We start from the raw sequence: 56,819 nt of genomic DNA, 5'->3' as shown, positions 1-56,819 counted from the left end.
TGACAGCCCTGCCTGACAGCAGCGCAAACCGTCATCGGTACGGACGATAAACCAGCCAGACACATCATCTAATCCAGCACGGGCCATCGATTAAAAACCCATACGAAACGCGCCAGCTCCATTGCTTGGTGACCATAGCGTCAGTGACCCACCCGATCCCATCTCGAACTCGGCCGTGAAACCTGACAGCGCCAATGGTACTACCGCTCAAGCGTTGGAAGAGTAGGACGTCGCCAGGCATTGAAGCCGGCGCGCTTCGTATCGGATAAAAACCCATTCACATGACAAGGGCGTCACCGCCCGCAAAACAGGGCCGCTCCAGATATCCTGGCGAGGCCCTGTTCGCGTCGGATCAAGACACCCAACCTTGGGCTGAAACATTCAGCCCACACGGTGACGCGGGGGTGAGCAGCCCGCCGTCCAGACCGACATCGTCGGGATGGGCCGACAAACAACTGCTTCCGGGCTGACCACTCAGCCCACACGGTGACGCGGGGTGGAGCAGCCCGCCGTCCAGACCGACATCGTCGGGATGGACCGACAAACAACTGCTTCCGGGCTGACCACTCAGCCCACACGGTGACGCGGGGTGGAGCAGCCCGGTAGCTCGTCAGGCTCATAACCTGAAGGTCGTAGGTTCAAATCCTACCCCCGCAACCACCGTTCTAAAACTCCACGCGCCGCCCCTCAGGGCGGCGTTGTCGTTTACAGCCCAGAACACCAGATCCGCGACATCAGTGACAACCCCCGGGCTCTAAGCCGTCGAAGCCATCGGGGGCGATCGGCACCCTCCATCAAGGCCGTTCATAAATCCGACGCGTCTATCCGGATTGGCTCCTAGCTAGCGGCTCGCGCTAAGCGACAGCCCTCTACGTCACAGTGAGCGAACTCGGGGTGTCAACAAGGTCCTCGCGAGGGGATTCAATTCGAGGCACCCTCTGGCACGGCGGTATGTCGACCATCGCCCACTTCGTGGGTGATTTCCTCTCCCAATGCGGGGGGCGTAGCTTGATCCAGCCCGCCTGACAGGATGTGGTCCTCGAGTAGCTCGAAGTCCGCTACGCGACCAAGCGGCACAAGGATCACAAGCTCGCCGATAGCGAAAGGCTCGACGTCCTCGTCCGCCCGAATGGCTCCAAGCTGTGGCAGCTCAAGTACCGTTTTACCGGCAAGTAGAAGCTGCGCTGATCGGCGCCTATCCAGAGGTGGGTCTGGCGGAGGCGCGGCTGCGTCGCGCCAAGACGAAAGCCGGCTTGAGCCAGGGGAGGATCCTGGCGCAAGGGAGGTTCCGGTACATGGCACGACCTTTGATGAGGCCGCACGTGCCTCGCATGCTAACCGGCTGTCTTCTCTCGACCCGAACCATGCCGAGCGACTAATGACGAGGCTGAAGCGCGATGCTTTTCCGCCCTTAGGCGCCACGGCATTCGCGACGATCACGAGCGGTGGCGGGTATCGAGAAGCTGGCCACCGAGGCAACGATAGGCATCGGCTGCCGGATCGTAGCTGAAACGCGCCTTGGGGAAGCGGCCGTTGGCGATCGCGCTGCCACGCTGGGGTCGGGCGACATAAGGAGCGATGCCGTTCGCCTCGCACGCCTCGATGTCCTCGCCCTTATAATAGCCATGTCTGCCACGGCAGCGATCCGCTCGACGCCAAGAGTATCCTTGGCCGCCCGGCAGTGGCCGCCAGCAGGCCCATGTCGGTGGCGGCGTTGGTGATGGGCTGTTCGACGATCAGCTTGTGCTTCGCATCGACTGCCACCTGCGCGTTGTACCTGACCGTAGTCTTTTGACCCGTCACCATCGCACGCGGATCGGGGTCGGTCGGCGAGACCTGGCTTTCACCGCTGGCGTTCAGTTGCTCCAGCATGCCTCTTGAGCCCGTTGCCGTTCGCGCACCTTAGCCATCTTCGGAGACAGTGCCTCGCCGCCAGGCCCATGGCCATCCTCGCCGCGGTCGATGGCGTCCAGTTCGGCCAGATACCCCTCAAGCCGCTCGTCGGCCGCGGCAATATACCTGGCCAGCTTGTCACGGGAGAAGTTGCGTCCCGAATTGTTCACAGCCTTCTGCCGCGTCCCGTCTACCGCCAGTAGCTCGCGCCCGAACAGGTCGAGCTTGCGGCAAAGGACGACGAAGGCGCGGAACACCGCCTTGAAGGCGCTCCGATTGTCGCGACGAAACTCAGCGATGGTCTTGTGGTTGCGTGTCGCCTCCGCTTCAAGCCTTCGGCTCGACCGCACCCGGTTGAGATAGCCGTACAGGTACAGCTTGAGCATATCGCCCGGGTCATACCCCGGCCGTCCCGTCGCCTTCGGTCGCGAGCGATGGAAGCCGGACTCGCGCAGATCAAGGTCATCGACGAACGCGTCGATGAACCGAACCGGACTATCCGCGGCCACATAGTCCTCTACCGATGCCGGCAGCAGCAGCGCCTGGTCGCGCGCATGACCCTCAATGTATGCCATGAACACAGCATATGGCTGTCAGCGATCCTGTGGAAACGCTCAGCGAATTTCCGCACAGAGTCTGGGTTCCTTTTCCGGGAAAGGTCATGCCTGTCGAGAAACACCCGTTTGTCGCACATTGAAGTGGAAACGACCGCTTCCCGCTTAAGAGGGTGAACGCGCGGATCCGGAACGTCCGCTGCTGGCGCCCGCCTTGCATGGATAGATTGCCCGTCCTGCTCGTTCCCTTGCGAGCTCTGTCCGTACGCCGCTGCCCAGAATACTGTAGCCAGCAGCATTCAGGTGAACTCCATCTGGCACGTAGAAGTCGCCAGGTTTTCCATTTCTGAGAAACTCATCGGCAACATCAATGTAATAGACATCCTTGTAATAGGAAGCGATAGCGGATGCCTGTCGGTTGAAATTCCGCTGTTCTGACAGAAACTCAAATCGAGCCGGGCTCGGCTTGATGGAGATTACATATAGAGGGGTTGCACCATAAAGCCTCCTCTTTTCAGCAATGATGTTTCGCAACACTTCGACGACGTCACTCGATCTCTGTCCCAAAGCAATATCATTGTCGCCGAGGTAAGCAATGATTGCATGCGGCGGATAACCAACAGTATCGTTGGCAAACATCTGGGCAATGGCCTGGACAGTCGCTCCGTCAACACCCCGGTTGTATGCGGTCCAGGGTGACATGTCGCTCCCGAGTGATGTCCACTTGTGCATAGTGGAACTGCCAACGAACCACAAGGTACAGCTTCCGCCCTGAGCGTCGGGGAGTTTCGCATAGCGAGCCATCAGCTTTTGGATCGCAAACCAGCCGGCAATGATCGCAACAAAGATCATCACCGCGATAAAAAGTTTGCGGCATTCAACAACCACGGAATTCTGGGTTTGGATACCTCGCATCTATTGCGGGTACACCCGAAATGTTAATTAAAGCGCCCACCTTTCAAACGCGAGGATTAAGGCAATTTCGTGCTAGTAAGAGTGTCAATGCTCTCTACCGCGCGTTAGCGGCGTATACCGCGCTTTCAGCCGCTGAATGAACGTGTTCAAAATTCAGCGTGGTCTTTCTCGGCTATGAACACATCAGGACGATATATGACAGATACCGTTCCTCTAACATTCAGCGACGATACTTAGCAAATTCTTAAGCACTGTCATCGAGAGAGGTACAGGAGGGGTCGGGGAAGATGGTTGGTTCACCTAAAGCTTTAGTGTGGGCGGATCTCGCCAAAGCGGCCTGTATCATTCTAGTAATTCTTTACCATGCTGGCAAAATCACTGAAGCATCTGGGTGGGTCCATCAGGCTGAAATCAGCGGTGCCTGGAATGCGTTTAGCACGTTCCTGCAGCCCATCAGAATGCCTACCTTCTTCCTGATATCTGGTGTGCTCACTTCTCGCTCAATCATAAGTCCGTCTGCAGATACGGTCTCCAAACGACTAATAAAGCCCGTTTACTTATATGTGCTCTGGGGTGCTATATTTGTCGCGATTGTTCCTGCATATCCTCATACCAACCAAATAGGCTTTGGCGTGCTAACCAGAGTGCAAGTAGTGTGCCTCGGCCTGTCGCCTGCATGGTATCTGATGGCGCTCGGCGCTTACTATTGCGCGGCCGCTATCACTCGCGAGTGGAGGCTTGATTTTCTACTCCTCGTCTGCGCTGCATTGTCAGTTGTGGGCTCGCTCTTGCAGCCATCCACATTAAACCATATTCCCAACATAGCACGATGCGCCTTCTTCTTCATCGTTGGGGTAAGAATGAAGGAGGCGGTGTTAGTGTTCGCTGCGAACCCAAGTGTCCGTCTTCTAGTCCTCACGGGCGTGCTCTGGATGGTAGGCTCAACCCTTTGCGTGATGCTCGGTGACTTCTTACTACCCGTGGACATGGTTGCAGCGGCGTTCGCTATTCAGGCGGTGGCGTTGGCCGGTGCGAGATGGCAAATCCTACATCGCCCAGCGCGCTGGCTCGCACAGCGCACATTGCAGATTTATCTCCTGCACTTTCTTATGCTCGCATGCTTCGGTCATTTCTTGAAATCGAGCCTGAGTCCCACTGTGTTGGGGTCGTTCTGGCTGGGGCTTGTCGCGCCCTTGGTTGCTACCGCCTTTGCACTGCCAGCTAGTTTGATCATAGGCGATCTGATGAGAAGGCACCGCCTTGGATGGATGTTTGCCTTACCAAGGGTCTCACGGCCGGTCGTGCACCCGCATGCGACCAGCTAGCATTACTTTGGCAGATTGCTGATTTGGGCATTCCCAAGCGAGAGATGTGGTGATTCATAGGTTGCCAGCTTCTGAAGGGGCTGGTGATGGATATGCATTGAAGAGAGGATCTCGATCGCTGGCTTGAGCCGTTTCTGAGCGGCCTGGGATACAAGACCTAGCGTCGGATGTGCCCGGCCTACATCGCCGGTTTAATCGATCCCGGTGATCGCAAGAGTGTGCAGCCAATGGCTGTTCGCGGCGGTGAGGCCGGCTACCAGCTGCATCACTTCGTAGCTGCCGGGATATGGGACGGCGCACCGCTAGAAGCATCCCTTCTGAGCGAGGCTAACAGGCTGGTGGGCGATCCCAAGGCCTGATGATACCGCGATGTTTAAGAAACGGCGTCACTCGGTCGGTGTGGCGCCACAATATGCTTCGTCGCTGGGCAAGAACGCGAATTGTCAGACCATGGTGTCAGTGACGCTGGCATCGCGAGAGGTGCCGGTGATGGTGGGCTTGCGGTTGTTCCTGCCGGAGAGCTGGACAAGCGACCCATAGCGCATGTTGCGCGCCAAGGTGCCGGCCGACCGGCAGGTCGCCATCGAGGAGATTGACATGATCAAGGCCGCAGGCGTGCGTTTTGGCAGATGCCGGATCAGCTTTTCCGGTGGAGTTTGGGGACAAATATTTCAATATGGCGCTCAAGATCTGGTGTGATCGATAGTTGACGCTCGAAAGGATGAAATTGTGGACCTTCTGGCGGAATCAAACTTACGAATTCCTTAAGGCTCGTTGACCATTGCCGTAAATCTGGTTCCGGATAACGCTTGTAAGTCGAAAAGCTGCAGCTCCTGAAAATCAATGACTGAAAGAATTCGATTCGTCGAAAATGGCGGTTTCCCGCTATTCCCACCAACGCTACTTTTTGAGGCGAATTTACGGGAACCCCAACGTGCGTGTCTCACTGCGATTGCAAAGCGGAGGATAGCTCCAAGGAAACGGAGCTATATCCATCAAACATGCCGAATGGACGAGACGACATGACGAAGCGGTTCGAGAACAAGATCGTGGTAGTTACGGGTGGAACGGATGGCATCGGCCTGGCGACGGCAAAATCCTTCGCCGCCGAAGGGGCGACCGTCGATATCACGGGTCGTCGGAAAGGCCGGCTCGATGAGGCGCTCGAAGAGATTGGGCATCGCACTATCGGTGTGCAGGGAGATGTCAGTGATCTCGCCGACCTCGACCGGCTGTATGCGCAGATCGAGCAGGACCATGGGCGCGTAGATGTCGTCATTGCCAATGCAGGCATGGCAGAATATGCTTCTATCGGGGCGATCGACGAAGACCACTACAACCGGGTGTTCGACATCAACGGCAAGGGCACCGTCTTCACGGTGCAGAAGGCCCTCCCGCTCATGTCCGAAGGCGGAGCGATCGTGCTGACCGGATCCGGGGCCAGCAAAGGCTTCCCGGCACCGTCCATCTACAGCGCGTCAAAGGCGGCCATCCGGTCGCTTGCTCGCACCTGGACCGCAGATCTGAAAATTCGGTCGGGGCCGACATAGCGCGGGGGAACAAGTGGTTTGCCAGCCATTGCGGCGATCGGTCCTGCGCCGCGCTTCAGACTGGCGAGTTCGGCGCTGCGGGTGCGCGAAGCCGCCGGCACGGTCCCAGCCTCGGTCGCTGGCCTGGCTCGTTCCAGGACAGGCGAGGGCGATTGCGGTCAGGGAGATGCTGAGGCGCTTCATGCTTCGCTCTCCAACTTTGACATGTATAAGGACAGTATCGTTCGGGCGCCTCGCGCTGGCGGCATTGCTTCGGACCTGCCAAAAATGCTTGCCGATTTCGCAGTCCTCCCGTCCTCATTCATACCTGACGCCCTATCTGTCAGGCATAGATGCCGCCGCAGGGTCATTCCCGCGCCAGTTTAGACAAGAATAAACGGCTATCAGGCGATTTGCGGAGAGACGCAGCCTGCGTTCAGGCTCCTGGAACGATCCTAGCGCATGGCATATGATGCGACATAGCCGAGATGGTCAGAGAGGTAGTAGCCACCGCCCGAGATGCCGAAGGGCACCTCGACGGCTTTCAGCCCCAGTATCCTGCCTGCTCCCGCACGATAGAACTGCTTGTCCTTCGCCCGTTTCACAACGTCTCGGAAGTTGCGATCAACTACCGCAGCTGGAATTGTAGACCGGATCTGGGCGGTAGCCTCTGCTGCTGCTCCCAAGAGCGGCGGCGTGGCGCCGACCTCGGCAATGCGTTGCGAGACGTGGCCGATGTTGAAGTCGCCACCGAATACGGCGCTGGCTCGCGGCGGGATCTTGGCCGCCAGAAAGCGCCGCGCTTCTCTCAGCTGCTCGGCAAATGCAGCGTCCGCGCGCGCGTTCGAGACGCCGGTGGCATGCCGCGAGTTCATATGGGTATCGGCAATGGCGATCGGGTCTTGCTGGCCCGGGACCTTGATCCAGGTCAACAACACGCCCTTGGACGCAAGGCAGTCGTAACCGGCGCAGGCATCGTCTGCGAAGGTCATCGACGAGGTTGCGACAATGGGAAAGTCGGATAGCACGAGCAAGCCGCTGTCGACCCACTTGCCCACGCCTTCGCCTTTGCGCCAGTCCGCACCGGCCCGATAGTTGTCCGACATGGCAAGGGCCGACGCGGCGTCCGATCCGTTCGCTCTTGGCCCGACAGCGATGAAGCGATACCCGGACAGCTCTGCGATCTCCTTTGCCTCGGGCGTGAATGCCTCCTGCAACAGTACGACATCCGGCTGCCGGCCTTGACGGCGCAGCCCGGCCAGCCTCAAGCCGATCTGCTGGAGAGCACCGGTTCGGTTCAACGCAATCGGGAAAGGTAGCCCTTCGACGTTGTAGGTCATGACCGACAAGCGATCCGCATCGTGCGGCGATAGGGGCGCGCTCCAGCTTTTTTGCGCCGCTGGCGACGGTCCGGACAAGCTGGCCAGAACCAGCGCCGAAAAAGCCAGTGCCGAGGTCCACCGCATACTTCGCAAAAGCAATCTCCACTTCGTGCAAGGGAGACTCCGAGGTGCGGCGAAATCCGCATCGTGATTTACAGAATGCGGGTTGTCGGCAGTGGCGGCGTCTCACCGTCGTTCACGGCCCATAGATCGTGAACGGAGACCCTTCTTGATGCACCCCTCGGTCCTCTTTGCTGGCATGTACGCGAGCGAGGTCGCGCTGCGCCTCGCCTCGGCATTTTAAAGTGGCGGCCCCGGCGCGGTTCCTGTCGCTTGCGGGGAAAGGAATGGCGCTGCATGGTCAGCCGGCGATGACTTCGAGCGGGAACGAACTGCCTGCGCAAGCGGGCCTGAAACAATTGTGCCTGTCGCTGCGCGGCGAGCTCACGCGCTTTCTGCGCGCGCGGGGCAACAGCGATGCCGATGCCGAGGATCTGCTGCAGGATCTCTTCATCCGGATCGAGACAAGTACGACCGGTCCGATCCGCGCGCCCAGGGCGTACTTGTACCAGACGCTCAACAACATGGCGCATACCCGGCGGCGCACCGAAACGCGCCGGCAAGCGCGCGATGCCGACTGGATCGACGCGCGCGACCATGGCTACGAGGTGGACAAGACCCCGGATGCCGAGACGACGCTTGCCGATCGCGACGAACTGGCGAGGGTCGAAGCGCATCTGGCGGCCTTGCCCGAGCGCACTTCCTTCGTCTTTCGCCAGTATCGGATCGAAGGGTCGTCGCAGAAGGCGATCGCGCAGGAACTGGGCATTAGCCTCAGCGCGGTCGAAAAGCACCTGCAGCGCGCCTACAGGGCAGTGCTCGAAATTCGCCGCAACCGCGCGATCGCCTCGGATGCGATGTCGCGGAGCGAAGGAGGGTTCGATGGCCGAAGCGACTGACGAACGCGTCCATGACGAGGCGATCTTGTGGCACTTGCGATCGGCCGCGTCCGATTTCGACGATTGGCAGTCTTTCGCCGAGTGGCTGGAGGCCGATCCACGGCACAATGCCGCGTATGAAGCGGTGGCGGACGCGGACAGGGCGCTGGATCGCATCGTCGACCTTGCACCACAATCGGGCTCCTCGAACGACGATCATGGGCGTGACGACATCGAGATCGTCTCGCCGCGTCGCAGCTGGCGGTTTGCCGCGATGGCGGCGTCGATCACGCTGGCGGCGGTTGGATCATGGGTGACTTACGGACGGCTCGACGGCACCTACAGCGTTGTCACCGCTCCTGGTGAAATGCGCACCGTGGCTTTGGCCGATGGTACCCGCATTGCGCTGAATGGCGCTACGCGGCTCATGCTGAACCGCAATGATCCGCGTCATGCCGAACTCACGAGTGGCGAGGCAAAGTTTGCCGTCCACCACGACGACGCCAATCCGTTCCGTCTGATCATCGACGATCAGCAAATTGTCGATGTCGGCACCGTCTTCAACGTGCAGAAGAGTTCCAGGGCCGTTCGGCTTGAAGTCGCGGAAGGCGCCGTGCGTTTTGAAAGCGGCGACGTTCGCTTACGCTTGAATGCGGGCGATACCTTGCAGGCGAACGGGGACAGCATCGTCGAGGGTACCCGGCCGGTGACGGCGATCGGAACCTGGGCGCAAGGCAAGCTGGTCTATCGCCAGCAGCCGCTTGTCGATGTCGTCGGCGATCTTTCGCGCGCGAGAGGTGTTGCCATCGAACTGGGCCCTGATCTATCTGCCAGGACATTCACTGGCGTGATCCAGCTGGAGGGCGATCAGGAAACGGTTCGTCGGCGCTTCGAGCAACTGTTGGGACTGAGGGTTTCCAGAACGTCCGATGGTTGGTCGATTTCCAGATAGATGGGCATGGTCACTCGCCAGCATTGCCGTGGGGATGTCCACCTGCGTACTGGCACAGGCTAGGCCGATACGTCAATTCGCCGTCCCTGCCGGACGTTTGTCGGACGCGTTGCTGGTCTACGCACAGCAGGCTGGTGTCTCCATCGCGATCGACGATCCGCGTCTCGATCGCTTGCGGACGGCGGGGGTGACGGGGCGGCTTGAAATCAGTGAGGCCTTGCGCCGGCTGCTCGACGAAAGCGGTCTGACTTTCACATTCAGTGATGACGCGACGGTGCGCCTTGTCTGGCATGCGGCTCTGCGGCATTCGGTCGCTCCAGTGAGAGTTCACTCAGCTCCGCCGGCACCCGTGACGGGTGGCGAGGAGATCGTCGTCGTCGCTACCAAGCAAAGCGCCTTGCTGTCCGACTACCCGGCCAGCATTTTGCTGATGGAGCTGGGCGGCGGTGATGCCGCACAGGCCGGCAACGAGGGGACCGGCTACGTGCTGCGTCGCTTGCCGGGTCTTGCCTCGACCAACCTGGGACCGGGCCGGAACAAGATATTCATTCGCGGCGTCGCCGATTCAAGCTTCAATGGCGAGAGCCAGGCGACGATCAGCCAGAACCTTGGTGAAGCGCGCCTGATCTACAGCGCGCCCGACCCGGATCTGCTGCTCTACGATATCCAGCGAGTCGAGGTTTTGGAAGGACCGCAAGGTACGTTGTACGGCGCCGGAACACTGGGCGGCATCATCCGCTTGCTGCCCCGCGCTCCCGTCGCGGGTGAGACGTCGCTATCGGCTAGTGAGGGTGTTCGCTTCACGCGTCATGGCGCCGCGGGATTCGATGCTGCGATCGTCGGCAACTTGCCGATTGCAGATCGGCTGGCGGTGCGGGCGGTTGTCTACAAATCCAGCGAGGGCGGCTATATCGACGATGCCTTGCGGCAGCATTCGAATATCAACCGCAACCAGATCTCCGGTGGCCGCGCCACATTGCGCTGGACTCCTGACGCAGACTGGACGGTCGACGTCGGGGCAGTGGCGCAGGATGTCGAATCGCGCGACGGACAATATGCGCAGACCGATGTCGGTGCGCTTTCGCGCAAGTCGGCGATCGCCCAGCCGTTCGACAACGACTATCGGCTGGGGTCCTTGACCGTGACCCATACCTGGGACGGCAAGGAACTGGTTTCGGCAAGTTCTTTCGCCCGGCACACGATCGACACGATCTTTGACGCGACGAGCATTCCCGGCATCACTGTTCCGCAAGCCTATCTGGAGGATCGATCCATCGATCTTATTTCTCACGAGACACGGCTTTCCGGCCGCTTTGCGGACACCGGCCACTGGCTGATCGGAGGCAGCATCGTCTATAACAAGGATCGCTCCAGTCGCAGCTTGGGCGCCGTCGATGCGCCCCAGCCGCTTGCCGATCTCGTAAATTCGACAGTCGACACGGCGCTTTTCGGCGAAGCGACCAGGCCGATCGTAAGCACGCTGGAACTCACCCTGGGCGGTAGGCTCAGCTATGTGAGGCAGACCAGCGAGGTTGCGGGCAGGGAGGTTCGCGGCGCTTTCGAGCCGAGGCGCAAGCAGTTCCGCGCTTTGCCGTCGGCTGCGTTGTCGTGGAAGACTGGCGGATGGTTGTTCTACGGGCGCTACCAGGAAGGCTACCGGCCCGGCGCACTGCAGATCTCAAGCGTGGGCGACCAAGTCACCGCCCAGCGCTTCGAGCGTGATCATATCGGCACGTACGAGCTCGGCTTGCGATTTGGTAGTCGCCCGCACGCGCGGTTGACCGGCTCACTGGTCGCTTCGACCGCGTCGTGGGACGATATCCAGGCCGATCTGGTGGACACGAACGGCTTGCCCTTCATCGCGAACATCGGCTCGGGCCGTGTCCGAAACCTGTCGGCAAGCCTGACATGGCGACCGACCGAGCGCTGGACTTTGGACGCGTCGGGATTCATCGCATCGAGCAACTTGTCCAAGCCGGCGCCCGCATACAGCGGATCTATCGACCGCGATCTTCCCAGCATCGCCGACGAGGGCTGGCGACTAGGGGCGCGATATGGTGGCAATGTCGGAGCGGCGAACGTCACGCTGGATGCCGGGCTTCGCTATGTCGGCCGATCCAAACTTGCGGTGGTGACACCTTTCGATCTGCCTCAGGGCGGCTACTATGATGTGTCTGTCGGGGGGCGCTGGTCGCTGGGAGCTTTCGGCATCTCGCTCGATCTCGACAACGTGCTGGATTCACGCGCCAACACCTTTGCGTTCGGCAACCCCTTCTCCCTGGCTTCGGGCACGCAGACCACACCCTTGCGCCCACGCTCGGTTCGTATCGGCGTCGACGCAAGTTTCTGACGATGACGAAGCGCCGGCTTGTCTTGCCTTGGACTGCGACTTCGCTCTGGCTGAGGATCACGTTCGCGTGTGGCGCCCCGGACGCTTCATTCGCTCGGCACGGTGCGGGTCGCGGTCCATCCTGGCGATGTCGGCAAGGCCTCGCTACTCGCCAGCATCAAGGCGACCGTTGCTTCCTTCGCGTCTCGCCGGCCTGCTGTACGCTACGCCGACCTGCTCCCGAACGCGCCTGTGAACTGAAGCGAACCTGCGGGTTCTGCTCCGCCCCGGAGTCTTGTGAGCATGGTCGCTCCGCTCTCCATCGTGATCCCGATCCACAGCTTCGAGCCCGGCGGGGTCGAGCGGGTCGCGCTCAACCTTGCGCTGAGCTGGCAGGAGGCGGGGCACGACGTGACAGTGGTGCTTGGGCGAGACAATGGTCTCGACCGTGCGCAGGCGCCCCGGCTCAAGTACGAACGTCGCAAAGGCCCTTTTCGCACCGCCCGGTTCGAATCCATTTGGATGATCTGGTGCTTGCTCGACCATCTGCGGCGAAGGCGCGAAGACGTGATCTTCTGCTCGGGCAATACTTATGCCGTCGTCTGTGCGGCGGCGCGCATCATGCTGGGCGCCGATTGTCCGCCGATCGTGGCGAAGATCAGCAACGATCTGGTGCGTCGCGACAAGCCGTGGCTCGGTCGACTGGCTTATCGCGCCTGGTTGCGGGTGCAGGGTCTGATGCTCGACCGCTTCGTCGCCATCGCGCCGCCGATGGCCGCCGAGATCAGCGCGTCGATGGCGGTCCCTGCACGGCGCATCGACGTGGTGCCCGATCCCGCGCTGTCTCGCGAGCGTCTGGATCGGTTGCTCGCCATCCCACGATCGAGCGACCGTGGCGCGAACGTGCGGTTCATCGCCGTCGGGCGATTGGTCCCGCAGAAGAACTTCGCCTTGATGATCAGGGCGTTCGCGCGCGGCTTCAGTCCCGGCGACACTTTGACCATCGTCGGCGATGGTCCGCAACGATCCACCCTGGAGGCGCTCGTGCGATCGCTGGCCTTGCACAACTGCGTGCACTTCACCGGTCACGTCGCCTCGCCCGATCGCCTGCTGGCGCGTGCCGACTGCTTCTTGCTGACCTCGACCTACGAAGGGGTGCCCGCCGTTGTGATCGAGGCGATCGCCGCCGGTCTGTCGATCGTCGCGACCGCATGTTCGTCCAGCATGGCCGAGTTGCTCGGCGGCGGCACGCGCGGGGTGCTGGTGCCCACGGATGACATCGATCAATTCTCCGGCTGGATCGCGGACGCATTGTCGTTGCCGGCGCCGACACCGGCTGGGCGCCGCTATGCGCAGGATTTCGTGATCGAGGAGGCGCGTGACCAGTATCTTGCGATCATGCGCGAGGCCGTCGATCTCGCGGCCGAATGCAGGTTGCGGTCCCTGATGTTGGCGATGCGGCACCGGGATGCCCGCGGAATCTAGTGTCGGCAAGGTCAGCCAGAAGGTGATCCCCTTGAACCAGTCAGTCGCGTTGAAGCCGGCAACGGCCTTTCCTTCCCCTCTGCGTGCCCAGGATACGATGCGGCACCCCAGGGGCGCGGCGTTGCTGCCACTGTTTTTCTCCGCCCCGATCGAGACAAGTCGTCGAAATTAGTTTCACCGATCTGATGCGGGTGGTGGAAAGGCACGGAGTCCTTGCTGCGTGCGTATCGGTTTTCTCTTCAACCACGACCAGATCCACCAGGTGGCGCACAGCCTGCCGATCGCGCTCGCCCTTGCCGATGGCGGGTTCGACGGGGAACTGCTGGTGGCGACCACGAACAGCCGCCTCGCCGCCGAAGTCAGGCGTATCGCCGGCGACAAGCTGGGGCGGCAGATCCAGCATGTGGAACTGCAGCCTTCGCCGATGACCCGGCGGGTCGACGCGGTGCTCGGCAAGGTGGTACCCGCCGCGAAATTGCTGATTTACCGCGACAACCTGGATTTCTTTTGCACGCTCGACGTGCTTGTCGTCGCCGAGAAGACCTCGCTGGTGCTCAAGGAACGCTATGGCTTGCGAGATCTGGCGATCATCCATACCCGGCATGGCGCCGGGGACCGGGCGATCGGCTTCGATCCGGCGAGCGCCCGGTTCGATCATGTCCTATGCTCGGGGCCGAAGATCAAGGCGCGCCTGATGGCCGAGGCCGGTGTGGCCGACGATGCGATCTCCGTAGTCGGCTATCCCAAGTTCGACCTGGCGCGTGATGCGCCCAGCCATCGCTTCCTGCCCACTTGCGAGAAGGCCGTGCTCTACAACCCACACGTCTCGCCGCATCTGTCGTCGTGGTATGCGCATGGCCATGCCGTGTTCGAGACGTTCCTCGACAATCCGCGGTACGGCCTGATCTTCGCGCCGCACGTCATGCTGTTCGAGCGTCCTTGCGTCGTGACCATCGACAAGCTTGCGGTGGACCGTGCCGGCTCGATCCCGTCGCGCTTCCTGCGCGGCGACAACATCAAGATCGATCTGGGGAGCAGGGCGGGCACTGACATGACCTACACCCTATCGGCCGATATCTATCTCGGCGACGCCAGTAGCCAGGTCTACGAATTCATGATCAAGCCACGGCCTTGTGTGTTCCTGAACAGCCAAGGCCATGACTGGCGCGACAGTCCGAATTTCACTCACTGGCAGATGGGCGAGGTGATTTCCTGCCCCGAGTCTCTGCCCGCCGCGCTCGATCGCGCCGAGGAGCTGCACGAAACGGTTTACCACCCGATCCAGCAGCGCCTGTTCGCCGAAAGCTTCGACCTGACCAACACACCATCCTCCGTTCGCGCGGCCGACGCGATCTCCCGCTTCGCGGAGCGACATCGTTTTGCCCACAGGCACCTGAAGCTTGTCCCTGCAGCCTGAACACCGGCGAACGTTGGCACGCACCTCGCGAGAACGGTCGGCCGGCAGGGAAGGCGTCGCCGACGGACCAGCCATAGCTTCTCCGACAGAGTTTCGTGTTCCACCCGGCAACGAGAGTGGGACGGTTCGCCGTATCTTCGCCGGGCTCGGCCTCGTGCTGGGTGGCAAAGCTGGAGCCGGCCTTATCAGTCTGGCCTACCTGTTCCTAGCCACGCGCTTTCTGGGGCCGGCTGAATACGGCGTCCTGGTGCTGGTCCACGCCTACGTGACGACGGTCTGCGGTATCGTCGAGTTTCCGGCATGGCAGGCGATCGTCCGATACGGCGCGGAAGCGGAACAGGCCGCGGAGCCGCATCGCCTGTCTCGCTTACTGCGCTTCGGCTCGACCCTTGAACTGTCGGCGGGTGTCGTCGCGATCCTGTCTGCGATGGTCCTGGTTCCTCTCGTCGGCCCGCATCTGGGTTGGCCGCCAAAGGCCATGGCGTTCGCGCCATTCTACGCCTTTGCCGTTCTGGGATCGGTCCGCTCGACGCCAGCCGGGTATCTTCAGCTTATCGGTCGGTTCGATCTGCTGGGCCTGCACAACCTGGTGCAACCGTGTGTGCGGTTGATCGGAACGCTGGTGGTGATCGCCTTTGGCTGGGGCATCAAGTCGTTCCTCGTGGCCTGGCTGATCGCCGCCATGTGCGAGTTCGGCGTGATGTGGGCGATGGGCCTGTGGTTTGCCTGCTGCGATCTCGGCCCGGCTTTGTGGCGCCCCCGAGCCGGGCAGGTCGCAGCGGAAAACCTTGGCATCTGGCGGTTCCTTGTCGCGACGAACGTCGATACCACCTTCAGCGAGCTTTCGGGCCGCGCCGCGCCGCTGATCGTCGGCTGGGTGCTGGGACCGGCGATGGCAGGCCTGCTCGCGGTAGCGCAGCGCGCGACCGTGGTGATCGCGCAGCCGGCGCAGATCCTGGGTAACACCGCCTATGCCGAACTGGCCCATATCGTCGCCGCGGGGCAGGGCGGACAGCCATTGCGGCGCACTCTGGCGAAAGTCGTCGGCATCGGACTGGCGGCGGCATTGCCGGTCGTGCTGCTGGTGCTGGCTTTTCCGCAAGGGATCGTGCGTATCCTGGCAGGGCCAGAGTTCAGAGGTGCCGCGACGGTCATGGTGTTGCTGGTCGCCTCGCGCGCCGTCGCGCTGATCGGCCCGTCATGCAGTTCGGCGCTGTCGGCGCTGGGGCATCCTGGCCGATCGATGCTGGCCAATCTGCTGTCCAGTCTGGCGTTCCTGTCGGCGCTGCCGTTTCTGCTCCAACGCTATGGCCTGCTTGGCGCCGGGTATCAGGCGCTCGGCCAGGCGCTGCTAGGAAGCGGCTTGTTGGTATTCCTGGTCTGGCGCAGCAGCTTGCGGCAACGATGACCGCGAAGATCGCCTACGTCATCAATTCGGTCGAGGGCGGCGGGGCGGCCCTGCCGGTGCCGTCGATTGCCGAGGTCCTGCGCGGTCAGGGCGCCCAGGTTCGCGTCTTCGCGCTGACCCCGCGGGACGGACGGGCGTTGCCTGCCATGATGGCTGCCGGGCTGGATCCGCTTGTGCGGCACGGCAATGAGAGGGATCACGTCGCGGCACTGCGCTGGTTGATGCGCGAGACAAGGGGCTGGGGTGCCACGCACTTGTGGACGTCGCTCAGCCGCGCCACGCTGCTAGGCCTGATCGCGGGTCCAACCATGGGCTTACCGGTGATCGCCTGGCAACATGCCGCTTATCTCAAGCCCTGGAACCTTCGATTGCTGCGGCTCCTGCAACGCAACGCGCTGCTGTGGGTGGCGGACTCGCGTTGCGTCGAGCAGCTGACTCTCGACCGCCTCAAAGTCGCACCGGATCGCCTGGAAACCTGGCCCATCTTCGCGGCCGAACCCGCGATGCCGTACGCCGAAGCATGGCGACCGGGCGAACCGTTGCGGATCGGCAGCCTGGGCCGCCTCCATCCCGTCAAGGGCTACGACGTCCTGGCCGAGGCTCTCGCATCGCTGCGCCGCGAGGGTTTCCGGGCCGAGGTGCCGATCGAAGTGACGATCGCCGGTGAGGGCGCGGAGCGGGCCAGGCTCGAAGCGGCGATCCGGCAACACGATTTGCCGCTCAAGCTGTGTGGCTACGTCGCGGATCCACATGCCTATCTCCAGGGCCTCCACCTCTACCTGCAGCCGTCCCGTTCGGAAGGCTTTTGCATCGGCGTGCATCAGGCCTTGTCCGCTGGGCTCCCGGTGATCGCCTCGCGCGTGGGGGAGCCGGCCTTCAGCATCCGCGAGCACGAGACAGGCTGGCTCTCTCCGCCCGGTGAAACGCGTGCACTGGCGGATGCCTTGCGGCGGGCGCTGGCCAGCCCATCAGCTCTGGCGCGGATGGGACAGCAGGCGCGTGCGGATGTTCTCGACCGCTTTTCGCGACAGCGCTTTGAAGCCGCCGGGGGCGCTATCTGGCGCCGGGTCTCCGCAGCATCCGGGACAGATCGATCCTGAGACCCGCGAGCGAACGGTCGATCGTCTTCACATCCACCAGCGTGACTGGCCCGCAGGCTGACAGCGTGTGCATGCCCTCGCTATTGGATGGTGCGCCGTTCGGCAAAGCTAATGGTTCGCCAACTCTCGCCGAAAAGCTGCTTTCATCAAGCCGATCGATCCACAAGGGGCGAACCGCGCCACCATACGTGCGCGAACAATCCTGCACCGGCAGCATGATCCGGCCATCGATCACCATCGGCGTGCCCCCCGGGCGAGACGAGCGGGCATCGCGGCGCACCGGATTGCCGGGATGCACCGTCCATGGACCGCACAAATCGTCAGCCCAAGCGACATGCAAGTGCCCGATCTTGCTCTCGCGACTGGTCGCAGGGGAATAGAACAACCACCAGCGGCCAGCGTAACGCAGCATCGAGGCATCGACGGGCACGCAGTCAAGCACGATCGTACATTCGGCCCGCCAGTCGGCACACTCGGCATGCGCCCTGTAAAGCGTCAGTGCACCGGAACGATGCGCTTCGGGCATCATCCAGGTCACACCATCGGCCTCGAACACGAAAGGGTACGACAGGTGCCACGGCTCAGCGAGTGCTGGCTCGCGTGTTATGAGTTCATGTTGTCGGTCGAAGATCAGTCTCTCGATCGTGCCATGACGTGTACGGTAGTCGTAGTGTTCGACAAACATGTGTAGATGCTGGTCCACCCAGATCCCGAACGGATCAGCCAGGAAGCAGAAGGATGGCTCGACTGGCAGCCAAGTAACGGAAGCGAGCGCCCGGTCGGGTTTGAACAGCTTTTCAGCAGCGTCGCATATGATAGCGACTGCCCACAGGTCTTTGCGTCTCGGCATAGCGACAACCTAGCAGATGCCTTTGATCGAGCAAATCAAGCGATGATCGATCTTCATGTGCAGCGCTCGCTCAGTCGCTGCTGGTTGAGCACCATCTGCGTTAGGGTGATAGGATGAGCGTCAGCGTGTTCTCGGCTGCGGTGCCGCCGATGAGGAACCAGGCGGCGCAGCCGGCGGCCATGCACAGGATGACCAACGGTTGGCCAGCAAGCGCACCGCCGGCTGCACCGGCTACGGTGGCTGCCAGCCAGCCCGCGGCCATGGCGGGGCCAATGCCGGAAATGGCAAGCAGGCCAAGTCCTGCGAGCAGGCCACCAATGCCGCCAACGGCCGCACCGATCCCGCACCCGCACTGCGAAATGGCGACAACAATCCCAATGGTGCGTTACAGTGCAACTGGCGCGCAAGATGGGCTACGCCTTCCATAGCTGGTCAGATTATTCCTGAAAAAACCGTTAGGATTTGAATGCTGCTTCTATCCTTGCTGCTGGCGGGCGTGCCGATTGCGACAGTTTATCCTCACCCGGTCGAACCAGCGCGTTCGCGGCTCCTGCCGCTTAGCGAGGAGGATCTGGCGACTTCGGCTGAGACAGGATGCCAATTCACCTTCAGCCAGGGCGATGCGACCTACATCCACATGATCGGGCTCGACTTCCTCATCCGCACTGCAGATGGCCTCCATAAATGCTTGATTTCGCAGACCCAATGGCACGGCTTCGGAGTGGGCAGTGGAACAACCATCGCGTGCGGTGGACGCCGCTTGTCGCTTCGGCGGACGGGCCCGACAAAAGCGTATCCCGAAACCGACAGCGCAGGCGGCAGCGCAGTGCTGACCATGGCCGAAGGCGCACGGAGCCGGACGCTCCGCGGCGATTGGGGAATAGCCTGTTGAGCTCAGGACCGGGGGGAAGCGAGCACATGCAACGAGGTTGCGTGCACCGCCGTCCTGTTATGGCGGCACGCTCCAGCCTCTTCCGGCTGCACCAATTGGCTGAGGCGCGTTCCTCCTCCACCGGCCCAAGTTCCAAGGCACGGTCGCCATGGCGTGTGAGTGGTGTCGGTGGGATACTCGATGAGGCCGCAGGAACAGCGGTTTTAGCGCGCGACGCTACCGGCAGCTTTCGTCTCGAAGGGGGCGAAAAGACGTACGGGCTTCATCAAGCAGCAAGAGGTGCAGCTAAGAGCCGGATATGACGCCGTCGTGCCCGTCCTGCCGGATCGTAAGGGTTAGCAAGGGTAGCCCTACGTGTAAGATAGCGAGCCACCAGAGGTTGGCCGTAAGAGCATAGCCGACGGCAAACGCCAGTGCGGCCACGATGCTACCGGCAAACTGCCCGAAGTTCTTAAAGCCATGGCCGACGCCATAGGCGATGGCGGAAACGATGACGGCGGCGACAAGGCCGACGTGAAGAGGAAGGTAGAGCCGAGTCTCATTGCCTTTGATTGGGGCGGAGATGGCTGCTGCTATGACGATGTCATGTGACGATGCTGGTAATAGCGGAACTCAGCGGATTGAGATCTTCACGGGCGCAGGGAAGCGCCGGGATTGGTCGCCTGAGATAAAGGTCTCGATCGTGGCTGAGAGCTACTCGGGCCATGAATTTGTCAGCGCCGTGGCGCGCAGGTATGCGATGTACCCCTCACAGCTGTTCACCTGGCGCCGGGAGTTGCGCAAGCAGATGCAGGCTCAAGGGCTGGCGCTGCCCGCCACCTCGGCGGCCGCGCCTCTGTTCGTTCCGGCAGTGGTGGAGCCGTCTGCGCCAAGCGACGTGGGTCCGGTTGGCAGGCGCCCACGACGCCGGCGGCGATCGTCACCCGGCGCGGTGGAGTTGGAGATCGACGGAGTGGCCGTGAAGATCGGGCGCGGTACCGAAAAGGGGCTGATCGCGGCGGTGATCGAAGCTCTCAAGGCGACGCGATGAACGGACCTGTTGCTGGCTCGCGCGTCATGGTCGCCACCGGGCAAGTCGATATTCCGTAAAGGCCCCGACTCCCTGGCTGCGCTCGTCGGTGCCGAGTACGGCGGCGATCCCTTTTCAGGGGTGATCTACGTCTTTCGAGCAAAGCGCAGCGACCGGATCAAGCTGATCTGGTGGGATGGCACCGGCCTGTGCCTGATGGCCAAGAAGCTGGAGCAAGGAGGCTTCCGCTGGCCGGACATCCAGGACGGCGTGATGCGCATCACTGCGGGCCAACTCGGCGCTTTTCCTGAAGCATGAAGCCGTCTGCCTGCGCCTGCTTGATGAAGCGTAATCGGCGAAGATCTAAGAAGCCGTAGCGCCTGATCCCGCTCTTTCGCGTTGGCGTATCGAGCAGACCTTTGCGTTGGTAGCTGTGGATCGTCTCAACGCTCACGTTCCCACCGGCAGCCAGCTGGCCAATTGTCAGCGATCTAGAGCCTTGACTCTGTCCAATGGTACAGACCCTATATCAATGCCTACGAGATCACAAGAAGCGTGAAGTGTCGGATATGAGCAACCACCCGGCAGCCACCAACAAGGCGGTGATCCACCGCATGGTGATGCCGAAGCATACCTGCCCATACGGCCTGAAGGTCGTGCACCTGCTGAAGCGCGCCGGCTAGTGGGCCATCGACGGCATCGTTACGGTTCAGCGCTGCATTGTCTTAACTCCTTCGTCACGAAGAACCTTCCGCGCTTCTGCTTACCGCCTCACGGATCGTGGCGGATGACGTAACCAGCTCTCGTTGCAGCTCGTCCGTGCGGACGAGGGACCCGCGGCCAAGCCGTTAATGTCTGCTGCGCCTTTGAGCGCGTCCGAAAGCAAGGCACCCCGACCCGATCCGACAAATGCTTGTGGCAACGCCGGTATCGCCGCGAGGCTGACCACGGAAAGAAGCGTAACCCGCATGAACGATACAAAACTAATTGCCAAAAAACAGAGCCTAACCTCCATGCCCGATTAAAGAAGCAGCCGTTGGTTCATCTCACTAATCAGCCAATGCCAACGACGTGAAGTGGGATAAATCTGTCGTTTGAAGAAGGTTTGCCCCATGGCGACGTCCGACCTGCGGTTTGACGTTTACCATGTTTTGCCAGTGCCGAGGGGCCCAGCGCCACTTGGTTGAAACCTCGTCGTACATTGGGCATAGTCGGCACAAGGGAAAGCTCGTGGCGTCCGTCACTTCCCCCGGGCACTTCGCTCTCGTTCAGCGCTATGGTGATGGTGGCGAACCTTCAAGAGGTCGTGCCGTGTCACCACGCCGACTACGCGGCCGCCCAAGCCATCCGTGATCGGGATGCGGCCGACCCCGCTCTCGACCATCAGGTCGGCGACCCGGCTAATGGGGTCATGCGTCATTCCAGATGGCTGCGATGCATCGGATAGTACGTCGGCAAGTGTCGTATCGAGCGCCGCGCCGGTGACTTGCCAGCGCAGCGCATCAGTGCGCGAGACGAGCCCCTGCAACGTCCCGTTCGCTGCCACGACTGGATAGCTGCGATGCCGAGCTTCACCCATAAAGAAGGTGATGGTCTCTCCGACCGTTGCGGTGCCGGGCAGCGTCGCGGGATCACGCGTCATGACTTGCGCGGCCTGGAGGAAGTCGAACGGATCGACCGTATATTCCTGCAGGATGTGCCGGCCGCGCCTGGCGATTTTCTCCGTAAGGATCGAGCGGCGCATCACGAGCACGCTGATTGCGTATGCGCTTGCCGAGGCCGCGAGCGTGAGCGGCAGCATGGCAAAATCGCCGGTCAACTCGACCGCGAACAGGGCGGCGGTGAGCGGAGCACGCATGGCGCCGCTCAGTATACCCGCCATGCCGGCGAGGGCCCAAAGCCCACCTCCGCCCGGCAGGTATTGCCCCAGCAGGAAACCAAGTGCGCCACCCATGAGCAGGAGAGGGGCAAGCACGCCGCCGGACGTTCCCGAGCCAAGTGCGATCAGCCATACGATCGCCTTGACCACCACCAGCGCGATGGCGATCCGCAGGGCCAGCGAACCGTTCAGCAAGCCTTGGATGCTGTCGTAGCCGGCACCCAGCACATGTGCGTCGATCAGACCCCCAAGACCCACCGCGACGCCGCCGAAGGCGGGCCACCACATCCAGTGGACCGGCAGATGGGCGAACAGCTCTTCGACCTTGTAGAGCACTCCCGAAAGCACTGCTGCCTGCACGCCCGCGAGAATGCCGACCAGTAGAGCGATGCCGATCAGCGGCGCGCCGAGGTCGAGAGCATAGTGCGCCGGGAACAGCGGGCCGGCATCGATTAGTAGCGGCCGCCAGAGCCACGCGACGAGCACCGCGGCGACCACGGGTACGAAGCTGCGAGGCTTCCATTCGAACAGAAGCACTTCGATCGCCAGCAGGATCGCCGCGACCGGCGTGCCGAAGATCGCTGTCATGCCGGCGGTCGCGCCGGCGACGAGCAGCGTCTTGCGCTCGGCGGCGCTCAGGTGAAACGCTTGCGCGAACAAGGAGCCGATCGCCCCGCCGGTCATGATGATGGGCCCCTCGGCGCCGAATGGTCCACCGCTGCCGATGGAGATCGCGGAGGAGAGCGGTTTGAGCAGCGCGACCTTCAGAGACAGCCGGCTTTCCCCAAACAGGATCGCCTCTATGGCCTCGGGAATACCATGGCCCCGGATCTTCTCCGAACCGAACCGCGCCATGAGGCCGACGATTAGGCTTCCGACGACTGGCACAGCGACGAGCCAGACGCCTAGCGTGTTGTCAGTTATCGCGGCCGGACTTGCCGAGAGGCGGCCGAACCAAAACAGGTTGGTAGCGACGGCTATGGCCTTGAGCAGCATCCACGCCCCGAATGCTCCGCCGCTTCCTACGATCACGGCCGCAGCTGCCAGCAGGAGCATCCGCCAGTCGGCGCTATGGTCGGCGAGCGGACGGTGGTTGCGGGATGCGGCAGTCGAAGACATGAAGAGAGCTCGCTTACAGAAGAGACGGTGTGCCGCAGGTATATCGTATTGCGATATATATCAATGAGACTTTGCCTTGCGGCTGATGAGGGATCGAGCGCCATGCCACCCAAACTGACTGATGCGGATTACGCTGATCTTGCGGAGTTCCGCTTCTCGATCCGCCAATTCCTGGCTTTCAGTGAGAGCAAGGCCGCCGGTTCCGGCCTGACCGCCCAGCAGCATCAGGCTCTGCTCGTGATCCGTGCAGCGGACGCGGGCGTCGCGACTGTCGGTCATCTCGCGGAGCGGCTGATCCTCAAGCCCCATAGCGCGACTGGGCTGGTCGACCGGCTCGTCGCGCTCGATCTTGTGCGACGGCAGCCTTCGGCCCGCGACAAGCGGCAGGCCTTGCTCACGCTAACCAAACGCGCAGACGATATTCTGGAAACGCTGACTGCGACCCATCGCGAGGAAGTCTTGCGCCTTCGTCCGATGCTGATTGAAATGCTCGAAAACATGCGAACTTGACAAGTTGGCGGTTTCCTTGCCGTCGCAAACGGCACCAGACGCGGTCACCGCAGCAGAAGAGGACTGGATGATGACCATACCGCGCGAAAGCAAGACCGCGATCGGCGAGCACCAGCTGCATCCCGAAACGCTCATGCTGAACTACGGCTACGACCCTTCACTTTCCGAAGGCGCGGTTAAGCCACCGGTGTTCCTGACCTCGACTTTCGTTTTTCCCACTGCGGAGGAGGGGCGCGACTTCTTCGACTACGTCTCGGGTCGCAAAGAGCCCCCACCGGGGCAGGGTCGCGGGCTGGTCTATTCGCGCTTCAACCATCCCAACAGCGAGATCGTCGAGGACCGGCTCGCGATCTACGAGGGGGCCGAGGCAGGGGTGGTCTTCTCCTCGGGAATGGGCGCGATCACGACGACGATCCTGGCTTTTGCGCGGCCGGGAGACGTCATCCTCCATTCCCAGCCACTATATGGTGGCACCGAGACGCTGTTGACTCGGACACTGGCGAACCTCGGCATCAAGTCCATCGGCTTTGCGGATGGACTTGATGACTTGGTGATCGCTGCGGCGGCAGCGCAGGCGACCGCGCTGGGACGAGTCTCGATCGTCTTCATCGAGACTCCGGCGAACCCGACGAACAGCCTGGTGGACATTGCGCTTCTTGCGCGCATCTGCGACGGCATCGGCGTTAGGCAAGGTCATCGGCCGCTGCTGGTGTGCGATAATACGCTGCTCGGTCCGGTGTTCCAGCAGCCACTCAAGCACGGTGCCGACATCTCGCTCTACTCGCTGACCAAGTACGTCGGAGGCCACTCTGACCTGGTCGCGGGCGCGGTGTTGGGCTCGGCGACACTGATGCGCGAGATCCGCTTGCTCCGCAGCGCCATCGGGACACAGCTCGACCCGCACAGTTGCTGGATGCTGAGCCGCTCACTTGAGACATTGAGCCTGCGGATGGAGCGGGCGAACGCCAATGCCTCGGTCGCTGCTGCATTCCTGAAGCAGCATTCCAAGGTCACAAGCGTGGCTTATGTTCCATTTCATCCTGCCGGTTCACGACAAGCCGACACCGCGGCGGCGCAGACGAGCGGAGCTGGCTCGACCTTCTCGTTCGATATCGTCGGCGGACAGGCTGCTGCGTTCAAGTTTTTGAACCGTCTGCAGATCTTCAAACTCGCCGTGAGCTTGGGCGGAACTGAGTCTCTCGCCTGCCACCCGGCATCGACCACCCACTCGGGAGTCCCAGTCGGGACCCGTGACCGCATCGGCGTTCTAGGATCGACGATCAGGCTGTCGATCGGCATCGAGCATCCCGACGACATCGTCGCTGACTTAGCGAATGCCTTCGGCGCCTCAGAGGCGAATATCAACGCTCCATCAAAGGCATAGCTTGGGTTCCCGCCCTCATTCCAGGCATTGGCGGGCTACGATGCCGGGACCAAAAGCGGCCCTTTGTTCATTCCCATGATGTTGCCTGATCGGGTGCGAGCAGACGCAAGCAAAGGGCGGCTTCGGGCAGCACGACCGATACTGTCGATGTTTAGGCTCGGGGTAGGTGGCGGATTGGCGGCTTTGAAGCACTCGACGGGCGCACACGGACGCTTGTTTTGCGGTCAGGTATCAGGGCTATGCCCGCAGGAATATAAGCAGCACAGCAACAAGCCAACCACCAGCATATGCACCTGAGCGAAGGTGTCATCCCGGAGTCTTCCAGCCTCTTGGGCAGAGCATTTCATAACGGTATCAGCAAAGCTCACTAACAAGCCGCCTGTCTTGACGGTTAAGGTCTGGCAACCACAGGAGCTTCTATGTCCCACGATCGCCAGCTTCACCTTGGCGCCATTCTCGAAGGCGTCGGCACTGATCAGCATTCCTGGCGCGACCCCGATCTTGCCGGCGACGCCAGCATCGACATCGATTGGTACACGCACAACGCGCAGCTGGCGGAAGAGGCGAAGTTCGACCTTGTCTTCATCGTCGATTCCCCGTTCATCACACCCGACACTGCGCCACACTTCCTGAATCGTCTGGAACCCCTGACGCTGCTTTCAGCGGTGGCCGCACGGACAAGTCAGATCGGCCTCGTCGGCACGCTGACCACCTCTTACTGGGAGCCTTACAACGTCGCCCGGCAGTTCGGCTCGCTTGACCACATTAGCCGTGGCCGGGCCGGCTGGAACGTCGTCACCACCGGGTTGGAGGGCGCGGCGCGCAACTATGGTCGCGAGGAGCACTTCCTTCACGCTGACCGCTATGCCCGTGCACAGGAGTTCGTCTCGGTGGTGCAAGGGCTGTGGGACAGCTACGAGGACGATGCCTTCCCGCGCGACAAGGTGACGGGCGTGTTCCTCGACAAGTCCAAGCAGCACCGCCTGGACCATAAGGGCGCTCACTTTTCGGTTGCCGGTCCGCTGGCACTGACCCGCTCGCGCCAAGGGCAGCCGGTGATCTTCCAGGCCGGCGACAGCTCGGAAGGGCGGGACCTTGGCGCGCACATCGCCGAGGGCGTGTTTGCCTCGGCGATGGATTTTGATTCCGGACAACGCTATTATGCCGATCTAAAGGGCAGAGCGACTGCGCTCGGGCGCGATCCGGACCAGATCGTCGTCATGCCCGGTCTTTTCCCAATCCTGGCGGAGACGGACGAGGAGGCTCAGGCGATCGCACGCCGGCAGCAGGAGGGGCTGGATCTAGGCAAGCTGCTGGTGCAGCTCGGCCGCGCGTTCAACTATCATGACTTCTCGCAATACGACCTGGATGCCCCTTTCCCCGATCTCACCGGGGTGACGCTCAACAGCTACAAGGGCCATGCCGAGCGGATTATCGCCACTGCCCGCGAACAGCGGCTGACCCTGCGCGAGGCGGCTTACAAGCTGGGGCAGTGGAACAGCCCGTTCGTCGGTTCCCCCGTGACGGTGGCTGCCGAGATCGAGCGCTGGTTCGTGGGCCGCGCTGCCGACGGCTTCAACTTGCGCGTAACGCGACCCGCCGATTTCGCGCTGTTCCGCGAGCGTGTCGTGCCGCTCCTGCAGGAGCGGGGACTGTTCCGCCGCGACTACACAGGAGCGACGCTGCGCGAGCACCTCGGCCTGCCGGTCCCCGCGCATCGAAACGCGCGCCAAGATCTTCTCGAAGCGGCAGAGTGACGTGAATTTACTCGAGAGGCCCGTGACCAACCGGCGTGATGCCATTCGCGGTGTTGCAGCGGCGCTGGCGTTCACGACCTTCGGCGGCCTTGCGGGGTGTGCAAAGGCACAGAATTCCGCGCTGCGGGTCTCAATCACCGGCAAGGGCGAGAGTGACGATCGCCTTCTGTTCAAGGCAGCAGGGATCGCGCCCGACTTTCCGCTCGCCTACTCGGAGTTCCAATCGGGACATCTCGTGATCGAGGCGCTGAATTCCGGCTCACTGGATTTCGGCGGCGCCAGCGAAATCCCGCCGGTCTTCGCGGCTGCCTCCACGATCCAGAGCTTCCGTCAGATTGCCGTGTACCATGGGGACGTCAACAACCAGGTCGTACTGGTGCCAAAGGGATCGGCGATCAAGGATCTAGCCGGGCTCAAGGGCAAGCGCGTCGGCTATGTCCGCGCGACCACTTCGCAATACTTCCTGATCCAGATGCTCCGTTCGGTAGGCCTTGCTTGGTCCGATATCGATGCGGTGGCGCTGACGGTGACCGACGGCGCGGCGGCATTCTCGCAAGGCTCGCTGGACGCCTGGGCGATCTACGGCTTTCCGATTCAGCGCGCGATCGCAACCGAGGGGGCTCGCATCCTGAAGACGGCGCTGGGGTTTCTCTCCGGCAACTACGTCCTGATTGCGCATAGCGATGCGCTGGCGGATGCCGCCAAGTCTCGGCAGATCGCTGCCTATATGGGGCTGCAGCGAAGAGCGCTGGCCTGGGCCAATGCGAACCAGGACAGGTGGGCCGCGATCGTGGCAGCCGACATCGGTGTTCCCACCAGCTATGTCCGGGACCAGTTCCGGCGAAAGAGCGCCAGCTTCGAACTGCGCCCGGTCACCCGCGTCGCGATCGCCTCGCAGCAGAGAGTGGCCGACGTCTTCACTGACGCAGGCCTCATTCCCAGACGCGTCGACGTGCGGGGGCTGTGGGATCCCCGATTCAACGCCGATTTGACCAAGGGTAATTGATATGGTCACCCAGACGATCGCACGCCCGGTCGAAGTGCCGAGTGACGCGCGGCTTGCCAAGCTGACGCGCGAGCTTGCGCTGGGCGCGCAAGGTTACGATCGTTCGGGCGAGTTCCCGCGCGCGAACTTCGATCTGCTCGCCCGCGATCAACTGATCGGCCTGACTGTTCCCAAGCATCTAGGCGGCGCAAGCGCCGGCTTCGCCGATACGCTGAGGGTGCTGGGTGCCGTCGCCAAGGGCGAGCCCTCGACCGCGCTGATCCTGTTCATGACATATGCCTTCCACGCGGCGCCCGAGAAAGGCGGCCGCTGGCCCTCCGGGCTTTACGAGCGGCTGGCTCGCGAAGCGGTTGCGGGTCGGGGGCTGATTGGAACGTTCCGGGTGGAGCCGGAACTGGGCACCCCAGTGCGCGGCGGTCTTCCCAAGACCACCGCTCGGCGCACTGACAGCGGCTGGCGGATCAGCGGCGAGAAGATCTACTCGACCGGCTCGACCGGGCTGGACTGGTTTGCCGTCTGGGCCCGCACCGATGGCGACGAGCCGCTGGTGGGCCTGTTCCTTGTCGATCCGGCAAGCGCAGGAATAACCATCGTGCCCGAGTGGGACCATCTCGGCATGCGAGCCACCGTAAGTCACAAGGTCGTGTTCGATGAGACTCCAACGCCGCAGGGCTGGGCGGTCGACTTGCGCCGGCCGGAGGAGTGGGCGCCCAAGCCAGGCGAGGGCAATGGCCAGGCCTTGTGGAACGCGCTCGCGATCTCGACCATCTACGATGGCGTGGCCCGCGCTGCGCGCGACTGGCTGGCAGACTACCTGAACGACCGCGTGCCCGCCAACCTCGGGGCGCCGCTGGCATCGCTTCCCAGAGTGCAGGAGAAGTTCGGCGAGATCGATGCGCTGTTGCTGGTTAATCGCACGCTGATCGAGACCGCCGCGCACGCCGCCGACCGTGGCGAGCTTGCCCAATCGGATCAGGTCAACCTCATCAAGCACGTGGCCACGACGAACGCGATCCGCGCCGTCGAGATCGGCCTCGAACTGACGGGTAATCCCGGTATCAGCCGCAACAACCCCCTGGAGCGGCACTATCGCGACGTGCTGTGCAGTCGCATCCATTCGCCCCAAGCGGACACGATCCTGGTGGCGGCCGGCAAGGCGGGGCTGGCGCGATGAGCCTCCTTGTCGCCAGCCAGCTCGAACCGGAGTTCAACGCAGGCCTGGCCGCCCTTCCGTTTGGGCCGACCGTATATTCCGCGCCGGTCACGGAGCCCTGGCTGGCGGCATCGCGGGCCGACGTGCTGGTGGTGCGCCCTTCGCCCGAGTGGCAAGCGTTGCGCGACGCGCGGCCGCCGGTGTCCTGGCCGGGCAAGCTGCGCTGGGTGTGCTCGGCCTCGGCAGGGATCGATTTCTATCCGTCCTGGCTGCTCGACGCGCCGTTGGTCACGTGTGGGCGCGGCACTGCCTCGGACGAGATCGCCGACTACGTCATCGCCGCCATCTACCTGCGGGCCAAGGATCTGGCTTCGGCCTCGATCCGGTCGGCGGCGGACTGGCGCTTCGTGTCGCTCGGCCGCTTCGCTGGGGCTACCGTCGGTGTGGTCGGTCTGGGCGCGATCGGGCAGGCGGTGGCGCGCCGTGCGCTGGCGCTTGGTGCACGCGTGGTAGCGGTCCGCCGCGGCACTTCCGGTGCGATCACGCCCGAGGGGGTGGAGATGCTCGATAGCGCGGCGGCGGTGGTGGCGCAGGCCGACCACATCGTCATCTCGGTGCCTGCCACATCGGCGACGCGGCACTTGTTCGACCGCGCGCTACTCGCGCAAGTCAAGCCCGGCGCACACCTCATCAACGTTGCTCGCGGCTCGATCGTCGATCAGGATGCACTGATCCAGGCACTTGACCGAGGCATGCTCGCCTATGCCACGCTCGACGTGACCGACCCGGAGCCGCTGCCGGACGGGCACCCGCTCTATCTTCACCCCAAGGTGCGGATCACGCCGCATATCTCCTCCAACTACCAGGCCGTGCGTCATCGCCTGTTCGAGAAGCTGGCCTCGGACTTGGCTCGCTTCGCCCAAGGCGAGATGCCTTCGGACGTCGTCGATCCAAGGAGGGGTTACTGAGCGCCGCCGATCCTATGAGCGGCGTTGATAGGCTCAGCACTTGAACTCGATTGTGATTGCGCGATTGCCAGCGTCAAAGGCGGATCACAGTTTTGGAGATACGCCATGGCGACGGCTTACCATATCGATCCTCGCGAGATCACCGATGCGGAGTGGAAGGTGCGGGTCGACCTCGCCGCCTTCTACCGCATCGCGGCGATCTATAAGTTCGACGACTTCCTCTACACGCATATCTCGGCGCGCGTGCCAGGCCCCGATCACCATTTCCTAATCAACCCATTCGGCCTCACCTTCGACGAGATCACCGCGTCCAGCCTCGTCAAGATCGACCTGGACGGCAACATTCTGTCGGACAGCGCGTACGGCATCAATTATGCGGGCTTCGTGATCCACTCGGCGATCCATGCCGCTCGTGAGGATGCACACTACATCGCCCACTTCCATACCGCCGACGGCATGGGCGCTTCGGCTCACGCTGAAGGGTTGCTTCCCATCAGCCAGCGCGCGCTCGGTATCATCCCCGAGCTGTCCTACCATGACTACGAAGGTGTCGCGCTCAATTTGGACGAGCGAGAGCGGCTGGTGCGCGATCTTGGCGATGCCAAGCTGATGCTCTTGCGAAACCATGGCACGCTGGCTTTGGGAGCGACCCCGGGGGAGGCGTGGAGCGGCATCTATCAGCTTGAATCCGCCTGTTCGGTGCAAGTCGCCGCACTTGCCGGCGGGCGGCAGAACGTGTTGATCGCTCCCGATACCGCGCAGGAAGAAGTGCGTCGCCAGGCGCAATCCCGGCCCGAAGCAGCGCGCGCCCGCGAAGGCAAGCCGCATGGCGAGCTGGTATGGGACGCGGTGCTCCGCAAGGTCGCCCGCGAACTGCCGGGCTTTGACGCTTAAATCACTCGGCTGATGACGGATCCTCACTAGGCTATCAGCCATCCGCGTTGGCCCGATGACGCGAACGACCTTAGCATCAGAGGTGTCAAATGCGGCGACCCCCACCCGGGGCCGCCGCGGCAGCACTATGATCGCCCAAGCGCAGCTGGAACCAAGCCGCCTTATCGAGGAGCACGAAACCATGGCATCCGCCGCTATCGCCAAGCCCGCAGTCGACTTTACCGTCCGTCCCGTTCAGCCGACCATCGGCGCCGAGATCGAGGGTATCGACTTGTCGCGCAGGCTCTCGCCCGAGCAGATTGCCGCGATCCGGGCGGCCGTGATCGAACACAAGGTCGTGTTCTTCCGCGACCAGTCACTGACCAACGACGAGCACGCCGCCTTCGCCGCTGAGTTTGGTCCGCTCTACACGCACCCCAGCGCCCGCCGCGACGACAACGTGGCGGCCGTCCACGCGATCGCGGCGCGCGACGATTACGCGGCACGCTACCAGCGCGACGTGCTGGCCGGCGATGCCTACCACACCGACACCAGCTGGCGTTTGGTCCCGACATGGGGCGTTGTGCTGCGCGACATCGACCTGCCGCCCGTCGGCGGCGACACCGTGTGGGTGGACGCGAACCTAGCCTACGAAGGTCTTTCTGACGAGCTGAAGCAAAGGCTCGAAGGCAAGTTTGTCACGCACAACTTCAACGAAGAGCTGACCGGTTCCGGCCATCAGTACCCGATTGTCTCGCACCCGGTGCTTCGCATCCACCGCGAAACGGGCAACAAGATCCTCTGGGTCAACTTTTCGGAAAAACCGCAGATCCTCGGTATGGACCTGTCAGATAGCCGCGCGCTTCTTGCTGAGATCCTGCGCCAGTACAAGCGGCCCGAGTTTCAGGCACGCTTTTCGTGGCGCCCAGGCACGGTCGCGTTCTGGGACAATCGCGCCTCGGTGCACTACGCGGTCAAGAACTACGGCGATTATCCGCGCAAGCTGCATCGCATCCTGATCGCCGACGAACCGCTTTACGCCGACCTTTGAGCCGGCTTGCACGTCTCGTCCGCTCATGAGCGACAAGCTTTTCGATCAGTTGCGCCAAGGCGCGCTGCCTCGCCGGTCGCTGCTCGCGCTCATGGGCGGGGCAGCATTGGCTGCGTGCAGCGGGCGTGGAGGCAGCGGCGACGCCAGCGGCAGGCTCCTTGCCGGCGACCAGCGCGGCGGTTCTCGCATTGTGATCGAGGGTGCGGGCAAACTCACCGGCGCCCCGTACCAGATCGTCTGGTCGCAGTTCCCCAATGCCGCGCCGCTGCTCGAGGCACTGAATGCCGGTGCGATCGATGCCGGTGTTGGTGGCGATTCCGCGTTCATCTTCGCGATCGGCTCGGGGGCCACAATCAAGGCCATCGGTGCGCAGCAATCGCGCGGAGCCGGTCCCGTAATTCTGGTGCGCGGCGATTCCCCGATCAGATCCTTGGGCGATCTGGCGGGGAAGACCGTTGCCACCCCCCGCGGCTCGATCAGCCACAACCACGTGCTCGCGGTGCTGGAGGCTTACGGCCAGCCGTATGACGCAGTACATTTTGCTTTCCTATCGCCGTCCGATGGCCGGGCGGCGCTTGAGAGCGGTGCGGTCGACGCCTGGGCGATCTGGGACCCGAACGCCGCCGCGGCCGAGAAGGAAGGCGCCCGCATTCTCAAGGGCAAACAGGATCTTGTACCCGGCTATGCCTTCCTGTTCGGCCGTGAAGGCGCGATCACCGACAAACGTGCCATCCTGAAAGACTATCATGATCGGCTCTATGCCGGCTGGCAGTGGTCGCGCGACAATCAGGCGGGATATGTCGAACTGATGCACCGCGACACCGGAATGCCGCTCGACGTGCTGACCGTTACCGCGACGCGCAACGACCGTGTGCCGGTACCCATCGACGCAGCGCTGATTGCGGCCGAACAGCAGACCGCTGACCGCTATTACCGCGCCGGCGTACTGGCTGAGCGGGTCGACGTGCACGTCGGCTTCGACGCCAGCTTCGCATGAGCGGCGTGCGCTACAACGCGGCGCATTGGGGCGTCTACGAGGTTAGAGCGGGCGCCGGGGACGGGCCGCCGACGCTGGCGCCGCTCAGCAGCGATCCCGATCCCAATCCGATCGGGCTCGACCAGCTCGATCCCTCGGTCACGCGGTTGCGGATCAAGCGACCAGCGGTGCGGCGCGGCTGGCTTGAGCATGGCCCTGGCGCGACGACCCATCGCGGACATGATCCGTTCGTCGAAATCGAGTGGGACACCGCGCTCGACCTTGTCGCGGCTGAGATCGCCCGCGTGCGCGAGCAGCACGGCAATGCGGCGATCTTCGGCGGTTCGTATGGTTGGGCCAGCGCAGGGCGCTTCCACCATGCGGTCGGCCAGTTGCATCGCTTCTACAACCACGTTGGCGGCTATGTTCGCAGCGTCGACAGCTACAGCCTGGGCGCCGGGCGCGTGCTGATGCCCCATATCGCCGCGCCTATGGACGAGAGCAATGCCGCGCACACCAGCTGGGACGTGCTGGAGCGCCATACCGAACTGTTTGTCGCCTTTGGTGGCGTGCCGCTGAAGAACACGCGCGTCTCCTCCAGCGGCGCAGGGCGCCATCGCGCCCGCGACGGCTTGCGCCGCTTGCGCGAGGCAGGTGCGCGGATCGTCAACATCGGGCCGGTCGGGGACAACCTGGGACAGGGCGACGCTTCGCAGTGGATTCCGATCCGCCCCAACACCGACGCCGCGATGATGCTGGCGCTCGCCTTCGTGGTGCTGCACGATCCACGTTTCGACCCTGACTTTCTCGACAGCCACACCATCGGTTTCGAGCGCTTTCGCGCATACCTGCTTGGCGAGGTCGATGGTGTGTCCAAGACACCCGCCTGGGCGGAGGCCATCACGACGGTGCCGGCCGCCACGATCGAGGCGTTGGGCCGCGATCTGCTTTCGCACCGCACGATGATAAACGCTGCCTGGGCACTGCAGCGCGCCGCGCATGGCGAACAGCCGTTCTGGGCGCTGGTCGCGCTGGCGGCCATGGTCGGGCAAATTGGGTTGCCGGGCGGCGGCTATGGTGTCGGCTATGGCGCGATGAACGTCATGGGAAGCGGCCATCCGCACGTGCCCGGACCGGTTGTGCCCCAAGGCGTGAACCCGGTGCCGGACTTCATCCCCTGCGCCCGCGTCGCCGACATGCTGCTGCACCCGGGCGCACGGTTTCGCTACAATGGCGGCGTCCACACCTATCCCGACATCCGCCTGATCCACTGGGCGGGCGGCAACCCGTTCCACCACCATCAGGATCTCAACCGGCTGGAGCGTGCCTGGACCCGGCCTGAGACCATCGTGGTTCACGAGCAGTTCTGGAACCCGCACGCGCGTCGTGCGGACATCATCCTGCCCGCCACCACCAGCCTGGAGCGCGACGACATCGGCTTCGCCACTCGCGAAGGGCTCTACATCGCGATGCGCCGGGCGGTAGCACCGGTGGGTGAGGCGCGCGACGACTTCGCGATCTTCACCGATCTCGCAGCGCGCCTTGGTGTCGACGCCGAGTTCACCGAAAGCCTCGACGTGCGCGGCTGGCTTGCGCGCATCTACGAAGAGAGTCGCGCGAAAGTACAGGCGCAAGGAATCGCACTGCCGGACTTCGCGGCCTTTTGGGAAGACGGCCTGATCGACTTGTCGCCGCACGACGCACCACATGTGATGCACGCCGACTTTCGCCGTGATCCGTTGGCGCATCCGTTGGCAACGCCATCGGGCCGGCTGGAGATATTTTCCGAGCGGATCGCCGGCTGGGGCCTTCCCGACTGCCCTGGCTATCCGGTCTGGCGCGAGCCCTACGAATGGTTGGGCCACGACAGCGCGCACAAGTTCCCGTTCCACCTCTTGTCCGACCAGCCGGCGCGTCGCCTGCACGGTCAACTGGATCCAAGCCCCTACAGTCGTGCGGGCAAGATCGCCGGGCGCGAGCCAGTCTACCTCAACAGTGCCGACGCCGCCCGCCTTGGTATCGCGGCCGGCGACGTCGTGGAACTATTCAACGACCGCGGCCGCTGCCTCGCCGGCGCGCAGCCGAGCGACGCGATCATGCCTGGCGTGCTGCGGCTGGCTACCGGTGCATGGTACGATCCGGTCGACGGGCTCGACCGCCATGGCAATCCTAACACGCTGACGCTCGATCTGCCCTCGTCCAGCCTTTCTCAAGGCTGCGCTGCCCAGACGTGCCTCGTGGGCCTGCGCCGTTACGAGGGAGACCCGCCGCCGGTAACGGCTTTCGATCTGCCGGAATTCGTCGATATTTCTATCATGGCAGTGGCCAAATCATAGATCATCAAATGTTCTGACAAAGATCGATATAATCTTAAATTACTATCGCGTAAATAGCTGTAATTGACGGATTTAATATTTAAGATAAGCGGATAAGTATAAGATAATATTGGTTGTTTTCGATCCAACGACGGCGTGAATATCATGCAGTATGTTTTGGACAGGGGCGATCCATGATTTCTGCGCGATCTTTTCTGCTGTCGCCATCGCCAGCGGCTTCCAGCCTCGCGCTTGGCGTGGCGCTGGCATCGGCGCCAGCTCTGGCCGCTGATGATGTCGGGGCTGCAGCTCCCGTCGATGACATCGTCGTCACCGCGCGCTTCCGCAACGAGAGCGCGCAACGCGTGCCGATCGCGATCTCTGCGCTTCCCGGCGAGCGCCTGTCGGCGCAAGGTGCGTTCAACATCAAGCAGGTGGTGCAGCAGCTCCCCAGCCTGAATATTCAAGGTTTCAGTGGTCGCAACCAGACGATCACCATCCGCGGCGTCGGCACCAACTCGGGCGGCACCAATGACGGGCTGGAGCAAGGCGTCGGCATCTACGTTGACGGCGTCTATCGCCCGCGCACTGGGTCGGTCATCACCGATCTCGTCGATATCGAGAGCATCCAGCTGCTGCGCGGACCTCAAGGTACGCTGTTCGGCAAGAACACCGTAGCCGGTGCGCTCGACATCCGCACCCGCGAGCCCGAGTTCGACACCGAGTTGCGGGGCGAGGCGACGTACGGCAACAAGGACTACGTACGCGTCAGCGTGAGCGCCAATGCCGCGCTTGGCGACACGCTGGCGTTCCGCGCGACGTACTTGCGTACTTCGCGCTCGGGCCTGATCCACAACACCCGCTATGACGAGGATTGGGACAACCTCGACAACCACTCCGCGCGGTTCGACCTGCTGTGGAAGCCGAAAGCGGACTTCAAGCTGCGGTTCATTGCCGACTACAGCATCCAGAAGGGCGACGTCGGTTTTCAGAGTATCGGCGGCGTGTTGCCGACGGCTCTGGCCAACGGGACCGAGGTGCGGGGATTCTACCGCCGCGCTGCCGATGTCGGCTACGTTCCCGGATCGTTCGACCCCTTCGATCGTGAGACCGACATCGACAGCTCGCAGCGCGACAAGATGCCGAGCTATGGCTTCCAGGCCCGCGCAGACTGGGACACAGGTCCGTTTACGTTCACGTCCATCACTGCCTATCGCAACTGGAAGTGGATACCCAACTACGACGGGGACCAGTTCGGCGCCAATGTCATCGTCCAGAGCGTCGTTGAAACCGACCAGCAGCAGTTCAGTCAGGAACTGCGTCTGACCTCGCCGGGTGGCGGCACGATCGACTATACCGCCGGTCTCTTTTATTTCTGGCAGGAGGCGGATGATGCCTCACGTCAGGTCTATGGCCGGGATGCGGTGGGCTGGTTGGTCACCGGCAATACCCCGAGCGCCGTGCCCAACCGGGTTCCGAGCGGCGTCGGCGCCGGTCTCGTGCTGCCGCCCGCAGCGCTAGAAGGGCTGGAGGCCTACGCTCACGTCGTCCCCGCCACGAAGAGCTACGCCGCCTACGGCCAGGCGACGTGGAACCTATCACCGGTGTTCCGCCTCACCGGAGGGCTGCGCTACACGTACGAGCGAAAGACGGGCCTTTACGATGCGGACGCGCGCGGCGATGTCGCCCCGCTTGCCACCTTCGCGTTGGCCATACGCCCGGCGATCGCCGCGCGGCGCGACGCGCTGGCGCCAACCTCAACCTACACCGCCAGGCGCGATACCGATAATATTTCGGGCACACTGATCGCAGCCTATGACCTGACCGACGACGTGCACAGCTACGCCAGCTACTCACGTGGCTACAAGTCGCCCGGGATCAACCTGGTGCGCCAGCAGCCCGGCATCGACATTTTCGTCCGGTCGGAAAAAGTGGACGCCTACGAACTTGGCCTCAAGAGCCGGGTGCCGGGCGGCGCCGCCGAGCTGAACCTGGCTTTGTTCTGGACGGACGTGGCGAACTACCAGGCCAATTTCGTCAACCGCGATGTCGCCCCGATCGTCTCGTACATAGCCAACGTCGGCAGCCTGCGTTCGCGTGGTGTCGAATTCGACGCGAGAGCCACACCGCTGCGAGGGCTATCCTTAACGCTCGCCGGAACTTACGACGACGCGCGCTATCGCCGCTATCCTAACGCGCCGGCACAGTACCTGAACTCTGTCGTGGGCACTGTCGACCTCTCTGGCAAACGCGCTGCGGGCACGCCCAAGTGGTCGCTGTCAGGTACCGCCGAATACGTCCACAATGCAGGTCCAACGCAAATCTACCTTGGTGGTGACGCCAGCTATCGTTCCAGCTTCAACGCCGTGGTCAACCTCGATCCTTTCGCGCGGATCCCCGGCTATGCGCTTTTCGGCGCGCACCTGGGCGTGCGCGCGGCGAACGGGCGCTGGGATGTGTCGGCCTGGGCGCGCAACCTGCTCGATAAGGATTACCTCAATACCGCCTCGGTCAGTTCGCAGTTCGGCGTCACCTTCGTATCTTTGGGTGAATCGCGGCTGTTCGGCGTGACCCTGCGTACACGGCTGGGCAGCTGATCGCTTATTGGCGCAACTCAAGGCTCGGATGTGAAAGCTCGTTAGCCGGCGCCCACCACCCCGCCTAGTCGGCGTTAACTCAACTAACAGGATAGACATGATGGCGGTGCGGGCGCTCCGGAATATTTGGCTCGTCGGCAGCGGTACGGCAGCCTTGATCATTGGAGGCACGGCGCATGCCGCGGACGGTGGCGCACCGGCCGCTATTGCTCCGGCGGACGAAGGCGGAGCGAGCGACGCCATCGTCGTCACCGGCGTACGCGGAGGCCCTCCTCGAACGGTAGCGGAAAGCCCGGCGCCGATCGACGTGGTCGGGGCCGAGAAGCTTGCCGGCACGGGTTCGGCCGAGTTTGGCGAGGCGCTGACGAAGCTGCTGCCTTCACTCAACTTCGGGGCGACGAACGCGGGCGTGTTCTCAGTGGTGCGCCCGGTGACGAACCGTGGCCTCAGCCCAGCCTACACACTGGTGCTCGTCAACGGCAAACGACGCCACAACAGCGCGTTCCTGACCAACGCCCCAACCGATTCCAGCGGGGTGAACCCGGTCGACCTCGACCTCATCCCGGCCAGTGCGATCGGGCGCATCGAAGTGCTGAAGGATTCCGCCGCGGCGCAATACGGCACGGACGCGATCGCCGGCGTCATCAACATCCAGCTCGACAAGTCGGAGGGTTTTGACGCGAGCGTGCGGTATGGCACCCAGTACAACGGCAATGGCGACCGCGACAGTTGGCAAGGGCAAGTCGGCTACGGCACCAAGCTGGGCGACGCTGGCTTCATTCGGCTGAGCGCGGATGTGCGCAGGCGTGGCGGCAATTGGTGGAACTTGCCGGCCACCGACACCAACCTATATGGACGCCCCAGCACCCGCAGCGTCGCGCAGGTGGGGGCGAGCGCTGGCCTGACCGCCGCGCAGGTCCAGGCCAACAGCGCTGCAGCCGCTGCGCGCAACGCGGCCTGGGACCAGGACGGCGCGCATAATGGCGACCCGGAAGTGAAGGCCTTCAACCTGTCGTACAACGCCGAGCTTGCGCTCAGCAGCCAGGTGACGCTCTACTCCTTTGCGACGTATGGCGACCGCGACGTGCAAATCGGCAATAACTTGCGGCGGCCGAACGGGAACGCCAATTTCACCGTGCTTTTTCCAGACGGATACTATCCGCTCAACAACATCGACGAGACCGATCTCCAATTCGTCTTCGGCGGCCGTGGCGAGTTCGGAGGATGGCACGTCGACTTGTCGAGCAGCTATGGGCGCAATCGTAGCCGGCAGTTCTCGAAGCTGACGATCCGGCCTTCCCTGGGGCCGACCAGCCCGACCGAATGGCCCAATCTCGCCAATTTCGAATTCTCGCAGTGGACCCATAACCTAGACGTAACGCGCGAGGTCGACCTGGGTCTGGCACGTCCAATCCAGGTCTCGTTCGGTGCGGAGTACCGGCTCGACCGCTTCCGTACACTCGCGGGCGATCCGCTGGCCTATACGCCGGCCAGCTACGTCATCCAGAAGGGCGACCAGCAGTATGATTGGAATGTCGGTGTCGCCGCTTCGCCGGTGGTGCAAGGCGCCATCGTGCTATCGCCCGCCGACCAGGCAGATGCCGCCCGGCGGGTTTATGCCGGCTATGTCGACCTTGGCATCTACCCGCTCGACAGCTGGTACATCGGCACGGCGGTGCGTGCCGAACATTATAGCGACGGTTCAGGAAGCCCGGTGGGCCTGAAGCTCAACAGCCGCTTCGAGGTGAGCCCGGCGCTTGCCGTTCGCGGCACGATCGGCACCGGATTTCGCGCGCCGTCACTGACTCAATCCGCCTATGCCCAGACCGACGGACGCACAGCTCTCGTCCTGAATCCGGCCACCGGTCTGACAGAGGCCACCCCTACCGTGGCCAAGCTGGTCACGCCCGACTCCGCGGTGGGCGCGCTGCTCGGCGCCAGGCACCTGAAGTCGGAGCGCAGCTGGAATGCCGGCGCCGGGCTGGTGCTGACACCGGCGTCGAACCTGAGCATCACCGCAGACGGCTACTACATCAAGATCAAGAACCGGATCGAGCGCACCGGCCGCCTGTTCGGGCCGGGCATCACCGCGATCCTGAACGCCAGCGGTTTGAGCGGGATCGAGCAGGCGGAATACTTCTTCAACGCCGTCGACAGTTCAACGCGCGGCCTTGACGTGGTGGCGGACTGGACGGTGTCGCCCGGCGCCATCGGCAAGCTGAATTTCAATGCGGCATTCAACTATAGCAAGACCAAGGTCGACAAGCTGCCGGACATCCCCGCGCAGTTGATCGGCGCCGACGGGGCGTCGCTGCTCGGTCCTGGCTCGGCATTCTTCGGCGGCGACCGCATCGGCGAACTGGAGGTGATCAATCCACGCACCAAGCTGGTGTTGAACGGCAACTGGACCAAAAGCGTGTTCGGCTTCTCGCTCACCACCACGCGCTATGGCAAGTATACCCAGCGCACCGCGGCCGGGGACGATCGCTTCTTCGGCGCCAAGTGGATCACCGACGTCAACGCTTCGCTGGCGGTCACAAAGTTCGCGACGTTGCAGGTCGGCGCGACCAACGTGTTCGACGTGCGTCCCGAGACGAACGGTCCGGGCAGCCCGCAAACCGGGCAGGGCTATTATGGCCCGTCTCCCTTCAATCCTGCGGGTGGATACTATTATGGTCGACTTGCCGTCAGCTTCTGATCGTCGCACATTCCTGAGCGGTGCTGCCGCGTTCGCGCTGCTTCCTCTGCTCGATGCGTGCACGGGCAAAACGGGAAGCGGCGACCTTGTTCTGGGCGATCAGGTCCATCTCGGCGAGACCCGGTTGCGCGCCGCAGGCCAGCTCGAAAAGGTGCCCTACGGCATAACGTGGGCCAACTTTCCCGGCGCTGCACCCTTGCTGGAGGCGCTGAACGCCGGTGCGGTCGACACCGCGCCGGCGGGTGACCTGCCGGTTATCCTTGCCGCCGCCGCCGGCTGCCGGCTCAAGATCGCTGCGGTCAACAAGGGTCTCCCACGGGCGATGGCGATCATCGTGCCCAAGGGATCGCCGATCCGTACGGTGGCGGACCTCGCGGGCAAGAGCGTCATCGTCTCAAGCGCGCGGGGCAGTATTTCGCAATACCTGCTGCTTGAAGCGCTGGCCGAGGACAAGGTGCCCATTTCGTCGGTAAAGATTGGCTTTATGCTGCCCAACGATGCTGCGGCCGCCTTCGCCACCGGCCAGATCGCTGCCTGGGCGACATTCGGCACGTACCAGGCGCGCGCTGAGGCTGACGGCGCCCGCGTGATCCGCGATGGCGCCGGGATCGGGCCGGGCTATTCGATCATTGCCGTCTCCGAGGCGGCCATCGCCAACCCGGCCAAGCGCAAGTCGATCATCGACTATCTAGGTCGCGCCCAGCGCGCTGGCATTTGGTCGCATCGGAACCTGGGCGCTTATGCCGACCTTTATGCCAAGCAGACGGGCATGGATCCCGCGATCGCCCAGATTGTGGTCTCGCGTGAAAATCCAGGGCTGCAGCAGCCCGATGCGGCGTTCGTAGCGGCACTTCAACGCGCTGCCGACAGGTTCCACGATCCTTACCGCGTGCTTCCGCGACGCGTCGATGTCGCGGCGCTGGTGGAGCCGGGACTGCTGCAGGCTTAGCGCCCTGTGCTTACGCCTGTGCCGGGGCGTCCGCAGCCGCGTCGAGTTCGCGGTTCGGCGCGGTGAGTTCCAGGCTGGGCCTGGGGCGGAGCGCGTGGCGCCAAGCGGCCAATGGCGCGATGTCGAGGGTTAGGGCATGGAGGCGGAAGGAAACGTAGTCGGCGGCCACCGCGGCGGTTATGTTTGCCAGGGTGAAATCGCCGTCGAGTTGACCGGGCAAAATCCGCGCGGACGTCTCGATCGCCTCCGACCAGCGGGCTATCCACGAGGCTGAGCGCTCCGGCTGTGGGCGGCGCAACTCGGAAGTGATGGAAAATGCGGCCTCGATGATGCCGTTGGCGAGCGCGTGGCGTTTCAGTTCGGCATTGCGGGCGTGTGGACCGCTCGGGATCAACCGATTACCGCCAACGTGGGCGTCCAGCCAATCAACGATCACGAGGCTATCGTAGATCACTGTCCCGTCGTCCAGGACAAGCGTGGGAATCTTGCCAAGCGGGTTGATCCTGCGAAAGTCCGGATCCTCCAGCGGCACGGTCGGCACCAATTGCACCGTATCAGCCAGGCCAAGCTCGATCAGGGCGATGCGGACCTTGCGGGCGAAGGGGGAAGGGGCACTGGCATAGAGTTTCATGCGTCACTGTCCTTGGCTGATTGTCCGGGCGGTCAGTAGTGGATCACGTTGGCGGACCCGCCGCCTGCGGCCATGACAGCGCCGCCGATGGCAGCACCTTGTGGCGAAGCGTGGAACCCGCGCGCCCGCAATTGCCCCCGCTTTGACGATACGGCCGATCGACGAGTAGCGCGGTCGGATATACGATGTAAGTCCTCCGCTTCGCCGAAGCGAGTGGCAAACGACACACTGTCAGTCATGCGGCGTGTCGGCAGGCATTCGCGAGGCTCACGCCGTCTCCCGGGGGGTCAGGCCGCTGAACGCGCCGCGCGCGCTTCGGTGTAGCGATTTGCGGCCTTGGGCAAGTCCAGCCGATCGCGGAAGGTTACGCCTTCGTAATCGTCGCGGAAGAGCCCGCGGGCCTGCAAGATTGGTACGACTTTCTCCACGAACAGGGCGAGTTGGCCTGGAAGTGCCTCGAAGATGACAAAGCCGTCTGCCGCATGATCTTCGAACCAGCGCTGCAGTTCGTTCGCGATCTTTTCCGGTGAGCCGACGAAGGCTCCGCGTGGGGCGGAGAGGCGCTCGACCACTTGGCGCAGCGTCAGATTCTCACCACGCACTTCCTCAAGGATGCGTTTGGTGGCGCTCTGCTGGCTGTTCAGACCGATGTGCTCGACGTCCGGGAACGGGCTGTCGAGATCATACTGGCGAAAATCGTGATCGTTGAAGCTACGTGACAGGAAGCCGAGACCTGTCTCGAGCGACTCCAGTCGGGCGAGTTCGCGATAGTTAGCTTCTGCCTCGTCGTCAGTTTCGCCGACGATCGGAGTAATACCGGGGAGGACCAGCAACTGCTCGGGATCGCGGCCGAAGCTGGCCGCACGTTCCTTCACGTCGGAGTAGTAGGAAAGACCCTCCTCATAAGTCGCAGCCGGAGCGAAAATGGCGTCGGCACGCCGCGCTGCGAAGTTGCGCCCGTCATAAGAAGCGCCGGCCTGGAAGATCACGGGTTGGCCCTGAGGGCCGCGCTTGATGTTCAGTGGACCGCGTACCCGGAAGTATTCCCCGTTGTGATCGAGGCGGTGCAACTTGTCGGGATTGACGAAGACGCCGCTGTCCTTGTCCGCCACATGGGCGTCATCCTCCCAGCTGTCCCAGAGGCCCTGAACGACGTCCAGGTACTCGGCAGCGATGCGATAGCGCACGTCATGGGCGGGATGCTCGGTTTTCGAGAAGTTCGCCGCAGTGTCGCCCAGCCAAGAGGTGACGACGTTCCAACCGGCGCGCCCACCGCTGATGTGATCGAGCGAAGCGAACTGGCGGGCCACGTTGAAAGGTTCGGAATAACTCACCGTCAGCGTCGCCACGAGCCCGATGTGCGAAGTGGCTCCGGCGAGCGCGGAGAGGATGGTGATCGGCTCGAAGCGATTGAGATAGTGGGGGCTGGACTTTTCGGTGATCGAGAGGCTGTCAGCAACGAACAGGAAGTCGAACTTGCCGTTTTCGGCAAGCTGCGCCTGCTCTCGGTAGTAGGCGAAGTTGGTGCTGGCATTGATGTCACGATCGGGATGGCGCCAGTCGTTCCAGGTCCGGCCTACACCGTGAAGGATGAAACCGAGCTTGATCTTGCGTGCCTTGGTCATCGTGCATGTCCGTCTGCGAAAGGTTGCACCAAGGTCTAGGCCGCGAAGGACGGCGCATCGAACGCGTTGTTGCAATAAGCAGGACAGCAATCCTAATGGGACCAAATCGGACCCGCACGAAAAAGGGCTGGACCGACAGCGCCGGCCCAGCATGAGTCTCAGGGTCGCACGACGAAAGGCTGGATGCTGTCAGGCCGCTTCCTTAGCATCGATCACGGCGGTGACTTCTGACAGCTGTGCGAGGATCGTATCGCTCTCGCTGCGGATCAGCCAGTCGGGGCTGACGTCGAACCAGCGCACCACGTTGCCTTGGTCGAGGATGAGCACGGCGGGCTGGGCGATTTCATAGCTGTTGGTTCCCAGCTTGGCGCCTATCCAGTCCTCACCCGGCACCACTGCGGGCTGTTCCTCGGGCAGGAAGGTGATGCCGAGCGAGCGGGTGAGAGCGTAGTCGGGATCACCCGCGACGATGAAGCCGAGGCCGTGCCGCTCGATGATCGAGAGATCGACCGGAAGCTGCGCGCTCACCGCAACCAGCGGGATCCCGGCCTTGCGCAATTGCGGCCACAATGTCCGGTTGTAATGAGGCAGGGCAAGGTTGCACGCAGGGCAGCCGCCGAAGCGGAAAAACACCAGAACCGCCGGTCCGCTTGCGGTCAGCGCTTCGCTCGTCAGCTTGGCGCCGTCTTGGTCGATAAGGGCAAAAGGCGCCAGTGTGGTACCGGGCTTCAGCTGCGCGAGAGCGGCATGACGTTCCACCAATATGCGCCGCTGATGGGCGTTGCGCTCGAGTTGCTCGGGTGTCCACGTTCGCTCACGTTCGGCCTGAAGCTCTGCGAAGCGTTCGCGCAACGACGGGTTGCTCATGGTGATCTCCTGAAAGGCGAAAGCGACTTTTGGACGATCACTGGATACGCGGACATTGAGTTTGAGCTACCAAACCATTGAACTTCGCAATATGCGAAGCTGATCGCCGTGACGGTCAGAGCGTACCGATGGTCTCGCGCGCGAGTTCTGCCAGCCTGGCTGTGGCGTTGGCTAGCGAAGGTGCGGTCTGCAAGATGCAGGAAACGCGCGGCAGCGCCGGCAACTCGGGCGCGTCGAGGGGTTCGTCCTGGGAGAACAAGTGCGTCCGGCAGGTGATGCCGAGCCCGGCTGTGACCGCAGCGCGCAAGGTAGTGAGGTTGGGCGTCTCCACGGTAATGCGATAGGAGCGCCCGGCATCCTCCAGCGCTCGGATCGCCGCTTCGCGGAAGCGGCACGGCGTCTCCAGCACCGCGAGCGGAATGGTGCTGTTGGCGAGCAGTTCGGGCTTGCCGTACCACGACATTGGCGCGGTGGTGATGCCGTTGGGATCGTTGTTGGCGGCGAAGCCCAGCACGATGTCGAGCTGGCGGTTCTCAAGCAACGAGAGCAATTCGGCCGTACCGGCGATCCGCGAGTAGATCTGTGCGTCGGGGTGCAACTCCGCAAAACGCGCGAGCAGGCCCGAAAGCATCATCTCGGCATAATCCTGTACCATGCCGATGCGCGCAGGACCGGAGAATTGCCCGGCGGATACAGCTGACACCGCCTCGTCGTGTAGCACCAGAACCTTACGCGCGTAGTCGAGCATCAGGTCGCCTGCCGAAGTCAGCGACAGGCGCCGACCCTCGCGGTGGAACAAGCTTTGCTGCAGCAGTTCTTCCAGCCGCTTGATCTGCAAGCTGAGCGCCGACTGGGTGACGAATACCCGCTCGGAGGCGTTCAGCATCGATCCGGTGTCGACGATCGCGACGAAGCTTCGCAGGAGATTGGTAGGCAAGTTCACGGGCATCGGTTCGGACTCTTCGATGGGAGGTCGACAGGTGGTGCGGGGCTGCGCTTCGACCTACTCTCGCATTTCGCCGTATTCTCAAGCAAATTAATAGATATTCGTCGCACAATAGCAAACCTATCGCTTTGCTCATCGTTCGATGATTGTCCTGCTTTCCGCCTGTTTTGCCGGAGAATCGCTACGCAGAACCTTCACTATGAGGATTGCTCATATGCCAAACCGGAATAACTCAATTGCCGTGGTAGAGTAATCTGTGGTGCCTTGTGTGCATGACAACCGGTCTCAACATTCCACTGCGCCAAAAGCCTGACATTGGCGGTCGCTTCAAAAAGATCGGCGCCGGCCTCGGCCAATCGCGCTGGCTGTCGCCCGCCATTCTCCTCGTCCTGTGGGAACTGGGCTCGCGCAGCGGGTTGATCCCGGAGCGAACGTTGGCGGCGCCCTCGTCAGTTTTGACTACCTTGCTGGGTATGATCGCCACCGGCGAGTTGCCGAGCAATTTGCTGGTGTCCACGATGCGTGTGCTGGCTGGCCTTGCCATTGGTGTGACCGCGGGCCTGCTGCTGGCGCTCGTCGCCGGTTTGTCTCGGAAGGGCGAGGTGACGGTCGATCCTCTCATGCAGATCAAGCGGACGATCCCGACCCTCGCGTTGACGCCGCTGTTCATCGTCTGGTTTGGCATCGGCGAGACTCCGAAGATCGCCCTTATCGCGTTCGCCTCGATGTTTCCAATATATCTTAATCTCTACAGCGGCATCCGCAGCGTCGACGTGCGTCTAGTCGAGGGCGCGCGTAGTTTCGGGCTCAGCCGATCGGAGTTGATCTGGCACGTCATCTTGCCCGGATCCTTGCCGTCGCTGCTGGTCGGCCTGCGCTATTCGTTGTCGATCGCGATCCTGGTGCTGGTCGTCGCCGAGCAGATCAATGCCTCGGCAGGCCTCGGCTACCTCATCAACAACGCCCGCGACTTCATGCGCACCGACATCATCGTGGTGTGCCTGATCGTTTACGCCATCCTCGGGCTTGGTGCCGACTGGCTCGTGCGGATCCTTGAAAACCGCGCACTTGCCTGGCGTCCCAGCCTCGTCAGTCAGTGACCTTCGAAAGGAAGACCATGGACGCGCGCCTATCCTTCTTCGCCGAACATCCCGCCAATCTGAGCAACGCTCGGGCATCCGCGCCGCGGGACGAGATCAGACCCTCTTCGATAGTCGATCCGGTCGTGAAGCTCGCCGGCTTCAACCGCACCTTCGGGGCCAACACCATCATCGCCAATCTCGATCTGCAGATCGCCGAGGGTGAGTTCGTGGCGCTGCTTGGCCGCTCGGGCTCAGGCAAGACGACGCTTTTACGCACGCTTGCCGGGCTCGATGACGCTAAAGGCCAGGACGTGACAATCCCCACCTCACGAGCGGTGGTATTCCAGGATGCGCGGCTGCTTCCCTGGAAGAAGGTCTGGCGCAACGTCGCGCTAGGCGTACGCGATTTGTCGGCGCGTGTGCGGGTCAAGGCGGAAGGCGCCCTGCGCGAGGTGGGCCTTGGTCATCGCCTCGACGCCTGGCCGCTTACGCTGTCGGGCGGCGAAGCGCAGCGTGTCGCGCTTGCCCGCGCGCTGGTGCGCGAGCCCAAGTTGCTGCTGCTCGACGAACCCTTCGCCGCGCTCGATGCATTGACCAGGCTCAAAATGCACGAACTCGTGCTCAGCTTATGGCGCGCGCACCGGCCCGCGGTGCTCATGGTTACGCACGACGTAGATGAAGCGATCGCATTGGCGGACCGGGTGCTCGTCCTCGACGGCGGCCGGATCGTCGCCGAGGAACGCATCTCTGCCGATCGTGGTGAGCGCGGCGACGTAGCTCGGGGTCTACGTCAGCGCCTGCTCGGCCGCTTGGGCGGCAATGTCGGCCACGCCAGTGTCATCCCGTTTCCGCAGAATATCGAAGCAATCACGTGAACGCGCAGACGAAGATCGAAGCGCCGGTGCGGATCGAGCGACTGCGCGGCTTTATCACGAGCCTGGCCGAACTCGTCGCCGCCACGCCACCTGAGGGCGAATTGCTCGAGGCTGGCGCCCTGCTGCTGGAGGGCCTCGTCGCGCATGACGACTGGCTGCCCAATGTTTTCGCCCGCTCTTCGTCGGAGGGTTACCGGCAGTACCTGCTCCATTGCGATAGTCGCGAGCGGTTCAGCGTTGTTTCGTTCGTATGGGGACCAGGGCAAGGCACGCCGGTGCATGATCACCGTGTATGGGGCCTCGTCGGCGTGCTGCGCGGGGCCGAACAGGTCGAGAACTATCGGTGCCGCCAAGGCCGTGGGCTCGAACAGGTCGGGCAAAGCGCCATCCTCAACCAGGGCGAAGTGGAAGTGCTGAGCCCGCGCAAGGGTGACATTCACCGCGTCAGCAACGCGCGAAAGGACGGGGTATCGGTATCGATCCACGTTTATGGAGGCAACATCGGCGCGGTCGAACGCGCGACCTTCGACGCAGCGGGATCGCCCAGGCGCTTCATTTCCGGCTATGCGAACGATGTCCTGCCCAACCTTTGGGACCGATCGAGAACGGCATGACCACACGCCCCGAAGACATCCGCAGCGCGCTTCTCGCGCGCGAGGAAATCGCCCTGCTCGACGTGCGCGAGGAAGCCGAGTTTGCGCTTGGTCATCCGCTGTTTGCCGCACAGCTGCCGCTGCGCCGGGTCGCGGTCGAGGCGCCCTGGCGCATTCCGCGCAAGGACACGCGGATCGTCGTCTATGACGCTGGCGAGGGGCTGGCCGTCCAGGCACTGGCTGAGCTGCGTGAACTCGGTTTTACCAACGTCGACGATCTCGCGGGCGGTCTCGCCGGCTGGCGCGAGGCCGGTTACGAAGTGTTTGAGGATGTTAACTCGTATTCCAAGGCATTCGGCGAACTGGTCGAGCATCGCCGGCACACGCCCTCGCTGCCCGCGCCCGACGTCCAGGCGTTGATCGACCAGAAGGCCGACATCGCCATTCTCGACGCACGCCGCTTCGATGAATACGCAACGATGAGCATCCCGAGCGGCCAGAGCGTGCCTGGAGCCGAGCTGGTACTGCGCGCGCCGCTTGCCGCGCCCGATCCGGACACCACGATCATCGTGAATTGCGCCGGCCGCACCCGAAGCATCATCGGTACCCAGTCGCTGATCAACGCCGGGTTGCCGAACCGGATCTTCGCGCTGCGCAACGGCACGATCGGGTGGACGCTCGCCGGGCAGCAGCTTGCGAACGGGCGGCAGGAAAGCGTCAAGGGACATGCCGCCCAAGATATCGATATCGCCCGGCACCGGGCTCGCGACGTCGCCTATCGCGCTGGTGTGCGGCGCATCTCGGACGTTGAGCTTGCGCACTTGCAACGGGACGCTGCCCGCACCCTCTATTGCTTCGACGTGCGCCAACCCGCCGACTACGCGGCCGGGCACTTGCCTGGTTTCCGCAATGCCCCGGGCGGCCAGCTGGTGCAGGAGACCGATCACTTCGCGCCCGTGCGCGGAGCCCGTATCGTTCTCGCCGACGACCTCGGCTCACGCGCTGATATGACCGCTTCGTGGCTGGCGCAGCTAGGATGGGAGGTACTGGTGCTCGACCACGATTTCGCCGGTCAACTCGATACCGGTGGTGACACTGCCCCGCCAGCCCGCGGTCCCGAAGGCCGCTACAAGCGCCCGTACGAGGGTACCGATAACGCACAGGCCGCCATGCAGGCCTACCTCAATTGGGAATACGGCCTTGTCGCGCAACTCGCGCGCGATGGCACCCACGGCTTTTTCGTCATCTGACATCCAGGAGGACACTCATGTCCGTCAAGTTCATCGGTTACATCGGCTTTAACAACACCTCGGAGGTGCACAATGGCGTGAGATCGCGCGGCCTCGACCTCGACTACGTCAATGCCGCTGCCAAGGCGCAGGAAGAGGGTGACTTCGATCGCGTGCTGATCCCGTTCGGCTCGAACTCGCCCGAAAGCCAGATCGTCGCGGCTCATGCTGCGGCGTTGACCAGCAAGCTTGGCTTCCTCGTCGCTCACCGGCCCGGCTTCACCCAGCCGACACTTGCCGCGCGTCAGCTGGCAACGCTGGATCAGCTCTCTGGTGGGCGCATTGCCGTGCACATCATCACTGGCGGCGCTGACGAAGAAATGGCGCGAGACGGCGACGTTGGCCCGAACAAAGCCGAGCGCTACGCCCGTACTGACGAGTATCTCGACATCCTGCGCCGGGAATGGACCGCCACCGAGCCATTTAATCACAAGGGAACGTGGTACGAGGCGCGTGGCGCCTTCAGCTCGATCAAGCCGCAGAACCTGCCGGTCTTCTTTGGCGGCTCCTCGCCCGAGGCGATCGACGTCGCCGGCCGCCATGCGGACATCTACGCGTTGTGGGGCGAGACGCTCGAGCAAGTCGGCGACGCGGTGCGTCAGGTCCGCCGTTCCGCTGCGCGCTTTGGCCGCAACCCCGGCTTCTCGCTTTCGCTGCGCCCGGTGATTGCCGATACGGAGGAGGCGGCTTGGAAGAAAGCCGACGCCATCGTCGAGCGTGTCCGCGCGAACCGCGAAGCGGCCGGTCTCCCGACTTCCGGGCACCAGCCGCCCAATGCAGGTTCGCTGCGCCTGCTCGAAACTGCACAAAGCGGCCGCCGTGACTCGCGTCTGTGGACCGGGGTTGCCGCGCTTACCGGCGCGGCGGGTAACAGCACCGGCCTCGTCGGCACACCCGAGCAGGTCGCTGAGAGCATGCTCGAATATTATGACTTGGGCATTGATCATTTCCTGATCCGTGGGTTCGAGCCGCTGGCCGACGCGATCGACTATGGCCGCGAACTGATCCCGCTGGTCCGCGCCAGGGTGGCAGAGCGCATCGGTCAGCCTATCGCGCTCGCCGGTTGAGAGCGGCACTGGAACTGCCCATGATTCGCCGTCGGAACTTCCTTGCTGCCTCGATGGCCTCGCTGACGCTTGCCGCTTGTGGTCGTGGCGGCGGCAAGGTTTTGCGCGTCGGTAGTCAGAAGGGCGGCACCAAATCGCTGATGCTGTCCGCCGGCGTACTCGACGGCATCGGCTATGCGGTCGAATGGGCAGAGTTCCCGGCGGCGCAAAACCTGCTTGAGGCCCTTGGCAGCAATGCCATCGACGTCGGCCTGGTCGGCGACGCGCCGTTCCAGTTCGCCTACCAGACGGGCAGCCCGATCCAGGCGGTAGCCGCGCAGCGAAGCGACAGCCGGGTGACCGGGGCGCTCGGCATCGTCGTCGCCAAGGGATCGCCAGCGCGCCGGTGGGAGGACTTGCGCGGTAAGGCGATCGCCACCGGGCGCGGTAGCATCGGTCATTATCTGATCCTGCGCGCGGTGCAGCGGGCGGGGTGGCCGAACGACGCGGTGCACATCGTCTTCCTCTCGCCGAGCGACGCGGCGGCGGCACTGGCGGCCGGTTCGGTCGCGGCTTGGTCAACCTGGGGACCGTACATTCCGCTCGCGCTGGAGCAGGGCGGGCGCGTCGTGGTCGAGGGCAACGCCTATGTCGACGGTTATGGCTTCGAGGTCGCCAACATCACCGCGATTGCCGACAAGCGAGACATCCTGGGCGATTTCCTCACGCGGGAGGTAAGGGCGCTCACCTGGGCGGCGGGGCACGTCGATGCCTATAGCAAGGTCCTGGCGCAGGAGACCGGGCTGCCGCTGTCGATCGCGCGCTGGGTTGCCGAAAAGGGGCAGCGTCAACCTGTGCCGATCGACGGTGCGCTCATCCAGGATCAGCGCGAGGTGCTCGATACTTTCGCGCATGCCGATGCGATTGCGGCGAAGCGGGCGCTTTCACAAGCCTTCGTGCCGGACTTGGTCAAGTTGCCAGCCTGATACCCGCGCAAGTTCGACCTCGACCACAGCACATCCGATAGATTTCACCGCAAGGCCGGGGCGGCCTTGTGGGCGACAGGGAGTATGACATGAAGACCAAGGCGATACGCGCGGGCATCCGGGCCGGCGGCGCGGGCCTCGCACTGGCTATGACCGCCCCGGTATGGGCGAGCGATACGCTATCGGCCTTGGGCAGCGCCGCGGCCGCAGCGGACGATGGGTCTTCCGCTGATGCGGGTGAAGGCTCTGCGATCGTCGTCACCGGGGTTCGCGGGGCGCAGCCGCGAACAGTGGCCGATAGTCCCGTGCCTATCGACGTCATTGGTGGACAGGAGCTGCGGGCCACCGGGCGCACCGGCCTCAAGGAGATTCTGGCGAACATCGTGCCGTCGCTGACGATGCCGGCGCTTGCCGGTGGCGGTACATCGTCAAGCGCCAAGCCGATCTCGATCCGCGGCCTTAGCGGCGACTACGTGCTCGTACTTGTGAATGGCAAGCGCCGGCATACGACCTCCCTAATCAACAACCTTTCGCGTGTGTCGGGCGGCTCCACTCCGGCCGACCTTGACCTGCTCGCGACGAACGCGGTCGGCCGGGTCGAAGTGCTGCGCGACGGTGCGGCGGCGCAGTACGGCTCGGACGCGATTTCCGGCGTGATCAATTTCATCCTCGACGACCGGCCCGATGGCGGCGCTCTGACCAGCACCGTGGGTCAACAATACAGCAAGGGCGCGCTTCTGCTGCAGCAGACCGCCAGTTATGGCACCAATATCGGTGATGGATTCGTGCGCTTCGCAGTAGAGGGCAAATACCACGACCGCGCCAAGCCTTCGGGCGCGATCGTCGCCGATGCGGTCGACCTCTATCCGCGACTGGCCGACGGCTCGCGCGACCCCCGCGAGGGGACCATCGATCGTGATCGCGCCGGCAACTACGGCCGCACCAATCGCGATGTTATCGTCAACGGCACCTACAATGGCGAGATGCCGGTGGGTGGCGACACCACCTTCTACAGCTTCGGTACGCTCAGCTACCGTAACATCCGCGATGGGCGTGGCCAATTCAACGCCAACAACATCAACTCGCTGCCCGAACTCTACCCCGACGGCTTCCTTGCCAAGCGACGCATCAAGGAAATCGACTTTCAGGTTGCCGCGGGCTTGCGCACCAAGCTGCTTGGCTTCGACGTCGATCTCAGCAGCACTTATGGTCGCGACCACGTGCGGCTGGGCGCAGAAGACACGCTCAACCCGTCGCTGGGGCCGACCAGCAAGACCAGCTTCTACATGGGCACGCAGATCTCGACGCAGTGGGTCAACAACCTGGATTTCAGCCGCAACTTCGATATCGGTCTTGCTGGACCGCTCACCCTGGCGCTTGGCCTTGAACATCGCTGGGAGCGGTACCAGAACAAGGCGGGCGAGCCTGACAGCTATCGTGACGGCGGCTACGTCATTCCGGTCGGCACCACTCCGTTCGAGCTGCTGTTCGGCGGCCAGCGTCCTGCTGCGAGCCTGGTCTCGTTCACTGGCACCACACCTGCCGACGCCTTCGTGCTCACCCGCAACAACTTCGCCGCCTATGCCGACATCGGCGCCGATGTGGCAAAGGGCTGGTACGTCGGCTTCGCGGGTAGAGCCGAACACTATACCGACAGCTCTGGCGACACTATCAGCGGCAAGTTCTCCACTCGCTATGAGATCGCACCCGGCTTCGCGTTGCGCGGCGGCGGCAACACCGGCTTTCGCGCGCCATCGCTGGCGCAACAGGGCTTTTCGACATCGCAGAACACCGGCGTTACCATCAATGGCGATCTGGTGACGCAGCTGGTAAAGTTCCTGTCTCCCGGCGATCCGATCGCGGCGTTCCTGGGCGCGAAGCCGCTGACGCCGGAAAAGTCGCGCAACTTCACTGCCGGCGCGACGTATGAATCCGGCCCGTTCCGTCTGACCGTGGATGGCTACCAGATCCGTATCAAGGACCGGATCGTAAAGACCGAGATTCTCAACAGCGCCGAGGCCAAGGCCATCCTCACCAGCCCCGACGTGACCGCGATCCTCGCGACGCGCGGCGTGCCAGGGATCAGCAGCGGGCAGTTCTTTATCAACGGCGTCGACACCCGCACGCGCGGCATCGACGTGGTTTCCGAATACACGCTCGACACAGCCGACATCGGTAAATTCCGGCTGAGCGCAGCCTTCAGTTACAACCGCACGAAGATCCTCGACATCGCCGCCAACCCAGCAAACCTCAGCAACACGATCCTGTTCGGCCGCCAGGCACGCACCGACATCACCAGCGCTTCGCCGCGCAGCAAGGTCGTGCTCACCGGCGACTGGACGCTTGGCAAAGTGCACACGGTCCTACGCGGTACCCGCTTCGGCGGCTACACCGAGGCTGGCAGTAGCAACACCTCAACCGCCGACGACCGTACGTTTGGCGCCAAGTGGATCGCCGACATCGATGTCTCGGTACAGCTCAACCCGACGATCAACCTCGCTGTTGGCGCGAACAATCTGTTCGACACCTACCCCGACGCGATCGGCGTGATACAGGCTAACACGGGCATCAACTACTACGGTATGTTCTCACCGTTCGGCCTCTCGGGTGGATTCTATTACGCACGGGTGGGTGTGGACTTCTAAGTCGAAGCCAGCGTGCCTTGGGAGAAGATTACGAGGTAGTGTTGTGCTGCAGCCGGCGCGACTGTGGGCAGTGACGTCGGAAGGCGCCCACATCGCGCCCATTCCAAACGGTGCGGACTGTACTGGCTTGAAGCCGGCTTAGTCGAGATGCCCGTTTGATCGCTGCGCATGGCGGTGCATGGCGGTCCAAGCGCTTCTCGACCGCCTCGCGGGTTGCCGGAGAAGCTGTCATGACCGACCGCGATCGGTCGCCCGTCATGGCCGGCCCCGGTTGCACACGCTGGATCGTCTTTGGCCCGTGGATCGTGGTATTGAAAATGATCGGACGCTGCAGGGCGATCTTGAGCGGTCTGTTGACGACACGTGCAGCTATTGATGCCAGCGCGAGATCGATCTGGATGGTCCCTTACCCCAGAAGACGTCGACGATGTAGGGCGAGATCAGATGGACGTTCTTTTTGGGTATACCCAGGATCAGCCCTAGATCGCGCGTCCCGCAGTCCATTTGCTGGATAGACGTCCAGCACGTCACACGGTCGCCATCCCAGATGGCGGTCGAGGCATGTCGCTCCATCATCGCGTGCGCCTGTTCGGGCACGGTATAGGTTTCGTCAACCTTGACCGGAGCCGCGGCGAAGGCCTTGGCGAAATCTCCGACATGCTTCTCGTTAGGGGCGCCAATCTCGCCTTGTGACGGCCCCGACCACGCCGGGCGCATGCTCCGCCTCACTCGCATCGATCTTGGTGATCCTACCCTTGGCGATTGGGAAACCGACGATGTAGCCGTATGCAAAGCCGGGTGCGACATCCTGCCATAGGCGTAAGTCGCGATCGCGATCGTCTTCAGACCGCCCTCGTAGCAGTCCAGGGGCTTGCCAAGAACCTTCATCCGATCGGTGGGATTAGCGCCTGCGGGTATATCAAAGGTCATGATTTCGCCTCTGCCAAGACCGCCGCAAGGAAACGTGTTGCGATGCCGCTGATCGACAAGTCGATCGCCGCGGTGGCTGCATTCATCAGCATCTGCCTGCGTGAAGGTTGAAGGGCATTGCTTTGCATCAGTGATCCTCGCGATGCGCTGCCCGCGCCGGATCAAATCGATAATGCCGATCTCGGGCTCGGTTACCGGTCCTGGTCTTGATGCAATGGTGAGTCCGGTTCAGCATCGCGCCGTGCAGCCCGCCTGAACCGATCTGACTGATCTCGCCTGTTTCCTGGCTATTGCGCGACGTCGAAGTTGCAGGCGTGCAACACCCGAGCTTGGCGTGTCAGCCTCGGCTGTCAGCCCCGCGCTGCTAAGCTTTCGCCCGCCGTTGAAAGCCTTTTACCCGATCGCGTCGATGGTTGCTCCGCCAGAACCTTCTAGAAAGTCACGGCGCTCTTGATACCAAGGATCACCACGTCGGGCAGGCGGGAGAGGCCGCCGGGATTGACGACGTACTGCACGTTAGGTCGAACGATCAGCCAGGGCATAAGGTGCGCGCTGTAATAAAGCTCGCTGGCGAACTCGGACTTTGGCTTTTCAGCGCCAGGTATCGCCAGCACTGTCGCCTCGGCGGCGCGGCTGTTGATGTGCGTGCGGGCGAGGCCGAAGCCGATGTCGTCCGCGGGACGGCCGGGGATGCCGCCCGCCCAGAACAGGCCCGCCGCAAGCTGGTTGTCGGTACGCTGGGTCCGGCGGTCTGCCTGGGTGAAGTTGAGGAAGACGGTGATGCCCTTGTCGCTCCGCGGCTCCCCCTTGGCATCGGTGCTGGCGGTGCCGGTCAGCTGCTGTTGGACCAGGATATACGCACCATAACGCCCGCTCCGCCTGAGCGGCGCGGTGCCGGTGACCGCGAACGGGCGCCCGTCGCGATCCAGCAGCACGTCGTCTGCATTCGAGGTGTTGTACCAACTGCCGACGCGGTAGCTGCCGGGTAACTGCTTCGTGCCGACCCGTGGTGTCCAACCCGCCTCGTCAATGGCAAGAACGCCCGTCGCGCCGCCGCGTGAGATAAAGAAGGCGTTGTCGAGCTCGTTGGGATTGTTCTCGTAGGCACCGGCCATGGCGTACCAGTTCGGCCGCTTGATCCGGATGCGCGCGCCCCACTGGCTGACCGGCCAATTGTACCAGTAATCGCCGGCGATGTTGCCGGCCGGCGCCCCGCACCAGCTGAGGTTCATGAAATTGCACGAGAAGCTGTTGAAGTCCGCGCCTTGCGTCAACCGGCCGAGCTTGACGTCGACGCCGCCGCCCAAGTCCTGCTGATACCACAGTTCGGTCAGGCGCCAGGTCTGTCCCCGGCCATAGACTTCCTGCACCTGCTGATTGGTGCCGAGCGCGGCACGGTCGGTGAGGTTGACGCCGCGCCGGTACGTGATGGTCGCCTGCACCGTACCGCCGGCTAGGCCGATCAGCTTCTTCGTATCGATGGTCGCGCCGAAAGCGAACTGTCCGGTTTCGGTGGCATCCTTGCGGGCGCCGCCAGCTACGTTGGCCGCAAACTCGCTGACATACGCGGCGGTCAGATCGATGCCGGCATCGCGGATCTGCGTGCGTAGCCCGCCCCATTCGCCGGTCAGCGTACTGGGGGGCTTGGCTTGCTGCTGGCTATCGGCCGCCTTGGTCTCCGGCGTTGGGTGCGGCGCTTCCGCATCCTGGGCAAAGGCTGGACTTACCAGAGCCAACGAAACCGCGAGGAGTGGAACAGAAAGCAAGTGGTTCATGATCACTTCAATCGATATGCGATGACGGCATCGCCGAGCTTGGTACCGAACGTGCCATGCCCCCCAGCGGCGGTGACGACGTATTGGTGCCCCTGCTCCCCGTAACTCATCGGCGTGGACTGTCCGCCGGCGGGCAAGCGATCTTGCCAAACCTTGGCACCGGTCTTCACGTCGAACGCGCGGATGTAGTTGTCCGCCGTGGATGTGAGGAAGGCGACGCCGCCCGCCGTGACCATCGGACCGCCGAGCATCGGCATACCCAGCTTGAACCCGATCGGGATCGGCGAGGAATCACGCGAGGTGCCGACGCGATGAC

Annotated in this window: 50 protein-coding genes, 1 tRNA gene, 1 rRNA gene and 1 pseudogene (1 of these 53 running past the window's edge); 37 read left to right on the top strand and 16 right to left on the bottom strand. The window is 63.1% G+C overall.

Annotated elements, in window-relative coordinates; all coding sequences use genetic code 11:
• The first annotated feature begins 124 nt into the window (after positions 1 to 124).
• Both rrf and ACXJ1Z_RS02350 read left to right on the top strand, forming a co-directional pair.
• Positions 125 to 239 (top strand): 5S ribosomal RNA (gene rrf / locus ACXJ1Z_RS02355).
• Between the two features lie 344 nt (positions 240 to 583).
• Positions 584 to 660, top strand: a tRNA-Met gene (locus tag ACXJ1Z_RS02350).
• 954 nt (positions 661 to 1,614) lie between these two features.
• Here ACXJ1Z_RS02350 and ACXJ1Z_RS02345 read toward each other — a convergent pair.
• From ACXJ1Z_RS02345 to ACXJ1Z_RS02335, 3 genes are all read right to left on the bottom strand, one after another.
• The gene (locus ACXJ1Z_RS02345) at positions 1,615 to 1,872 is read right to left on the bottom strand and encodes a hypothetical protein (protein WP_463779264.1); all 258 of its coding nucleotides are present in this window, start codon (positions 1,870 to 1,872) and stop codon (positions 1,615 to 1,617) included.
• Positions 1,857 to 2,468: a transposase gene (locus tag ACXJ1Z_RS02340; RefSeq protein ID WP_463779262.1), complete on the bottom strand. Its 612-nt coding sequence runs from the start codon at positions 2,466 to 2,468 to the stop codon at positions 1,857 to 1,859. Before ACXJ1Z_RS02340 ends, ACXJ1Z_RS02345 begins: the two co-directional genes overlap by 16 nt.
• A 144-nt stretch (positions 2,469 to 2,612) precedes the next feature.
• Positions 2,613 to 3,335: a GDSL-type esterase/lipase family protein gene (locus tag ACXJ1Z_RS02335; protein WP_463779261.1), complete on the bottom strand. Its 723-nt coding sequence runs from the start codon at positions 3,333 to 3,335 to the stop codon at positions 2,613 to 2,615.
• 314 nt (positions 3,336 to 3,649) lie between these two features.
• Between ACXJ1Z_RS02335 and ACXJ1Z_RS02330 the strand changes: the two genes are divergently transcribed.
• The 3 genes and pseudogenes from ACXJ1Z_RS02330 (at position 3,650) to ACXJ1Z_RS02320 (ending at position 6,237) form a co-directional block, all read left to right on the top strand.
• Positions 3,650 to 4,687 carry an acyltransferase family protein gene (locus ACXJ1Z_RS02330; protein ID WP_463779259.1) on the top strand — a complete coding sequence of 346 codons (1,038 nt, stop codon included), beginning with the start codon at positions 3,650 to 3,652 and terminating at the stop codon, positions 4,685 to 4,687.
• Positions 4,688 to 4,821: 134 nt separating this feature from the next.
• Positions 4,822 to 5,338 (top strand): annotated as a pseudogene (locus ACXJ1Z_RS02325) (IS701 family transposase); the annotation flags it as partial.
• 371 nt (positions 5,339 to 5,709) lie between these two features.
• On the top strand, positions 5,710 to 6,237 hold the full coding sequence (locus tag ACXJ1Z_RS02320; protein ID WP_463779258.1) for an SDR family NAD(P)-dependent oxidoreductase: 528 nt from the start codon (positions 5,710 to 5,712) through the stop codon (positions 6,235 to 6,237).
• 434 nt (positions 6,238 to 6,671) lie between these two features.
• Here ACXJ1Z_RS02320 and ACXJ1Z_RS02315 read toward each other — a convergent pair whose 3' ends face one another.
• Positions 6,672 to 7,682, bottom strand: coding sequence for an endonuclease/exonuclease/phosphatase family protein (locus tag ACXJ1Z_RS02315; RefSeq protein ID WP_463779257.1), 1,011 nt, complete (start codon positions 7,680 to 7,682; stop codon positions 6,672 to 6,674).
• Positions 7,683 to 7,945: 263 nt separating this feature from the next.
• On the opposite strand from ACXJ1Z_RS02315, the gene ACXJ1Z_RS02310 reads away from it, so the two are divergent.
• The 7 genes from ACXJ1Z_RS02310 (at position 7,946) to ACXJ1Z_RS02280 (ending at position 17,227) form a co-directional block, all read left to right on the top strand.
• Entirely contained in the window at positions 7,946 to 8,557 is a 612-nt protein-coding gene (locus ACXJ1Z_RS02310; RefSeq protein ID WP_463779255.1) for an RNA polymerase sigma factor, read from the top strand.
• The gene (locus ACXJ1Z_RS02305; RefSeq protein ID WP_463779254.1) at positions 8,541 to 9,488 is read left to right on the top strand and encodes a FecR family protein; all 948 of its coding nucleotides are present in this window, start codon (positions 8,541 to 8,543) and stop codon (positions 9,486 to 9,488) included. The genes ACXJ1Z_RS02310 and ACXJ1Z_RS02305 overlap by 17 nt, the downstream gene beginning before the upstream one ends.
• A gap of 34 nt (positions 9,489 to 9,522) precedes the next feature.
• A complete protein-coding gene (locus tag ACXJ1Z_RS02300; protein ID WP_463779253.1) occupies positions 9,523 to 11,838 on the top strand; it encodes a TonB-dependent receptor in 2,316 nt (771 codons plus the stop codon).
• 282 nt (positions 11,839 to 12,120) lie between these two features.
• Positions 12,121 to 13,302, top strand: a complete 1,182-nt coding sequence (locus tag ACXJ1Z_RS02295) for a glycosyltransferase (protein ID WP_463779252.1) — start codon at positions 12,121 to 12,123, stop codon at positions 13,300 to 13,302.
• A 220-nt stretch (positions 13,303 to 13,522) separates the two neighbouring features.
• Positions 13,523 to 14,719 carry a CDP-glycerol glycerophosphotransferase family protein gene (locus ACXJ1Z_RS02290; RefSeq protein ID WP_463779251.1) on the top strand — a complete coding sequence of 399 codons (1,197 nt, stop codon included), beginning with the start codon at positions 13,523 to 13,525 and terminating at the stop codon, positions 14,717 to 14,719.
• Positions 14,720 to 14,732: 13 nt separating this feature from the next.
• Entirely contained in the window at positions 14,733 to 16,127 is a 1,395-nt protein-coding gene (locus ACXJ1Z_RS02285) for a lipopolysaccharide biosynthesis protein (protein WP_463779249.1), read from the top strand.
• The gene (locus ACXJ1Z_RS02280; RefSeq protein ID WP_463779248.1) at positions 16,124 to 17,227 is read left to right on the top strand and encodes a glycosyltransferase family 4 protein; all 1,104 of its coding nucleotides are present in this window, start codon (positions 16,124 to 16,126) and stop codon (positions 17,225 to 17,227) included. Before ACXJ1Z_RS02285 ends, ACXJ1Z_RS02280 begins: the two co-directional genes overlap by 4 nt.
• On the opposite strand, the gene ACXJ1Z_RS02275 is transcribed toward ACXJ1Z_RS02280, so the two are convergent.
• Both ACXJ1Z_RS02275 and ACXJ1Z_RS02270 read right to left on the bottom strand, forming a co-directional pair.
• Positions 17,181 to 18,077 carry a glucosamine inositolphosphorylceramide transferase family protein gene (locus ACXJ1Z_RS02275; protein WP_463779246.1) on the bottom strand — a complete coding sequence of 299 codons (897 nt, stop codon included), beginning with the start codon at positions 18,075 to 18,077 and terminating at the stop codon, positions 17,181 to 17,183. The genes ACXJ1Z_RS02280 and ACXJ1Z_RS02275 overlap by 47 nt on opposite strands.
• A 100-nt stretch (positions 18,078 to 18,177) precedes the next feature.
• Entirely contained in the window at positions 18,178 to 18,339 is a 162-nt protein-coding gene (locus ACXJ1Z_RS02270) for a hypothetical protein (RefSeq protein ID WP_463779245.1), read from the bottom strand.
• A gap of 219 nt (positions 18,340 to 18,558) precedes the next feature.
• On the opposite strand from ACXJ1Z_RS02270, the gene ACXJ1Z_RS02265 reads away from it, so the two are divergent.
• Positions 18,559 to 18,969, top strand: coding sequence for a hypothetical protein (locus ACXJ1Z_RS02265; protein WP_463779243.1), 411 nt, complete (start codon positions 18,559 to 18,561; stop codon positions 18,967 to 18,969).
• Positions 18,970 to 19,254: 285 nt separating this feature from the next.
• Here the strand turns inward: ACXJ1Z_RS02265 and ACXJ1Z_RS02260 are convergent, their stop codons facing one another.
• A complete protein-coding gene (locus tag ACXJ1Z_RS02260) occupies positions 19,255 to 19,449 on the bottom strand; it encodes a hypothetical protein (RefSeq protein WP_463781143.1) in 195 nt (64 codons plus the stop codon).
• Here ACXJ1Z_RS02260 and ACXJ1Z_RS02255 point away from each other — a divergent pair.
• Genes ACXJ1Z_RS02255 through tnpB form a run of 3 tightly spaced genes read left to right on the top strand, consistent with a single transcriptional unit; the run spans position 19,429 to position 20,296 of the window.
• Positions 19,429 to 19,560 (top strand): hypothetical protein, encoded by a 132-nt coding sequence (locus tag ACXJ1Z_RS02255; protein WP_463779242.1) that lies wholly within the window; start codon positions 19,429 to 19,431, stop codon positions 19,558 to 19,560. The genes ACXJ1Z_RS02260 and ACXJ1Z_RS02255 overlap by 21 nt on opposite strands.
• Complete coding sequence (tnpA, locus tag ACXJ1Z_RS02250) at positions 19,532 to 19,999, top strand: IS66-like element accessory protein TnpA (protein ID WP_463779241.1); 468 nt, start codon at positions 19,532 to 19,534, stop codon at positions 19,997 to 19,999. Before ACXJ1Z_RS02255 ends, tnpA begins: the two co-directional genes overlap by 29 nt.
• A gap of 9 nt (positions 20,000 to 20,008) precedes the next feature.
• Positions 20,009 to 20,296, top strand: a complete 288-nt coding sequence (tnpB, locus tag ACXJ1Z_RS02245) for an IS66 family insertion sequence element accessory protein TnpB (protein WP_463779239.1) — start codon at positions 20,009 to 20,011, stop codon at positions 20,294 to 20,296.
• On the opposite strand, the gene ACXJ1Z_RS02240 is transcribed toward tnpB, so the two are convergent.
• Together ACXJ1Z_RS02240 and ACXJ1Z_RS02235 are read right to left on the bottom strand one after the other, a co-directional pair.
• Positions 20,259 to 20,450: a MerR family transcriptional regulator gene (locus tag ACXJ1Z_RS02240; RefSeq protein ID WP_463781142.1), complete on the bottom strand. Its 192-nt coding sequence runs from the start codon at positions 20,448 to 20,450 to the stop codon at positions 20,259 to 20,261. The genes tnpB and ACXJ1Z_RS02240 overlap by 38 nt on opposite strands.
• Positions 20,451 to 21,218: 768 nt before the next feature.
• The gene (locus ACXJ1Z_RS02235; RefSeq protein ID WP_463779238.1) at positions 21,219 to 22,976 is read right to left on the bottom strand and encodes a chloride channel protein; all 1,758 of its coding nucleotides are present in this window, start codon (positions 22,974 to 22,976) and stop codon (positions 21,219 to 21,221) included.
• A 102-nt stretch (positions 22,977 to 23,078) separates the two neighbouring features.
• On the opposite strand from ACXJ1Z_RS02235, the gene ACXJ1Z_RS02230 reads away from it, so the two are divergent.
• The 13 genes from ACXJ1Z_RS02230 to ACXJ1Z_RS02170 all read left to right on the top strand — a co-directional run bounded on the left by ACXJ1Z_RS02230 (position 23,079) and on the right by ACXJ1Z_RS02170 (position 41,213).
• Complete coding sequence (locus tag ACXJ1Z_RS02230; RefSeq protein ID WP_463779237.1) at positions 23,079 to 23,486, top strand: MarR family winged helix-turn-helix transcriptional regulator; 408 nt, start codon at positions 23,079 to 23,081, stop codon at positions 23,484 to 23,486.
• A gap of 16 nt (positions 23,487 to 23,502) precedes the next feature.
• On the top strand, positions 23,503 to 24,870 hold the full coding sequence (locus tag ACXJ1Z_RS02225; RefSeq protein ID WP_463779235.1) for a cystathionine gamma-synthase family protein: 1,368 nt from the start codon (positions 23,503 to 23,505) through the stop codon (positions 24,868 to 24,870).
• 419 nt (positions 24,871 to 25,289) lie between these two features.
• Positions 25,290 to 26,627, top strand: a complete 1,338-nt coding sequence (locus ACXJ1Z_RS02220; RefSeq protein WP_463779233.1) for an LLM class flavin-dependent oxidoreductase — start codon at positions 25,290 to 25,292, stop codon at positions 26,625 to 26,627.
• A 22-nt stretch (positions 26,628 to 26,649) separates the two neighbouring features.
• The gene (locus ACXJ1Z_RS02215) at positions 26,650 to 27,633 is read left to right on the top strand and encodes an ABC transporter substrate-binding protein (protein WP_463779232.1); all 984 of its coding nucleotides are present in this window, start codon (positions 26,650 to 26,652) and stop codon (positions 27,631 to 27,633) included.
• A 1-nt stretch (position 27,634) separates the two neighbouring features.
• Entirely contained in the window at positions 27,635 to 28,807 is a 1,173-nt protein-coding gene (locus ACXJ1Z_RS02210; protein WP_463779230.1) for an acyl-CoA dehydrogenase family protein, read from the top strand.
• The gene (locus ACXJ1Z_RS02205; RefSeq protein WP_463779229.1) at positions 28,804 to 29,754 is read left to right on the top strand and encodes an NAD(P)-dependent oxidoreductase; all 951 of its coding nucleotides are present in this window, start codon (positions 28,804 to 28,806) and stop codon (positions 29,752 to 29,754) included. The genes ACXJ1Z_RS02210 and ACXJ1Z_RS02205 overlap by 4 nt, the downstream gene beginning before the upstream one ends.
• A 105-nt stretch (positions 29,755 to 29,859) precedes the next feature.
• A complete protein-coding gene (locus tag ACXJ1Z_RS02200) occupies positions 29,860 to 30,648 on the top strand; it encodes a class II aldolase/adducin family protein (protein ID WP_463779227.1) in 789 nt (262 codons plus the stop codon).
• A gap of 181 nt (positions 30,649 to 30,829) precedes the next feature.
• The gene (locus ACXJ1Z_RS02195; RefSeq protein WP_463779226.1) at positions 30,830 to 31,678 is read left to right on the top strand and encodes a TauD/TfdA dioxygenase family protein; all 849 of its coding nucleotides are present in this window, start codon (positions 30,830 to 30,832) and stop codon (positions 31,676 to 31,678) included.
• A gap of 25 nt (positions 31,679 to 31,703) precedes the next feature.
• Positions 31,704 to 32,675 (top strand): aliphatic sulfonate ABC transporter substrate-binding protein, encoded by a 972-nt coding sequence (locus tag ACXJ1Z_RS02190; RefSeq protein WP_463779225.1) that lies wholly within the window; start codon positions 31,704 to 31,706, stop codon positions 32,673 to 32,675.
• Complete coding sequence (locus ACXJ1Z_RS02185) at positions 32,672 to 34,990, top strand: molybdopterin-dependent oxidoreductase (RefSeq protein ID WP_463779223.1); 2,319 nt, start codon at positions 32,672 to 32,674, stop codon at positions 34,988 to 34,990. Before ACXJ1Z_RS02190 ends, ACXJ1Z_RS02185 begins: the two co-directional genes overlap by 4 nt.
• A gap of 236 nt (positions 34,991 to 35,226) precedes the next feature.
• A complete protein-coding gene (locus ACXJ1Z_RS02180) occupies positions 35,227 to 37,566 on the top strand; it encodes a TonB-dependent receptor (RefSeq protein ID WP_463779222.1) in 2,340 nt (779 codons plus the stop codon).
• Positions 37,567 to 37,720: 154 nt separating this feature from the next.
• Positions 37,721 to 40,264 (top strand): TonB-dependent receptor plug domain-containing protein, encoded by a 2,544-nt coding sequence (locus tag ACXJ1Z_RS02175; protein WP_463779220.1) that lies wholly within the window; start codon positions 37,721 to 37,723, stop codon positions 40,262 to 40,264.
• Complete coding sequence (locus ACXJ1Z_RS02170; protein WP_463779218.1) at positions 40,239 to 41,213, top strand: ABC transporter substrate-binding protein; 975 nt, start codon at positions 40,239 to 40,241, stop codon at positions 41,211 to 41,213. Before ACXJ1Z_RS02175 ends, ACXJ1Z_RS02170 begins: the two co-directional genes overlap by 26 nt.
• Positions 41,214 to 41,223: 10 nt before the next feature.
• On the opposite strand, the gene ACXJ1Z_RS02165 is transcribed toward ACXJ1Z_RS02170, so the two are convergent.
• The 4 genes from ACXJ1Z_RS02165 to ACXJ1Z_RS02150 form a co-directional block, all read right to left on the bottom strand.
• On the bottom strand, positions 41,224 to 41,844 hold the full coding sequence (locus ACXJ1Z_RS02165) for a glutathione S-transferase family protein (protein ID WP_463779217.1): 621 nt from the start codon (positions 41,842 to 41,844) through the stop codon (positions 41,224 to 41,226).
• Positions 41,845 to 42,131: 287 nt separating this feature from the next.
• Positions 42,132 to 43,469, bottom strand: coding sequence for an LLM class flavin-dependent oxidoreductase (locus tag ACXJ1Z_RS02160; RefSeq protein ID WP_463779216.1), 1,338 nt, complete (start codon positions 43,467 to 43,469; stop codon positions 42,132 to 42,134).
• A gap of 189 nt (positions 43,470 to 43,658) precedes the next feature.
• Positions 43,659 to 44,336, bottom strand: coding sequence for a peroxiredoxin-like family protein (locus ACXJ1Z_RS02155; RefSeq protein WP_463779215.1), 678 nt, complete (start codon positions 44,334 to 44,336; stop codon positions 43,659 to 43,661).
• 115 nt (positions 44,337 to 44,451) lie between these two features.
• The gene (locus ACXJ1Z_RS02150) at positions 44,452 to 45,285 is read right to left on the bottom strand and encodes a LysR substrate-binding domain-containing protein (RefSeq protein WP_463779213.1); all 834 of its coding nucleotides are present in this window, start codon (positions 45,283 to 45,285) and stop codon (positions 44,452 to 44,454) included.
• 269 nt (positions 45,286 to 45,554) lie between these two features.
• Here ACXJ1Z_RS02150 and ACXJ1Z_RS02145 point away from each other — a divergent pair, with 269 nt between their 5' ends.
• From ACXJ1Z_RS02145 to ACXJ1Z_RS02115, 7 genes are all read left to right on the top strand, one after another.
• Complete coding sequence (locus ACXJ1Z_RS02145) at positions 45,555 to 46,382, top strand: ABC transporter permease (protein ID WP_463779212.1); 828 nt, start codon at positions 45,555 to 45,557, stop codon at positions 46,380 to 46,382.
• A gap of 17 nt (positions 46,383 to 46,399) precedes the next feature.
• Positions 46,400 to 47,239, top strand: coding sequence for an ABC transporter ATP-binding protein (locus ACXJ1Z_RS02140; protein WP_463779210.1), 840 nt, complete (start codon positions 46,400 to 46,402; stop codon positions 47,237 to 47,239).
• On the top strand, positions 47,236 to 47,853 hold the full coding sequence (locus tag ACXJ1Z_RS02135; RefSeq protein WP_463779208.1) for a cysteine dioxygenase family protein: 618 nt from the start codon (positions 47,236 to 47,238) through the stop codon (positions 47,851 to 47,853). Before ACXJ1Z_RS02140 ends, ACXJ1Z_RS02135 begins: the two co-directional genes overlap by 4 nt.
• Positions 47,850 to 49,082: a rhodanese-like domain-containing protein gene (locus ACXJ1Z_RS02130; protein ID WP_463779206.1), complete on the top strand. Its 1,233-nt coding sequence runs from the start codon at positions 47,850 to 47,852 to the stop codon at positions 49,080 to 49,082. The genes ACXJ1Z_RS02135 and ACXJ1Z_RS02130 overlap by 4 nt, the downstream gene beginning before the upstream one ends.
• 17 nt (positions 49,083 to 49,099) lie before the next feature.
• Positions 49,100 to 50,188, top strand: coding sequence for an LLM class flavin-dependent oxidoreductase (locus tag ACXJ1Z_RS02125; protein ID WP_463779205.1), 1,089 nt, complete (start codon positions 49,100 to 49,102; stop codon positions 50,186 to 50,188).
• 20 nt (positions 50,189 to 50,208) lie between these two features.
• The gene (locus ACXJ1Z_RS02120) at positions 50,209 to 51,153 is read left to right on the top strand and encodes an ABC transporter substrate-binding protein (RefSeq protein WP_463779203.1); all 945 of its coding nucleotides are present in this window, start codon (positions 50,209 to 50,211) and stop codon (positions 51,151 to 51,153) included.
• An 89-nt stretch (positions 51,154 to 51,242) separates the two neighbouring features.
• Positions 51,243 to 53,798, top strand: coding sequence for a TonB-dependent receptor plug domain-containing protein (locus tag ACXJ1Z_RS02115; RefSeq protein WP_463779201.1), 2,556 nt, complete (start codon positions 51,243 to 51,245; stop codon positions 53,796 to 53,798).
• 369 nt (positions 53,799 to 54,167) lie between these two features.
• Here the strand turns inward: ACXJ1Z_RS02115 and ACXJ1Z_RS02110 are convergent, their stop codons facing one another.
• Positions 54,168 to 54,515 (bottom strand): molybdopterin cofactor-binding domain-containing protein, encoded by a 348-nt coding sequence (locus tag ACXJ1Z_RS02110; protein WP_463779200.1) that lies wholly within the window; start codon positions 54,513 to 54,515, stop codon positions 54,168 to 54,170.
• A 69-nt stretch (positions 54,516 to 54,584) separates the two neighbouring features.
• On the opposite strand from ACXJ1Z_RS02110, the gene ACXJ1Z_RS02105 reads away from it, so the two are divergent.
• Positions 54,585 to 54,839, top strand: coding sequence for a hypothetical protein (locus ACXJ1Z_RS02105; protein ID WP_463779199.1), 255 nt, complete (start codon positions 54,585 to 54,587; stop codon positions 54,837 to 54,839).
• Between the two features lie 320 nt (positions 54,840 to 55,159).
• Here the strand turns inward: ACXJ1Z_RS02105 and ACXJ1Z_RS02100 are convergent, their stop codons facing one another.
• Together ACXJ1Z_RS02100 and ACXJ1Z_RS02095 are read right to left on the bottom strand one after the other, a co-directional pair.
• Complete coding sequence (locus ACXJ1Z_RS02100) at positions 55,160 to 56,503, bottom strand: carbohydrate porin (RefSeq protein WP_463779198.1); 1,344 nt, start codon at positions 56,501 to 56,503, stop codon at positions 55,160 to 55,162.
• 2 nt (positions 56,504 to 56,505) lie between these two features.
• Positions 56,506 to 56,819, bottom strand: the 3' end of a protein-coding gene (locus ACXJ1Z_RS02095) for a glucose/quinate/shikimate family membrane-bound PQQ-dependent dehydrogenase (RefSeq protein WP_463779196.1). 2,074 nt of this gene lie beyond the right edge of the window; 314 of the gene's 2,388 nt are visible here — the last part of the coding sequence; its start codon lies beyond the right edge, outside the window; the stop codon is at positions 56,506 to 56,508.

Source organism: Novosphingobium sp. TK46 (assembly GCF_055361525.1).
The sequence above is the reverse complement of the archived record's forward strand: the minus strand, read 5'-3'. Positions and strand labels throughout refer to the sequence as shown.

Coding starts and splice junctions, on each gene's coding strand:
- ACXJ1Z_RS02145 (WP_463779212.1), top strand. CDS start 45,555: ATGACAACCGGTCTCAACATTCCACTGCGCCAAAAGCCTGACATTGGC.
- ACXJ1Z_RS02105 (WP_463779199.1), top strand. CDS start 54,585: ATGCAAAGCCGGGTGCGACATCCTGCCATAGGCGTAAGTCGCGATCGC.
- ACXJ1Z_RS02330 (WP_463779259.1), top strand. CDS start 3,650: ATGGTTGGTTCACCTAAAGCTTTAGTGTGGGCGGATCTCGCCAAAGCG.
- ACXJ1Z_RS02100 (WP_463779198.1), bottom strand. CDS start 56,503: ATGAACCACTTGCTTTCTGTTCCACTCCTCGCGGTTTCGTTGGCTCTG.
- ACXJ1Z_RS02120 (WP_463779203.1), top strand. CDS start 50,209: ATGATTCGCCGTCGGAACTTCCTTGCTGCCTCGATGGCCTCGCTGACG.
- ACXJ1Z_RS02280 (WP_463779248.1), top strand. CDS start 16,124: ATGACCGCGAAGATCGCCTACGTCATCAATTCGGTCGAGGGCGGCGGG.
- ACXJ1Z_RS02255 (WP_463779242.1), top strand. CDS start 19,429: ATGGCCGACGCCATAGGCGATGGCGGAAACGATGACGGCGGCGACAAG.
- ACXJ1Z_RS02130 (WP_463779206.1), top strand. CDS start 47,850: ATGACCACACGCCCCGAAGACATCCGCAGCGCGCTTCTCGCGCGCGAG.
- ACXJ1Z_RS02210 (WP_463779230.1), top strand. CDS start 27,635: ATGGTCACCCAGACGATCGCACGCCCGGTCGAAGTGCCGAGTGACGCG.
- ACXJ1Z_RS02205 (WP_463779229.1), top strand. CDS start 28,804: ATGAGCCTCCTTGTCGCCAGCCAGCTCGAACCGGAGTTCAACGCAGGC.
- ACXJ1Z_RS02220 (WP_463779233.1), top strand. CDS start 25,290: ATGTCCCACGATCGCCAGCTTCACCTTGGCGCCATTCTCGAAGGCGTC.
- ACXJ1Z_RS02165 (WP_463779217.1), bottom strand. CDS start 41,844: ATGAAACTCTATGCCAGTGCCCCTTCCCCCTTCGCCCGCAAGGTCCGC.
- ACXJ1Z_RS02190 (WP_463779225.1), top strand. CDS start 31,704: ATGAGCGACAAGCTTTTCGATCAGTTGCGCCAAGGCGCGCTGCCTCGC.
- ACXJ1Z_RS02185 (WP_463779223.1), top strand. CDS start 32,672: ATGAGCGGCGTGCGCTACAACGCGGCGCATTGGGGCGTCTACGAGGTT.
- ACXJ1Z_RS02110 (WP_463779200.1), bottom strand. CDS start 54,515: ATGCGCCCGGCGTGGTCGGGGCCGTCACAAGGCGAGATTGGCGCCCCT.
- ACXJ1Z_RS02170 (WP_463779218.1), top strand. CDS start 40,239: ATGGTCGACTTGCCGTCAGCTTCTGATCGTCGCACATTCCTGAGCGGT.
- ACXJ1Z_RS02200 (WP_463779227.1), top strand. CDS start 29,860: ATGGCGACGGCTTACCATATCGATCCTCGCGAGATCACCGATGCGGAG.
- ACXJ1Z_RS02115 (WP_463779201.1), top strand. CDS start 51,243: ATGAAGACCAAGGCGATACGCGCGGGCATCCGGGCCGGCGGCGCGGGC.
- ACXJ1Z_RS02345 (WP_463779264.1), bottom strand. CDS start 1,872: ATGCTGGAGCAACTGAACGCCAGCGGTGAAAGCCAGGTCTCGCCGACC.
- tnpA (WP_463779241.1), top strand. CDS start 19,532: ATGGCTGCTGCTATGACGATGTCATGTGACGATGCTGGTAATAGCGGA.
- ACXJ1Z_RS02305 (WP_463779254.1), top strand. CDS start 8,541: ATGGCCGAAGCGACTGACGAACGCGTCCATGACGAGGCGATCTTGTGG.
- ACXJ1Z_RS02315 (WP_463779257.1), bottom strand. CDS start 7,682: ATGCGGTGGACCTCGGCACTGGCTTTTTCGGCGCTGGTTCTGGCCAGC.
- ACXJ1Z_RS02160 (WP_463779216.1), bottom strand. CDS start 43,469: ATGACCAAGGCACGCAAGATCAAGCTCGGTTTCATCCTTCACGGTGTA.
- ACXJ1Z_RS02235 (WP_463779238.1), bottom strand. CDS start 22,976: ATGTCTTCGACTGCCGCATCCCGCAACCACCGTCCGCTCGCCGACCAT.
- ACXJ1Z_RS02140 (WP_463779210.1), top strand. CDS start 46,400: ATGGACGCGCGCCTATCCTTCTTCGCCGAACATCCCGCCAATCTGAGC.
- ACXJ1Z_RS02275 (WP_463779246.1), bottom strand. CDS start 18,077: ATGCCGAGACGCAAAGACCTGTGGGCAGTCGCTATCATATGCGACGCT.
- ACXJ1Z_RS02230 (WP_463779237.1), top strand. CDS start 23,079: ATGCCACCCAAACTGACTGATGCGGATTACGCTGATCTTGCGGAGTTC.
- ACXJ1Z_RS02150 (WP_463779213.1), bottom strand. CDS start 45,285: ATGCCCGTGAACTTGCCTACCAATCTCCTGCGAAGCTTCGTCGCGATC.
- ACXJ1Z_RS02125 (WP_463779205.1), top strand. CDS start 49,100: ATGTCCGTCAAGTTCATCGGTTACATCGGCTTTAACAACACCTCGGAG.
- ACXJ1Z_RS02195 (WP_463779226.1), top strand. CDS start 30,830: ATGGCATCCGCCGCTATCGCCAAGCCCGCAGTCGACTTTACCGTCCGT.
- ACXJ1Z_RS02310 (WP_463779255.1), top strand. CDS start 7,946: ATGGCGCTGCATGGTCAGCCGGCGATGACTTCGAGCGGGAACGAACTG.
- ACXJ1Z_RS02155 (WP_463779215.1), bottom strand. CDS start 44,336: ATGAGCAACCCGTCGTTGCGCGAACGCTTCGCAGAGCTTCAGGCCGAA.
- ACXJ1Z_RS02295 (WP_463779252.1), top strand. CDS start 12,121: ATGGTCGCTCCGCTCTCCATCGTGATCCCGATCCACAGCTTCGAGCCC.
- ACXJ1Z_RS02300 (WP_463779253.1), top strand. CDS start 9,523: ATGTCCACCTGCGTACTGGCACAGGCTAGGCCGATACGTCAATTCGCC.
- ACXJ1Z_RS02340 (WP_463779262.1), bottom strand. CDS start 2,468: ATGGCATACATTGAGGGTCATGCGCGCGACCAGGCGCTGCTGCTGCCG.
- ACXJ1Z_RS02270 (WP_463779245.1), bottom strand. CDS start 18,339: ATGGCCGCGGGCTGGCTGGCAGCCACCGTAGCCGGTGCAGCCGGCGGT.
- ACXJ1Z_RS02320 (WP_463779258.1), top strand. CDS start 5,710: ATGACGAAGCGGTTCGAGAACAAGATCGTGGTAGTTACGGGTGGAACG.